Source organism: bacterium, from assembly GCA_035307765.1.
Classification (GTDB): Bacteria; Sysuimicrobiota; Sysuimicrobiia; order Sysuimicrobiales; family Segetimicrobiaceae; genus Segetimicrobium.
In genome coordinates this window covers 57,672-114,399 of record DATGHU010000032.1, presented here as the reverse complement: position 1 = coordinate 114,399, position 56,728 = coordinate 57,672, and the positions used below count along the sequence as shown (strand labels likewise).

Here is a 56,728-nt window from a genome sequence, read left to right as displayed (position 1 = left end):
GCATTCCAGATTCGAAAGTCGTTATCCATCACGACCGGATACGTGATCCCCTCACGGGCGATTGCCGCCTTCACGTAGCCCACCGCGTGTTCGTGCTGGAATTCGGGCGAGTGCACCCCGACGATCACGAGTCCTTTCGATCGGTATGCCGCGTCCCAGCGCTTCACGTAGGGGAAGGTGTTGATGCAGTTGATGCACCCGGCGGCCCACATTTCCACCGCGACGACCTTCCCGCGGAGGCCGGCCAGCGTCAACGGTGCCTCGGTGTTGAACCAGGGGCCTCCGCCGATGAAGTCGGGGGCCTTCGACGTGCCCACCGCTCCTCCCGGAAGCGCGGCGAGTCCCACCGCCGCGGCCACCACCAGCACACAGAACAGGGATCGCACCGGAGATCACCCCCTTCGAATCCTGCCCATCGCCCAGGCTAGCCGGTCACTGTGTGGATATGATAAAGCCGCGCGGGCCAGGCTACAATCCCGGCCGGAAGGGGAACACCTCGAGGATCCAGGCGTTGAACCGGAATATGAGGTCGAAGAGCAGCGCCCCGCCCATGGCGACGAGGAAGACGCCGCTGATCGTCTCGATCGCCCGGCCGTACCGGCCCAGCGCGTGCAGCGCGTTGAATGCGGTCGTGAGGAGGGCGGCGGTGGCGAGAAACGGCAGTCCGAGTCCAAGCGAGTAGGCAAACAGGAGCACCCCGCCGTCGACGGCGCGTGGGGTGGTCGCCGCCATCGTCAGCACCGCGCCCAGCACCGGTCCCACGCACGGCGTCCAGGCGAACCCGAACGCCATCCCGACCGGGAACGCGCCGAGGATGGTCGCCGGACGGCGGGTGATCCGTACTCGACGCTCGCGCGCCAGCCCGGGAAGCCTGATCACCCCAAGCATCGAGAGGCCGAGGACGATAACGATCGCGCCCCCGATCCGGGTGAGCAGGAGCCGGTTGCCCAGCACGAAGGCCCCGAAGAGCGACGCGGACGCACCGAGGCCGGTGAAGATCACCGAAAAGCCGAGCACGAACGTGATCGTCGCCAGCACGACGCGGCCGATGTGTTTGCTCCGCTCCGCGGGGTCCATCTCCGCGAGCGAAACGCCGGAGACGAAGGACAGATACCCTGGGATCAGGGGCACGACGCAGGGCGAGAAGAACCCGAGCACTCCGGCGGCAAATGCGATGGCCAGGTTCAGGTGGGGCATCTCGTCTCCACCGCGTGGGCGGTGCCCGGAACCTCCGACCTCCCGCGGTCCTACCTCCCGGCGAGGACTTTGATGGTCGATACGAGCTCGCGTTCGTCCTGGGGCCCGTAGCCGGTCTTGAGCAGGTCCCCGTGCCTGTCGATCACCGCCCAGAACGGTTGGTACGTGAATCCGAACGATCGTGCCACCCTTCCCTCGGGATCGTACACGTTGGGGAAGGTCAACCCGTGCCGTCGGGCAAAGGCCTGACAGGCCTGCTTGTTATCGAGCAGGCCGATACCAATCAGCTTCACGCCGCTCGGCTTCCACGCTTCGTACACACGCTCCCACCCGGGGGCGTCGGCGTTGCAGATGGGTCACCAGGGAGCCCAGAACAGCAGGATGATTGGCGAGCCTTTGAATTCGGCCAGGCTCAGCGAGTGACCGTTCAGCCGTTCGAGAGTGAAGGTGGGGGCCGGGGCGGCCCCCGCCTGGACCGGGCCCGAGAGCAGCGCCGCCACGGTCACCGCCGCGATCGCGAGCGCGGGCCCGCGCATCAGATGCGCGCGTGTCGACATCGGCCAAGTGCTCCGCTCGGCATTCGTGGCGCGAGGAGGGCGGCCCGCCGTGCGGCGGCAATTTGCCTCCGGAATATGGGGAGCGGCCGGCCTCCCAACGGGGATCTTCCCGGGGTCAGAAGCAGGTGAGCGCCGTGGAGAACGTCGTCACCACGACCGGCGCCGCGGGGGTCGCCAGGTTGACCGCAAACACGCCGGGGCTGATCTGGACCAGCTGGACCGGGGCGGTAAACCCTCCGCCCACCACCGGCACGGAGGCGGTTGTCGTCGGAACGCAGGTTTTGACCGGCATGTTCACCGGGATGATCATGGGCGCTCCGGCAGGGCCGACGGTCGTGAACCCCGGGATAACCGACACCACGGCGCCGTTCTGCGAGCAGATGGTGGCGTGCACCTGTGCGGGGATCAGCATCGGGGCGCTCTGCGGTCCAACCGCCCGGTACAGAACCGTCGTTCCTGGCGCGCACGTGATCGCCTGGGCCTGGGCGGTAAACGGGGTGCCGGCCACGAGGCCGACCGCCGCTGCCGCCCCCGCCAACACGACCAACCGGTATGTTCCGAGTCTCATTGAGAACGCCTCCCCTGGGGCGTGATCTCATCCCCCAACTCTTTCCTATTGTATCTCATGCCCGTGTAACAATGCTATGCGGAGAGATTTCCCGGGGCCTGCGGCCCGCCGGCTACGCGCAGGACGGCAGGGTGATGCTGAGCTTGGCCCCGTAATCGAAGAAGTCGAGCGTGTCGCCCTTGCCGCTTTGGCTGTCTACGGCAACCAGCCGGCGGGGGAGCCCCGTTTGAGCGCCGATATAGAGCGTGCTCCCCGCCCCATCGGTGTAGACGCGGACGGGGACCCCGTCGATCAGGGTGTCGGGTTTGCGCAGCGCCGTGACTTCGTTCTTGTGCTTGTCGATCTCGGCAAGAAACGAGGGAGCTGAGATATTGCACTGCCAGCCGCCGGGGGCGCCGCCGATGATGAATCTCGTGCGCACAGCGCTGCCCACGCGGATCCATTCCCCACTCAGCTGAGCCCCCCGGCCCGTCCAGTGCTCCCGGTCCGGCGGGACGATCTCTCCCTCTAGGGCCGTTCCGTCAGCGGTGATCACTTTCATCCGGTACCCGGACAGCGTATTCAGCTTGTGAAATGCGGCGAGCACCTCGGCTTTCGCCGCGGGATCCCCCTGCGCGGCCGGGGCTGGGGTCATCGCCCCCGCCATGGCCAGCAGCGCCGCGACGCCGAGGCCGAGCAGGCCGGACGGGATTCCGGTCATCCACGGGACGGCGCGCGGTCGGCGCCGGGTAGGGGAGTGTGATGCGGCCCGGTGTCCCGCCGGATCGCTGCGGTCGGCATTCCCGGTGCTCGCGTCCGCTGTCGGCACGACCCCTCCGGAGGAGGTCGTCACCGCCCAGCCGCGATCCCGCGTCCGATGCATCGTCCACCTCTTCCGGTCGTGCCCGATCTTGGTCCGGCGATTCCCCCACGGCCTCGAACTCCCGGCGGGGGAATCCCGGCGATGGTTTCATTTCCCGTGATCCGCTCCTCTCCCTCCACCCCGAACGCGATCGGAGGGAGGCTGTGGCGGCCGCAGCGGAGAAGCGATCTGCGTCATCGAGGAGGTGAGAGATGCGCGGCACGGTGGTGGTCCTGGTCGCCCCACGACGAACCGAACTGCGGGAGTACGAGGTCGCGGACCCCGGCCCGGGCGAGATCCTCCTGGAGGTGACTCGCGCCAACGTCTGCGGTTCTGAGCTCCACATCTGGCGGGGGCATCATCCCACGGTCAAGATGGGCAGCGTGCTGGGCCACGAGATGCTGGGGCGCGTGCTCGCGCTCGGCCGCGGGGTCGACACGGACTTTGCCGGGGTTCCGGTGCACCCCGGCGACCGGGTGGCCTGCGCGTACTTTATCACCTGTCGCAAATGTTCGGCTTGTCAGGCCGGACGGTTCAACCTCTGCACCAACTGCTACCGCTACTGGGCTCGACCGGCCGACGACCCTCCGCACTTCCACGGGGCCTTCGGCACGCACTACTACATCCACCCGGACCAGTACTTTTATGTCGTCCCCGCCGGGGTGCCCGACGCGGCGGCCGCAAGCGCAAACTGCGCGCTGTCGGAGCTGCTGTTCGCGCTCGACCAGGCGAAGGTGACATCCGGGGAACACGTCGTCGTGCAGGGGGCGGGCGGCCTGGGGCTGTGCGCGCTGGCGGTCGCCAAAGCGCGCGGCGCGCATACGATCGTCATCGACGGTGTGGCGAGGCGGTTGGAGCTCGCCCACCGCTTCGGGGCCGATCTGGTGATCGACCTCCGCGAGCACGAAACGCCCGAGCGCCGCGCGGAACGGGTTGCCGCCCTCACCGGCGGGGCGGGGGCGGACGTGGCCGTCGAAGTCACCGGCGTTCCGGCGGCGTTTGCCGAGTCGATCCACCTCGTCCACCCCGGCGGACGGGTGGTGGAAGTCGGGAACATCTCCCCCGGCCAGATGACGCCGTTCGACCCCGGCGCGCTCACCCGCCGCGCCGTGCAGATCCTTCCGGTGATCCGCTACCATCCGTGGTACCTGAAGCGCGCCCTGGATTTTCTCGGCGCGACCCGCGAACGATATCCGTTCGAGGCACTCCTCGACGCCGAGTACCCGCTCCGCGACGTCGGCAAGGCGCTCGAGGACTCGGACCAGCGCCGGGTGACCCGCGCGACGTTGACGCTGACGCGGTGAGGGGCGAGGGCTCGTCCGCGGCGGGGCAGGCCCCCAACGAAACCAGCCGGCCTGCCGTCGCGCCGCGGGTCGTCCGCGCGGTCGGTCTGCCGGTTCGCGCCGCCTCGGCCGCGTGGGAGTGGGGGCGAGGGTCGGACGCCGCCGATTCACCACATCTTCACTACGGGTTCACAACTTCTTCGTAGGTCGAGCCCATACTGAGGGTACATTATATGACGGAGGTGGGTGGGATGCGTAGACGGCTTCATCCGTTGATGCTCGCGGGCGCCCTGGTCTTGGGGCTCGCGCTTCCGGCGCTGGCCCAGGGGGCGCGTCTGCATGCGTTTGGTCCGCATCCGTTCGGGCCACGCGCCGGGGTGTTCGGGCTGTTCCTGCTGCTCCGCGGCCTGCTGGGGATCGGCCTGCTGCTGCTGGTCTGGCGGGCGCTCCTGACCCGCTCGCTGTGGTCGCGTCCGGACGGGGCGAGGCAGATCCTGCGCGAGCGGTACGCGCGGGGCGAGATCGCCGAGGACGAGTACCTCAAGCGCCTGGGGACGCTTGCCTGAGGCCACGATGCCGCGCATCCTTGTCGTTGATGATGAGCCACAGATCGTCGACCTCCTGCGCTCGTATCTGCAGCGGGATGGGTTCGACGTCGATCAGGCGGTCGACGGCGAGGCGGCGCTGGCCGCCTGTGCCCGCCTCCGGCCGGACCTGATCGTTCTGGATCTGATGCTCCCGAAGCTCGACGGCCGGGAGGTCTGCCGCCGGCTTCGCGAGACCGGGCAGACCCCGATCATCATGCTCACCGCCCGCGACGAGGAGAGCGATAAGCTCCTCGGGCTGGAGCTCGGCGCCGACGACTACATCACCAAGCCTTTCAGCCCGCGCGAGGTCGTTGCGCGGGTGCGCGCGGTACTGCGCCGCGGCAGCCGGGAGACGGTCGAGGTGGTGCGGGCCGGCGACCTGGTGATCGACCTGCGCGCGCACGAAGTGACCCTGGAGGGGCGGCGCGTCGACCTGACCCCGACGGAGTTCCGGCTGCTCGAAATTCTGGCCGGCCATCCCAACCAGGTCTTCACCCGGATGCAGCTGATCGACCGGGTCCAGGGGCACGCCTTCGAGGGGTATGAACGTACGGTGGACGCGCACATTAAGAACCTGCGGGGCAAGGTGGAACCCGACCCCAAGAACCCCTGCTATATCCTGACGGTGTACGGGGTTGGGTACAAGTTTCATATGGTGAACGATCGCCATGCGTAGCGTGAGGGCGAGACTCAGCGCGGCGTTCATTGGAACGGCGCTGCTCACGACCGTGCTGACCGCCACCTTTGCCAGCTACCAGGCCCGGTTGATCTTCCGGCAGTACGTCGAGCGGGACCAGGAGCGCGGCCGCGGCCTCTCCGCGGCGGGAGGCGCGGCCGTGTCGCCGGAGCCCGCCTCGGGCCCACGGCGGCCATTCGGGCCGCGGGAGATCCTGTTCGAGAGCCGCTTCCGAAACGCGATCTGGGGCGGCACGCTCGTGGCCTCCGGGGTGGGCGTCCTGGTGGCGCTGTGGCTGGGCAGCCGCATCGTGAAGCCGGTGGTCATCTTGACGCAGGCGACCCGGGTCATCGCGGGGGGCGGGGTTCCGCCGCTCGTGCCGGTGACCGGCCGGGACGAGCTCGCGGAGTTGGGCCATGCGTTCAACCGGATGGCCTCTCAACTCGCCGAGCAGGAGACACAGCGCCGGCGCCTTTTCGCCGGGATCGCCCATGAGCTGCGCACGCCGCTCTCGGTGATTCAGGGGACGCTCGAAGGGATGCTGGACCATGTCATCGAGCCGACCCCCGAGCGGATCGCGGGTCTGCACAGCCAGGCGGTGCTGCTCAAACGCCTCATCACGGATCTGCGCGATCTATCGCTGGCCCAGGCGGGCCAGCTGGAGCTGCACCGCCGGACGACCGACGTCGGCGGGGTGGTGCGGGAAACCGTGGAAGCCCTCGCGCCGCTCGCCGACGAGCGGACCATCGCCCTGCGGATTGAGGTGCCGGGACCCCTGCCGGAGATCCAGGCCGACCCCGACCGCCTGCGGCAGGTGGTGCAGAACCTGGTGGAAAACGCGCTGCGCCATACCCCGGCGGGTGGGGAGGTGCGCATCGGGCTGCGGGACGGCAACGGGGAAGGAATTCACCTGGTGGTCTCCGACACCGGCAGCGGGATCCGCGCCGAGGACCTCGCGCATATCTTCGATCACTTCTATCGGGCGGATGAATCGCGCACCCGAACCAGTGGGGGTACCGGGATGGGTTTGGCGATCGTGAAGTCGCTCGTCGAAGCGCACGGCGGGCAGGTCGGAGTGGAGAGCGCGCCGGGGACCGGCAGCGTCTTCACGGTGACGCTCCCCAAACACGCTCAGGAGGGGTCATGACCCAGCGATCCGTTGTATCGATCATAGGAGTCGTCGCGTTGGGCGCGTGCTTGGCGCTCGGCCCACAGGCTGGACTGGCCGCCCAGCCGGGTTCGCCTGCAACGTCGGGGCTCACGCTGGCGCAGGCCCTGCAGGAGGCCTTGACGCGCAACCCCCAGGTGACGGCGGCGCAGCAGGCGGTCGCGGCGGCCCAGCAGGGCATCGTGGTCGCCCAGGCAGGGTTTGCGCCCACGGTGTCGGCGGACGGCACGGGGACATACGGGAGCGCGACCGGGGGAACATTTGCGTCGGGGTCGTCGTCGGCTCCGGGGAATCTCAGCGGGACCGGGTCGGTCTCCCTCACCGCCAACCTGCCGCTGTACGACGGCGGCCGCACGCGGGCGGCCGTGGAGACCGCCCGCGCCGCGCTGTCCTCCGCCGAAGCCGCGCTGCGCCAGACGACGCAAGATACCGCGCTGTCGGTGGCCACGGCCTTCTTCAGCGTGTTGCAGGCGGAACAGCTCACCACGGTCCAGGAGGCGCTGCTCGCGCAGGCGCAGGCTCAACTCGCGCTCTCCCAGGCCCAGGTCCGGGCTGGGGTCGCCGCGCAGTCCGACGTGATCCAGGTGCAGGCGCAGGTGGCGCAGGCGCAGGTGAACCTCCTGCAGGCGCGCTCCCAGATCGCCACCTCGAAAGCCGGCCTCCAGGGGGCGATCGGCATGGACGCGGCCACGCCGGTCGAGGTGCAGCCCCCGCCGCCCCCGCCGCTGGCGGTGACGGTGTCGGCCGACGCGGTGATGACTTCGGCCGAGGCGAACCGCCCGGAGGTGGCCAAGGCGCAGGCGGCCGTCGCGTCCAATCAAGCCGCCCTGGATCTGGCGCACGTGTCCGCGGGTCCCCAGGTGGACGTCGGGGTAGGCGCAACCTACACGCCGTTCAGCACGAGCCCGGTGCTCAATAACTCGACGTCCTACGGCGTGACGGCCACCGTGAGCCTGCCGCTGTATGACGCGGGCAAAGGCAAGGCCGAAATCGCTGGGGCGGAGGCCACCCTGCTCAGCGCCCAGGCACAGCTCACCGCGGCCCGCCTGTCGGTCCGGCAGGACGCCTACCAATCGTATTTGGCCGCCGTGCAGGACAGCGCGGCAGTGACGGCCACGCAGGTGGCGCGGGACGCGGCCGATGAGGCGCTGCGCGTTGCCGAGGGCCGCTACCGCACAGGGGTCGGGACGATCGTCGAGGTGATCACGGCGCGGGCGACGGCGGCGCAGGCCGACGTCAATGCCGTCACCGCCCAGTATACGTACCAGACCGCGCTGGCGACCCTGCAGCACGCGGTGGGGATGCCGATTCAGGGCAGCACCCTAGGAGGCAGTCAATGACACACACATCCGGACGCGGCCGCCGTGCGGTCCTCACCGCCATCGTCATCATCGCGCTCATCGGCGGGGCGGTCTGGGGGTACCAACGCCTCACCGTCCGCCGCGCCACCGTGCGCTACATCACGCGCCCCGTGGGCTACGCGGACATCGCGGCGACGGTCAACGAGACGGGCACGGTCAACCCCGTGACGCAGGTCCAGGTCGGCAGCCAGGTGTCCGGGACCATCGCCACGCTCAACGTGGACTACAACTCAAAGGTCACCAAGGGGGAGGTACTGGCGACCCTCGACCCGACCACATTCCAGGCGGCCATGGAGCAGTCGAGCGCCAACCTGGCGGCGGCACAGTCCACCGCCGCCTCGACGCAAAGCGCGATCCAGCAGGCCCGGGACGCGGTGCAGACGGCGGCGGCGAACCTCCGGCAAGCGCAGGCGAATCTCCGGAGCGCCCAGGCGAACGTGACGAAGGCCCGGGCGCAGGTCACCCTCTCCGCCCTGACCGTGAGCCGCGACGCGTCGCTGCTCCAGCAGGGGTTCATCCCCCAGAACCAGATGGATACGGACCGCACCGCGGCCGCGACCAACGCCGAAGACACGCGTGCCGCCGAGGCCGCGGTCGGCGTCGCGCAGGCCCAGGTCGACGCGGCGGCGAGCCAGGTGCGGACCGCGCAGACGCAGGTGACGACCTCGCAGGCGCAGGCCGCGACGTCGCAGCACCAGATCGCGTCCTCAGCCGCGCAGCTGCAACAGGCACAGTACAACCTTTCCCGGACGATCATCACCAGCCCGATCGACGGGGTGGTGATGGCGCGGAACGTCAGCGTGGGGCAGACCGTGGCGGCGTCCTTTCAGACCCCAACCCTCTTCACGCTGGCCACCAATCTGACGGACATGCAGGTGGACACCTCCGTCGACGAGGCAGACGTCGGCAACGTGCGCGATGGGGAAGCGGCGCACATCTCCGTCACGGCGTTCCCGAACGTGGTGTTCGCCGGCACCGTGCAGCAGGTGCGGGTGAATCCCACGGTCGTCCAGAACGTGGTCACCTACGATGCGGTGGTGATCGTGCACGATTCCTCGGGGCGGCTGTTGCCGGGGATGACGGCGCAGATCACGATCGATATCGCCAAGCGCACCCACGTGCTCGCGGTCCCGCTCGCCGCGCTGCTGTATCGTCCGCTCAGAGCGGCCGGCGCTCCCCCGGCGGCGCCCAGCGGTGGGTTCGCCCCGTCCGGGGCCGCCCCCGCCGCGACGCCGGTCGCCGGCGCTCCCGGATCACAGGTGACCGTCTGGGCGCTGCGCAATGGCCGGCCCAGCCCCGTGTCCGTCGTCATCGGCCTTTCCGACGGTCAGAACGTGGAGATCACGAAGGGAACCCTCCGCGCCGGCGATGCTGTGATCATCGCCCAAGTCCGCGGGGGGGCGAGGGGCGGCCAGACCCCCGGCGGCGGGTCGGGTGGCGGCCGGGTCGGTCCATGAGGGAGGGCGCCGCAGTGCGCGGCGGTGCGCCGGCGGGGGATCCCCTCATCGAGGTCCAAGACCTGACGAAGATCTACGGGGAGGGCACCACGGAGGTCCAGGCCCTGCGGGGCGTCAGCCTCTCCATCCGGCAGGGGGAGTTCGTGGCGATCATGGGCCCGTCGGGCTCCGGCAAGTCGACGTTCATGCACCTGCTGGGGTGCCTGGACCGCCCGACGGCGGGGTCGTACCGGCTCGCCGGCGTCGAGGTCTCGCGCCTGTCGCGCGACCAACTGGCGACCATCCGGAATACCCGGATCGGATTCGTCTTTCAGAGTTTCAACCTGCTCGCCCGCACGACGGCCCTGGAGAACGTCGAACTGCCGATGCTCTACGCCGGCATTGCGCGCGAAGAGCGGATGCGGCGCGCCCGCGCGCTGCTGGAGAGCGTCGGGCTGGGGACCCGGTTGGACCATCGCCCGAGCGAACTCTCCGGCGGGCAGCAGCAGCGCGTGGCTATCGCCCGCGCGCTCGCGAACGACCCCCCGCTCCTCATGGCCGACGAGCCGACCGGTAACCTCGACAGCGCGAGCAGCGGTGAAATCATGGAGCTCTTCCGGCGCCTCAACGGCGAGCACGGGATTACCGTCGTCGTAGTGACGCACGATATCGCCGTTGCCGCCTGGTCGAAGCGCGTGGTGGTCTTCAAGGACGGTGTGGTGACGGAGGATCGATCCCCGGAGGACGTTGCCACGGGGTCGGCCAAGGCGGCGGCCGTGGCCGCCGCGGGGGAGGCGCGCGCATGAACGTCTCAGTGCTCCTGCGGGTCGCTTGGCAGGCGCTCCGCCGCAACGCGGCGCGTTCGTTTCTGACGATGTTGGGCATCATCATCGGGGTGGGCGCGGTCATCACCTCGATGGCCATCGGCTCGGGCGCGCAGGCGGCCGTGCTGGCACAGATCGAGAGCCTCGGTGCCAATCTGGTCGTCGTCGTTCCGGGCGCCATCACGAGCGGGGGGGTGAGCCTCGGATCGGGGACGCGGACCTCCCTCAAACTCGATGACGTGACGGCCATCGGCCGGCTGGTCCCCGAGGTCGCGGCGGCGGCCCCGTCGTCGCAGACGAGCGGGCAGGTGGTCGCCGGCGGTCTGAACTGGTCCACCTCAATCGGCGGCAGCACCCCGGCCTGGCAGACGGTGCGGAGTTGGAGTGTGGCCCAGGGGCGGTTCTTCACCTCCGGCGAGGTGGACCAGGCGGCGAAGGTCGCCGTCCTCGGCAGTACGGTCGCCGAGAACCTCTTTCCCGCCGGTGGGGCGATCGGGGCCACGGTGGTCATCAAGAACGTACCCTTCCTCGTGGTCGGGGTCCTCACGTCCAAGGGCCAGTCGGGGTTCGGCCGCGATCAGGACGACCTGGTGGAGGTGCCGATCAGCACGCTGCAGGCCCGCCTGACCGGCGTGACGTACGTCCAGAACATCCTCATCTCCGCCACGACCCCGGACACGGTGGCGGGGGTGATCGACGCGACCGAACGGCTGCTGCGGATCCGGCATCACCTCACACCGCTGCAGCCCGACGACTTCTCCGTGCGTAACATCTCCGACGTGCAACAGGTCCGGATCGCCACGTCACAGACCCAGGGACTGCTGCTCGCGGGGATCGCGGTCGTCTCACTGGTGGTGGGGGGGATCGGCATCATGAACATCATGCTCGTCTCCGTCACCGAACGGACGCGCGAAATCGGACTGCGCATGGCGGTGGGGGCGAAGGGACGCGACATCCTCCTCCAGTTTCTTGTCGAGGCCCTGACCTTGGCGTCCGTCGGGGGGCTGATCGGGATCGCGATGGGGCTCGCCACCGCCCAGGGCGCTTCAACGCTGGCGCACTGGCCGGTGCTCATCTCCCCGTTTTCGATGGTGCTGGGGTTCACATCGGCCGCGCTGATCGGGGTGGTCTTTGGATTCTATCCGGCGCAGCGGGCGGCGGCATTGGATCCCATCGTGGCGCTTAGATACGAATAGCTCGATAGGGCGAGGGGAATGCCGAGCTAGGGCAACCAAACGTCGGGCGGTCGGGTGAGGTTCCCGACCCCATCGTCCCAAGCGACGCGCCTGACCGCGGGGCTGGCCTACGTGGCGTCCGTTGCGATGTTCACCTTAACCGCGACTTTTCGCTTCCGCGTCGGCGGATTCTGGATCGCGGAGCCCCCCGGGCTCCGCTCATGGGGTTGAGGGCACGCCCTCGCGCAGGCACGTCTCCAAGGCCCCGAGGAGGTTCCGCATCCGTTCGGGGGTTGCCTGGGCCCCAAGGTGGCCGATCCGGATGACCTTGCCGGCCAGGTGCTCCAACCCGCCCGCCACCGCGATCCGGTGATGGATGCGCAACGCCTCCATCAGCGCGCTCGGCTTGACCCCCTGCGGAGGATACGCAACCGTGATCGTGGGCGAGGCCCAACGCCGGTCGGCAAAGAGGGTGAACCCGAGCCGCTCGAGCCCGTCGCGCAGTAGCGCGGCGACGCGGCGGTGGCGTTCGAACCGAGCCTCCAGCCCTTCTTCCAGGATCCGCTCGAGCGCCCGATTCAAGGCGACTAGATTGTTGCTCGGCAGCGTCACCGGGTACGGATGATGGGGCCCCCACTCCGTCTCGTACTGGCGCCAGGTGCGCAAGTTGAGGTACCAACCCCGGCACGGCACCGGCTGATCGTCGATCACCTTCCAGCCGAGCGGCGTGACGGCAACCGGGGCGACCCCCGGCGGGCTCTCAAGGCACTTCTGCGACGCGGTCGAGACCGCCGCCAGTCCCCAGGCATCCGTTTCGACCGGGGCTCCGCCGAGCGATGACACCGCGTCGACGGCGACGGGCACCCCCTCCGCCCGCGCGACCGCAGCGATTTCGGCCACCGGGTTGAGGACGCCGGTTGAGGTGTCGCTGTGCACGACGGCAAGCAGGGGCACCCGGTGGGCGCGAAGCCACGCCCGCACCTCGTCCGGATCCGCCGGCCGCTCGTAGGGGATCTTCAACACGTCGACGTGGGAGGTGTGTGAGCGGGCGATGTTCAGCACGCGGTTGCCGAAGAAGCCGTTCACGATCACGCCCACCGATCCGTCCGATCCGATCAGCGTCCCCAGCATCGCCTCCAGTCCGCCGCTCCCCGATGCGGGGATCGGGTAGACGGACCCGCTCGTGGCGAAGACACGGCGCAGACGGGCGATGAACTGCTCGTAGAACGGCCCCCACTCGGGACCGTAGTGCTGCCGGACCGGCTGTCCCATGGCCTCGAGCACGTCGGGGCTCACAGGCACCGGCCCGGGGATCAGGAGTTCGAGGGGCCTGTCGTCCATGCCGAATCCTCCTTGGGACAAACCGTGACGCGGGGCGCGGATCATCGTCCGCTGCGGGCACGTCCGTCCCGCCGTGACCATCCGTCGGGCCGCAGATCACGGGCCCGAATTCGGCCCGCATTCCCCAATGATGCTTGAGGAATACTCAAAAGGCAAGTCCTGCTCGGGGTGCGCAGACCGAAAACGGCCCCCGGCCGCAGGCCGGGACGCAACTCGACGGGCCTCGATTCGGAGGAGCCACGAGGACGGCTCACCGGCCGTAAGCCGCAGAAGGGGGAGAATTTCTCAGGAGGCTCGGGTCAGCCACGAACCGGTGCACGCGACCGAACACCGGGCGCCGATACCCCGAACATGGCCGATCCCGATTAAGCGGAGATAAGCCGCGCTGCCAGCCGCCCCACGTGCGACGACCGGCAGCGCGCTACGGGCTAGTTCTCACGGTTGTCCAGCCGCAGGTCGAAGTAGGGCGCCTGCGGGGCTTGCTCGGAACCCGCAATCATGCCAAGGTTCATCGAGTCGCCTTGGGCCACGGTGGGTGTATGGACGGTCTCGTGATCGCCGCCCGCCACTTCGCTCTCGGCAGACGCGGCTGCCGCCGGGAGAAGCACCGCAACCCCCAGAGCCAGAGCCATCAGGATATTCCGCATCGTCGCTCCCTCCTTTCTCTTTAGGATGGACCCAGCATAAGCGACCGGCGAAAACGGGACCATGACCCACCGCACCTCGGAAATGTGATGTTCGTCACGGAGAAGGTACTGATCGGACAAAGGCGGCGGGCACGTGCGGAGGAACCGAAGCCGCCGGAGGCAACGGTCCGCCAACGGCGGCCTTTGTCCCTACGGCCCCACCAGAGGAAACGCGATCAGCTCACCAGATCTTCGCCGGATTGCCTGCCAGCGCCCTGAGGTAACAAATCTGGCCGCAGTGATAGCTGTCGTGGAGGATCAGCCCCCGGACGGTGGCAGCGATCGGCTGCGCGGAGCCCGGCGGCGGCATCTGCAGGTCCGCATCGGACCGCTTCGCCAGCGCCGCTTTGGCCTCCGCATGGGCCTGGCGCAGGCGCTGTCCCGTCGCTTTCCACCGCTCCTCTGAAACCGGGCCGATCTCGCGCCAATCGTGTTCCTTGTCCCATCCCGCGGGTCGAGGAGGCTGGGCGCCGATGCGGCGGGCGCCTTCCTCTTTCCACAGGGCGACGTGCTCTACGATCTTCCAGATCGAGTTGCGCTCCCGCGCAGGGACCCACGCCGCCTGCGCGGCGGAGAGGCCCGTGATCGAGTCGAGCAGGGACACGTGCCAGCCTTCCTGCTCGAACGCATGATCCATCCACCCCAGCAACAGGTCGACCACGCTTCGCACTATCGGCTCCTCTTCTCCCTGGTCCGCCAGCTCGACCGCGGCCGTCGGCTACGCGCAGGGACCCGAAGTCATTCGTCGCGGTTCAGCGGCTCTCCTCATCAGCAGCGCGCGGACGGCGGTGAAGAAACCACGCCCCGCCGAGGCACCCCGCTGGGTACCGTCCGTCTCGCCCCGGGCTTTTCGGGGAGCGAACTCGCGGGCCCGGCGATCGTTGGCCGCCACGCGCAGGTGCTCAAAGATCCGGTCCTGAGCGAGGACTTGAAACGTTTCGACGCTCCACCACATGGCAATCCCTCCGTGTTTCGGGTCGAACCTGCGCCTACGCCGCCGGGCCGGCGGTTGCCGCCGTGTCGCCGATCATCGCGGCCAGAAGCCCGTTCCAGGTGAGCAGCCCGACGAAAGACCCGTTGCTCACCACGGGGAGCACGTCGAGGTCCCCGCGCACCATCAGCGTCGCCGCCTGATCGAGTGGATCATCCGGCCGGACGGTGACCTTCGACGGGACGGCCAGGCGCCCCACCGTCATTCTGTCCAGGATCTCACGCAGCTCGTAGACATCGAGGGTCGTGGCCTCTGATGGCGTGTAGCGCAGCAGGGACTTCTCGTCGACGAGGCCGATCAGTCCTTCTCCCATCATCACCGGAAGGGCGGGGACCCCGTGTTCGCGCAGCAGCTTGAGCGCCGTCGCCACCGTCGTTTTGGGGGTGATCAGCGGCACCTCCGTGACCATCGAATCCCTGGCGTATGCGGTGTTCAGATCTACCGTCACTGCACTCACCTCCTGGAGCTGGCCGCCGCGGAGCGCTTCTGGCCGGCCGCTTGCGCGATCGCATCTAACCTGCTATACTGCATTTGCTAGTCATAATGATACACAAGCGGTTATAACCTGTCAAGCAATTTTTGATGGTTATAGACCGCGAGAGGACGCGGCCCCGGAGGGGGTCGCACCGGGGGGCGCCGATGGAAGGGGAAGCCGGCCGGGAAACTCAGTTCGAGTTCATGGGGGGCCGCCTGTGTCTGGACTTTGCCAATACGCTGAACGGCTCTCGCGCCCGTCCGTCGGAGCGTCTCTTGGGCTACCGGGATGTGGTGGCGTGGGGCAGGCAGGCGGGCGTGCTGACCGATCAGGACGCGCGGCGCCTCACCCAGGCCGCGCTGCGTCGACCCGCCGACGCCGCCAAAGCCCTCGCGGACGCCGTGGCGCTGCGGGAGACGATCTACCGGATCTTCGCGGCCGGCACCGAGCGGCGGGCCCCCGATCGGGCCGACCTCGCGGGATTGAACGCGGCCCTCGCCCGCGCCTTCGCTCATCTGCAGGTCTCCCCGCGGGCGGAGGCCTACGCGTGGGAGTGGCAGGCCGATGACGCGCTCGACCGGGTGGTGTGGCCGGTCGTGCGCTCCGCCGCCGAGGTGCTGGTGTCGGATGAGATGAGTCGCGTGAGGCGGTGCGGGGGAGAGAACTGCGACTGGCTGTTCTTCGATACCAGCCGCAACCACAGCCGGCGCTGGTGCGACATGCGGGGGTGCGGCAACCGCGCGAAAGCGCGACGGTATTACGCGCGGAAGAAGGCGGGCGGGTAGGCGGGGCTCGCGCAGAGGAGAGAGGCATGGGCGCCGCCGGCGAGCGCAACGACCCCGCAAGATGGACCGAGGCGGACTCTGAACACTTCGCCGAACTCGAGGAAGTGATCGTGCCCTCCCGCGGCGAGCAGTTGGCGACGATTCGCGACCTGATCCCCGCCGGCCCGGACGAGGAGTTCACCGTGGCCGAATTGGGTGCCGGCGACGGGACGCTCGCGTCGTGGGTGCTCGAGCGGTTTCCACGGTGCCGCTATCTGGCTCTCGACGGCTCCGCGGCGATGCGCGAACGGGCGCGCGTTCGCCTCGCTCCCTTCGCTCCGCGCGTGGAGATCCGTCACTTCGAACTGGCGCGCGCGGACTGGCGGCGAACGCTGCCTCAACCACTTCGGTGCGTGGTGTCCGCGCTGGTCGTCCACCATCTCTCCGCGGAGGGCAAGCGGGCACTGTTCACCGACCTGGCGGCGCGCCTTGAGGGCGGGGGCGCTCTGCTCATCGCGGACCTGGTGGAAGCGGCTGGGCCGCGAGCCGCGGGACTGTTCGCCGCCCAGTGGGATGGGGCGGTGCGCGATCAGAGCGCCGGGAGACCCGGCGGCCAGCGCGCGTTCGAACGCTTCACGGTGGGCGGATGGAACAACTACCGCCTCGACACCCCCGATCCGGTCGATCAGCCTTCGCGCCTGATCGACCAACTCGACTGGCTTCGCGGCGCGGGGTTTTCGGTGGTGGATTGCTTCTGGATGCGCGCCGGGCACGCGATCTTCGGTGGATACCGGGGCCGGGCGGCGGGCAGTCCGCCGTAAACACCGCGGCCTTCTCCCGGCGCATCCGCCGGAGAAGGCCGCGGTCGATGCTTCTGGCGTTTTACCGCGTTACAGTAACCCCTGGCCTTTCAGCCATCCCGTCGCGACTTCCGTCACTGACTTCCCGTTCACCACCTGCAGCTGGAGCTGCTGGCTGACCTCGGTGGTCAGCTTGGGGGCGACCCGATTCAACGCCGCGGCGATGTCCGGGGCCTTGGCGAGTGCGTCGTCGCGTACGATGGGGGCCGGGAGGTAAATGGGGAAGAGGTTCTTGTCGTCGGCGAGGAGGACGAAATGGTCCTTCGCAATCAAGGCGATCGTGGTGTAGCAGATGTTGAAGTCGGCCTTGCCGCGCATCACCGCCTCGAACGTCAGCGGTTCCTGCAGCACCTCAACCTGGCCGAACGTGAAGCCGTAGGTCGGCTTCATGCCCGGGAGGACGTTCGGGTCGCTGGTCCCGTCGGGTGGCGTGGCCACGGTGGCCTTCGGGGCCACGGGGGCGAGCTGCGAGATCTTCGTCACGTGCAGCTCGTCGGCTTTCTTCTGTGTGGTGCAGACTCCGTAGGTGTCGTCGAGCGGAGCTTTGTCGAGCCAGGTGACGTGGAACTGCTTCTCGTACCCCGCTTTCACCAGCTGGTAGTCCTTGTCGGCATCGCGGGTCGTCTTGAGCTTCAACCGGGCGAGGCCTGTGGCGGTGAACTCGGGGTAGAGGTCGATCTGCCCGCTGACGAGGGCGTTGTGCACGATATCGTTTGTTCCCAGCCGCGCCTTCTCCGTGACCGTGAAGCCGGTGTGTCGGAGGAGCAGGACGTAGATTTTGGTGAGCAGCTGGGCTTCGGTGTCGAGCTTGCCGCCGACCGTGAGGTGGATCTTGCCGTTGCCGGCGGGGCTGGCCCCGGAGCCGATCCCCCCCGCCGCCAGGACGATCATGAGGCTGACGACGCATAGGGAGACGAATTTCACCCAGGAGAGCTCTTCTCGTGTGCGCATTGCCGATTACCCCCTCTGGCTGTGATCTGAGCACCGCGCTGCTGCGGACTGCCTCCCGACTCCTTTCAGGGTGTGACGTCTGCGCCTGAGAGCGCGCGCAGGCCCGCGGGGGTGGCCGCGTACTGCACCCACCCCAGGCCCAATTCTAACATGAGCGCCAGGACGGCAACCGGGATTGCGCCGGCCAGGATCTGGACCATGTCCACCTGGTAGAGCCCCGCCAGAATGTAGTCGCCGTATCCGCCGGCGCCGATGATCGCGGCGAGCGTCGCCGTGGCGACGACCTGGACCGCGGCCGTTCGCACCCCCGCCGCGAGCACCGGGAGGACGAGGGGGGTCTGAATCCGTGCGACGATCTGTCCCGGGGTCATCCCCACCCCGCGCGCCGCATCGACGATCACCGGATCGATCCCGCGGATGCCGGTGTAGGTGTTGAGGAGAATCGGCGGGATCCCGAGAACGGTGAGCGCGACAAGCGCCGGGGCAAAGCCCAGCCCCAAGTACGGAAGCGCGAGCGTCAGGAAGACGATGACCGGCACGGCCCGCATCAGGCCGCTCAGGTTGACCGCGAGGAACGCCAGCAGGGGGCGGCGGGCCACGGCGACGCCGAGCGTCACGCCGATCAGCGTCGCGAGCACGACGGCGACGGTGCAGAGCTCGAGATAGGCGAGGGTGTGAGCGAGGAAGCCGTTCTCGGGAGCGGCGACGAACGCGAGCAGGCGCTGTGCCATGAACCCCTCCTCAGGCCGTCGCGATCGGCCCCCGCCCCCGGTTGAGGGCGGTCTGCAGGCCGAGCAGGGCCAGGTCGGCCAGCACGGCGACCGCGCCGATCACGAGACCTCCGCCGAGCACCTGGTCGTAGTTGGTGTTCTGGATGCTGGAGAAGATGATGTCGCCCAGACCGCCGGCTCCGACGAGGGCGGCGAGCGAGGCGATGCCGATCGTGGTCACCGTGGCCACGCGGATGCCCGCCACCACGATCGGCAAGGCGAGGGGCAGCGTGATTCGCCAGAACACCTGCGCCCGGTTCATCCCCATGGCCCGCCCGATCTCCAGCAGGACGGGATCGACGCTGTTCACCGCGGTGACGGTGTTGCGGATCAAGACCAGTTGCGCGTAGAGCACGAGCGGGACGATGATCGTCGTCGTCGTGAGGCCGGTGAGGGGGACGAGGAAGGCGAGCAGGGCCAGTCCGGGGATGGTATAGAGAAACCCGGCGATGGTGATCACCGGCAGATATAGCCGCCGGCGGCGGGCGATCAGCACCCCCAACGGCAGCGCGATCACCATGGCGATCCCCATGCTCATGCCCACGATGACCAGGTGCTGGATCAGGAGGGTCGGGATGCTCCCGGTGTCGGTCGGATCGTAGCTGTGCGGATCGAGCAGAAAGTGCATCGTCGGGCTCAGGCGGACGCGCCGAAGCGTCGCGGCGTCGCCGCGGGCGGTGTCCCGGGGGAGGCGGCATCGATCCGGGCCCGGGCGATCTCGCGGGTGATGCTCGACAAGGTCACGCGCCCGAGCCGCCGGCCGGCCCGGCCATCGTAGATGCTGATCGCCGCCGCCTCGGTCTTGAGCAGCGCGAGCAGCGCCTGAAGCAGGGTCGCGTCGGCGGGGAAGCGCTCCCCCTCGAGTTCGGGGGCCCCGGATGGCGGATCCCCGCCGGATTCGAGGGCCATGGTCACCGGCAGGTACTGTAGTTGGCGCAGAATGCTGTCCGCGCCGACGAGGCGGCGCACGAAGTCGTTGGCGGGGCGGGCCAGGAGCTCGATCGGCGTCCCCAACTGCACGAGCCGTCCCTCCGCCATCACGGCGATCTGCTCGCCGAGCCGGAACGCCTCCTCGACGTCGTGGGTCACGAAGAGGATCGTCTTGCGCACGCCGCGCTGGATGTGGCGCAACTCCTCCTGCATCCGCGTCCGGGTGATCGCATCCAGGGCCCCGAAGGGCTCATCCATCAGCAGGATCCCCGGGTCGGTCGCCAGGGCTCGGGCCAACCCCACCCGCTGCTGCTCGCCTCCGGAGAGGTGGCGGGGAAACCTGGTGCGGTATTCGGGGGGGTTGAGGCCGACGAGGTGAAGAAGTTCGTCCACCCGGCCGGCCATCCGCTCCCGGGACCACCCGGCGATCTCCGCGGTGATGCGGACGTTTTCCGCGACGGTCATGTGCGGAAACAAGCCGACCTGCTGGATGACGTAGCCGATCCGGCGCCGCAGGGCAATCGGGTTCTCCGCAAGGATGTTGCGCCCGTCGACATGGATCGTGCCGGAAGATGGTTCGATCAGGCGGTTGACCATGCGCAGCAGCGTCGTTTTCCCCGAGCCGGAGGCCCCCAGGAGCATGCAGACGGTGCCCTCCGGGATCTCGAACGTCACCGAGTCGACGGCCGCCCGCTCCGCGCCCGGGTACCGCTTCGTCACTGCCTGAAAAGTGATGGTGGACATGTCGTCAGAGTATACGCGGGGGATCGTCGATCTCATCCTCGGCGCCCGGTGGTGGCGGGCGCCGACGGGTCAGCGCGGTCCGGGATCGACCGGATGGGGAGCGCGCGGTAGGAGATCACGATGCCGGCGATGATCAGCCCAGAGGCGAGGAACTGCACGATGGTCACCGCCTCGTGAAGCACCAGGCTGCCGAGGGCCATCCCGAAAATCGGCAGCAGATTATTGAACATCATCGCGTAGCCGGCCCCGAGATCTCGGACCGCCGCGTTCCAGCTGGCGTAGGCGATCGCCGACGGGCCGATCGCCAGGTAGATCAAAATGGGCAGGTGGGCGCGCACCGACGCGGCGAGGTGCGGCGGGTGCTCCACGGCGATCGCCCCGAGGAGAAACGGAAAACCCGCGAGCATCGCCCCCGCGGTGATCCACAGCGGGGGCAGGTCGTCGCTCAGCCGCTGCACCCCCAGGTTGTAGAATCCCCAGCTGACCATGCTGGCGATGATGAACAGCGCGCCGGGGTCCAACCGCGCCCCGGCTCCGGCCGACGCCCCGAGCCACGTGACCAGTGCCGCCCCGAGCGTCGAGATCACCAGCCCCACGAACAGAAGGCGCGAGAAGACGAAGAGCCCGGCGGCGATAGCCAGACTCGCGGTGACGATCGGGCTGGCCGCGTTGAGAATGATGGCGTTCGTGGCCAGGCTCCAGTGAAGCCCGAGGTAGGTCAGGTACTGGCTCATGAAGATCCCGAGGAAGCCGAGGATGATCAGGCGCCCGATCACCGGACGTCCGGGCCGGGGACGTCCCTGGGTCGCCAGCAGCCACGCCGCCAGCGGGACCCCGGCCACCAGGGCGCGGACCGCGGCGATCGTCCCCGGCGTGACCGCGTCCCGCAGCAGCCGGCCGATCATGAAGTTCGTGCTCCAGATTGCCATCGCCGCGAGCGCGTACACCTGCCCCCTCAGCAGGGGCCGGGACCTCATCGACGCACCGGCGTGCGGGAGTGCCTCACCGCACCGCCCCCGGAACCGACGCCATCAGCGGGCGTGAAACGCCGCGGCGAGCCGCCGCCACCCGGGGAGCTCGGCGACGGTGAAGGGCCGGTAGCAGGCTACCCGGTCCAGCACTCCCGTATAGCGGCCCCGGAGCTGGTGTCCGATCTCCTCCCACGAGCCGCGAATGAGCACGGCGTCGAGCATCGCCTCGGGGACCTGGCCGGCGAGTTCGGTCCAGCGTCGCTGCGCCGCGAGCTGCTGGAGGCGCGCGGCGACGTCGTCCCAGCCGTGGGTGTGCAGCACGATCCGGTACGACGGCGTGGAGGCGTAGAAGGCGATCTCCCCGCGGGCACGCTCCGCGGCCTCCCGCACCTCCTCGGGGGTCTCGCCCGGCGCGACGAAGACGGGGGCGTAGAGCTGGACCGCCCCGTGGGGGGCGGACCGGGCCTGGCGGCCGCGGGCAATATTCGGCAGCACCACCGACTGCAGATACGGCACCGTGTGAAACGGATGGACGTGGAATCCTTGCGCGGTTTCCCCGCTCAACCGGCAGAGCAGCGGATTGACCCCCGCGATGTAGATCGGGATCTCCGGATGCGGGATCGGTCCCGGGTTGAAGAACGGGGTCATGAGGCTCAACCGGTAGAACCGGCCCTCCGTCCGCAGCGGGACCTGGTCCTGCCACGAGCGCCAGACCGCCCGCACCGCCTCCAGATACTCCCGGAGCTTCGGCACCGGGGGATCCCACGGCTCACCGAACCGCCGCTGGATATGCGCCCGGACCTGTGTGCCCAGGCCGAGGATGAAGCGACCCCCGGAGAGCGCGGCCAGGTCCCAGGCGAGGTGCGCCGTCACCGTGGGGCTGCGGGCAAACGCGATGGCGACGCCGGTGCCCAGCAGCGGACGCGTGGTCGCGCTGGCCGCCAGGGTCAGCTGGAGGAACGGGTTGTGCTTCGTCTCGTTGGTCCACAGCGCGGCGAACCCCGCGTCCTCCGCCGCCCGGGCCGCGGCGGTGATCCCGGTGACGTCGTCCATGGCGAGAGCCGCGTCCAGCGCGAGTGGGTGAACCACGAGCCACCGTCCCTGCCCGATGATTCGGTGAAGAAGTCCGCTCCAGCCAAGAGTGTATAATGGCGCCATGCTGGAGTCACGCGGATCTTCCGCCGCCGCGGCGATCGCAGTCCGGCATCTCACGAAGCGGTACGCGTCGGTCGGTGTTGTCGAAGATCTTTCGTTCCGCGTCGACCCCGGCGAGATCGTGGGGTTCCTGGGTCCCAACGGGGCGGGGAAGACGACGACGCTTGCGATGCTGCTCGGCCTCCTGCTGCCCACCTCGGGTCAGGTGCAGGTGTTGGGGCTGCCGATGCCGCAGGAGCGGCGGCGGATTCTCGCGCGCGTCAACTTCACGTCGCCCTACGTCGCGCTTCCGGGGAACCTGACGGTGAGCGAGAACCTCACGGTGTTCGCGCGATTGTACGGGGTGCGCGACGCCCGCCGGCGAATCGAGGGGCTGCTCGATCGGTTCGGGCTCGCCGAAATGCGCGCGCGCGCCACGGGGCGCCTCTCCTCGGGCGAGGGAACGCGCCTGGGACTCGTGAAGGCGCTGCTCAACGACCCCGAGGTCCTCTTCCTCGATGAGCCGACGGCCAGCCTCGATCCCGACAGCGCCGAACGCGTCCGGGACAGCCTGCGCCGGATCTGCGCCGAGCGCCGGATGACGCTATTCTACACCTCGCACAACATGCAGGAGGTGGAGCGGCTGAGCGATCGGATCCTGTTTCTCAACCGCGGGCGGTTGATCGCGGACGGTCCGCCGGGGGAGGTGCTGCGGCGGTTCGCCCGGACCACCCTGGAGGAGATGTTTCTGGACGTGGCCCGAGGCGGCGTGGCGCCGTGAGCGGGCTGAGCGCCGAGCGCGTCGCCGCCCTGCTCCTTCGGCAGCTGTACCTCTACCGGCGCAGTATGATCCGCATGCTGGAAATCGTCTACTGGCCGGTGATGGATCTGCTGGTCTGGGGATTCGTCAGCCTCTACATCGGCCGGCTGCGCGGCGGCGGGGCGCTCGCCATCGCCTTCCTGCTCGGCGGGATGATCCTTTGGGACATCTTCTTCCGCGCGCAGCAGGCGATCTCGGTCTCCTTCCTGGAAGACATCTGGACGAGAAATCTGATCAACGTGTTCGTCAGCCCGATCAGCACGCTGGAGTTCATCTTGGCGATGCTGCTGCTCGGGGTGATGAAGGTGATCGTCACGGGGCTGCTCCTCTCCGTCCTTGCCCTCGTCCTGTACACCTTCAACATCTTCCAGTACGGCCTGGCGCTGATCCCGTTTGTGCTCAACCTCCTCCTTTCCGCCTGGGGCATTGGCGTCATTACCACCGCGATGATCCTGCGGTTCGGTCAGGGGGCCGAGACGCTCGCCTGGGCCATTCCCTTTCTCTTTCAGCCGTTCTCGGCGGTGTTCTATCCCGTGGCCGTTCTGCCCGCCCTCCTCCGGCCCATCGCCCTGGTCCTGCCGACCACCCACGCCTTCGAGGGAATGCGGGTGGTGCTGAGCGGCGGCGGGATCAGTTGGGCCCGGGCGGCGTGGGCGCTCGGCGAGAACGCCGTCCTGCTCGTCGCGGCGGGGGCGGTGTTTGCCTTCGTGCTGCACGTGGCGCGGGAGCGCGGGCTGCTGCTCCGGTTCGAAGGGTAGGGAGCCGTGGGGATCGTTGACCCGGAGGGAGTGCCGACCCTGCCTTCCCTCCGCGATCGCCGGCCCGACCCGCCGCCGACCGAAGCGGCTTCACCGTGGGCGGCCGGGGGGACCGCGGCGTGCCGTCGAATAGGGAGGGGAACGTCGGAACAGAAGGGGGCCAACGATGAGCGCACGCATACTGGCGGCCTTGGCGACCGCGGCCATGCTGATGGCGGTGATCCCCGTCCAGGCGCAGGGTCCGGTGACCATCACCTGGTCCACCCTGGCCACGGGCGGCCCCGCCGTGTCGGACGTGTACCGCGCCCTGGTGGCCGAGTTTGAGCGCCAGAACCCTGGCATCAAGGTCGAGCTGCAGGTGCTGCCCGGGACTTCGGGCGAGCAGTACAACCGGTACGTGACGCTGTTCGCGGCGAAAGACCCATCGGTGGACGTGATCTCAATCGACGTCATCTGGCCCGCGCCGATGGTGGCGGCCGGCTGGCTTGCGCCCCTGGACCGGTGGTTCACGTCGGCGGCGCGCGAGGGGTTTCTCCCGGGGGCGATCCGCGCCAACACCATCGGAGGGAAAATCTACGGCGTGCCGTGGTACACCGACGCCGGCCTCCTCTACTATCGGAAGGATCTTCTGGCCAAGTACGGGGCGAAGATCCCGGCGTCGTGGGACGAGATGGTCGCCACCGCGCAAAAAGTCACCGCGGGCGAGCACAACCCGCAGCTGGCGGGCTTCCTCTTTCAGGGCGCGAAGATCGAGGCCTTGGCGGATTTCTTTTTCGAGGTCCTCTGGAGTCACGGCGGGGACGTGCTGGATCCCACCGGGAAGGTGGTCGTGGACAGCGCGAGGGGCTCCGCGGCGATGAACTTCATCCTCGATCTGGTGCGCAAGGACCACGTCACGCCGCCCGGGGTGGCCACGATGACCACCGACGACACGCGGGTCGCATTTCAGGACGGCCGGGCGGTCTTCCTCCGGAATTGGACCTATGCCTACGACCTGTTCCAGAGCAGCGGGTCAAAGGTCGCGGGGCTCGTCGGCATCGCGCCGCTGCCCAAGGGCCCCGCCGGCCGCAGCGCCTCGACCCTGGGGGGATGGCAGCTCGCGATCAGCAACTTCTCCCGCAACAAAGAGGCCGCCTGGCGCTTCGTCGAGTTCATGACCGGCGGGATCGCCGAGAAGAGTATGGCGCTGCAGCTCAGCACCGTCCCGACCCGCACGGACACGTTTCGCGACCCGGAGGTGAAAGCGCACGCCCCGCAGTCCTTGGATATGCTCCGGGCCGTCCTGGGGGCGAGTCCCCGCCCGCGGATCCCCGACTACCCGCGGATGTCCGCGATCATCCAGTCGAACCTGCAGGCCGCGCTGACCAGTCAGACGTCCGGCGACGACGCGATCCGGCAGATGGCCCGCGAGCTGCGTTCGCTCCTGACCCAATAGGGTGGCGGAGCGGCTCGGGGGAGGGCCTGCCGGTGCCCGGGCGGGGGGCGCCGCGTGGGTGATGGGCCGGTGGCGGACCGGCCAGCTCACCGAGACCGAGCTGGCGGTGGTGCTGCTGCTCCCGTGCCTGCTGTTCTTGGGGATCTTCGCCTTCTACCCGATCATCGATGCCTTCTGGACGAGCCTGCACCGGCTCCGGCTCGATCAGCCGCAGGCCGGGTTCCCGTTCGTGGGCCTTGGGAACTTTGCCCGGGCCGCACAGGATCCGGATGCTTGGCACGCCATCCGCGTCACGCTGGCGTACGTCGCGGTCACGGTCGCCGCCCAGTTCGCGCTCGGACTGGGGATCGCGCTCGTCGTCAACCGCACCGTGCGCGCCAAGGGGTTCGTGCGGGCGGCGACGCTGCTGCCCTGGACGCTGGCCCCGGCCCTCGCCGGCCAGGTGTGGCGGTGGTTGTTCAACGATTCCGCCGGGGTGATCAACGATCTGCTGCGCCGCGCTGGGCTGATCGCCCGCCCGATCATCTGGCTGGGGGTCCCGTCCCTCGCCTTCGTCGCGGTCGCCACGGCCGCGTCGTGGGGGGCGGCGTCGTACATGGCGCTGATCCTCCTCGCCGGGCTGCAGGGCATCCCCGACGAGTTGTACGAGGCCTCGAGCCTGGACGGGGCCTCGCCGATCCGGGCGTTCTTCACCGTGACCCTGCCGCTGCTCCGGGGTGCGGTGATGGTCTCGCTGGTGCTCCGGACCCTCGGCGCGCTCCAGGCATTCGACATCATCTTTCCGATGACCGGGGGCGGACCCGGCAGCGCGACCGAAACCTTTGCGTTCTACATCTACGAGAACACCTTCCAATTCCTCAACTTCGGCTACGGCGCCGCGCTGTCGGTGATCCTCCTCCTGCTGGCCCTGGGGTGTGCCGGGATCTACTCGCGGGCGCTGGCACCGCGGGACTGATATGGCGGGGCGGCGGAGGCTCGCGGGCGCGGGGCTGACGATCCTGGTCGCCCTGGTGGTGGCCTTCTCGCTGGGCCCGTACGTCTGGACCCTCCTCACCTCGCTCAAGACCGAGCGGGAGCTGTACCAGTTCCCGGTGACCTACCTTCCCCACCGGCCGACGTTGGCCAACTACGTCCACGTTTTCAGCGGAAACCCGTTCGGCCGGTTCCTGCTGAACAGCTGCATCGTCTCCCTGTCCTCGACCGTGCTCTGCCTGTTCCTGGCCACCTTCGCGTCGTATGCCTTCGCCCGCCTCCGCTTTCCCGGCAGCCGGGTCCTGCTGCTGTCGATCCTGGCGGTGGCCATGATTCCCCTGATCACGGTGATCGTCCCGCTGTATGTCCTCGTGCGCGGGCTGGGCCTGCTGAACACCTACGGGGGTCTGATCGGGCCCTACATCACCTGGTCGCTCCCCGTTGCCATCTTCATCCTCACCGCGTTCTTCCGGGAGATCCCCCGAGACCTTGAGGAGGCGGCCTCGATCGACGGCTGCAGCCGGGTGGGGGCGCTTTGGCGGATCATCGCGCCGCTGGCCGCCCCGGGGGTGGTCACCGCCGGGATCATCGTCTTCGTGAACACCTGGAACGAGTTTCTCGTGGCGCTGACCCTCACCAGCAGCACCGATATGCGCACGATCACGGTGGGGATCTCGCTCTTTCGGGGCGAATTCGCCTTTCCCTGGGGGGTCATCTCCGCGGCCGTGCTCCTCGCTACCGTCCCGATCGTCACCGTGATTCTGGCGGGGCAGCGGTTGGTGATCCGCGGGCTCACCGCCGGAGCCGTAAAAGGCTAGACCCGGGGAGGCGCCGATGCTCCGTCTGGGATTCGTGCCGATCGTCCGTCCCCTGTTCCGGGGCGCGCAGATGGGATTGTGGGAAGCGAGCCAGCGTGCGCTTGCCGAACTGGCCGTTCGCCTCGAGGTCGACCTTGCGTACGCGGCGCAGCCGGTGTCCGACGCCGAGGGGGCCCGCGCCAGAGCGGCCGAGGCCCAGGCGGCCGAGGTCGATGCCCTGCTCGTCCTCCACGTCACGTTCGCGACGGGGGACGTCGTAGCACCCTTCCTCGAACTGCCGGTGCCGGTCGGCCTGTGGGCCCTGCCCGAAGTGTCCGCCACGGGCCCGCTCCCCCAAAACGCGCTCTGCGGGCTGATGCTCAGCATGAGCCTGCGCGTCGGACGCCGGGCGCCGCTTTTGTGGCTCTACGGCCGACCGGAGGACCCGAGCCTGCACCGTCGGATCGACCTGATGGTGCGCGCCGCGCGGGGGTGGGGCGCGCTCAGACACGGGCGGCTGCTCTGGGTGGGCGGAACGGCGCCGGGGTTCTACCGGTTCGAGGGGGTCCCCGACCTGGACGTGCGGATCGACCGGGCTCCGCTCGAGGCGGTCTTTGCCGCCCTGGAGAGGATTCCAGAGGGAGCGGTAAGCGCGCGCCTCGCCGAGCTCGCCGAGCCCTCGGCGGTGCCCGCGGAGGCCCTTCACCCGACGATTCGACTGTCGCTCGCGCTCGAGGAGATGGGCCGGGGGTACGATGGGATCGCGCTGCGCTGCTGGCCCGAACTGCCCGAGGCGGCGGGGACGATGGCGTGCGCGCCCTTTGCCTGGCTGGGGGACCGGGGTCACCCCCTGGCCTGCGAGGGAGACGTCGGGGGGCTGGCGGCGATGCTGGCGGTCGCCGCGGTGACCGGTGGCCCCGCGGCGATGCTCGATTTGTCGCACGTCGACGGCGACGGCCTGATGTTCTGGCACTGCGGCAACGCGCCCCGGGCGTGGGCGGCCAGCCAAACCCGGCTCGAGATGCACTTCAACCGGGGACTGCCCGCGGTGCGCCACATGCGCCTCAGGCCGGGGCCGGTCAGCGGCCTCCGGTTCCTCGAGGAGAAGCGGGCGGCCGTCTTCGCCGGAACAATTCGCGCCCGCCCCGGCGGGTTCGACGGCGTCTCCGGGTGGGTGGGAGACCTGAGGTGGGGCGGTGAGCCGACGTCTCCTCACGGATTCCTGGCGAGTGCCCTGAACCACCGTCTCCCCCACCACTTTGTGTGGGGGATGGGGGAGGCCGAGGAAGCCCTGCTCGAACTCTCCGATTGGTTGGGGTATCAGGTGCTTCCCCTGGCTCCAGAGGCGAGGGGAGCGCAGTGGCCCTCGTAGTCGCGCTCGGGTACGCCTGCCTGGACTACCGATTCTGGGTGGATCGCTTTCCCCCGATGCACGCCAGGACTCCCGTCAGCGTCTTCCGGGAGGCGCTTGGGGGGTCCGCTGCGGTTGCCGCGGTTGCCGTGGCCCGCCTCCTCGGCCGGGCGGTGTTCCTCGGGCGATGCGGCGACGATGACGCCGGGCGGCGGGTCGCCTCTGCGCTGGACGCCGAGGGGGTCGACACCCGCGGGCTCCGCGTGCTCGCGGGGGCCCGCACTCCGGTGAGCGGAGTGTTGATCGGTCCGGGCGGCGAGCGGCACATCTTTCCCTATCCAGGCGGGGGATTCTCAGACGATGCCGGCTGGCTGCCGCTCGAGGTCCTCGAGGGGGCGCAGGCGGTCATGATCGACGCCCGCTGGCCCGAGGGCGCCCTCCGCCTCGCCGAGGCGGCGCGCCGGCGCCGGCTCCCGGTCGTGCTGGACTTGGACCGGGAGACATCGGACGCCTGGGGCTTGGCGGAGCGGGCGACCCACGTGATCGCCGACCGCGAGCTCGCCGAGGTCAGCGGCGGCGTGGACGCGGTGTTGGGGCGACTGGCCGACCTCCACGCCTGGGGAGCCGTCACGCTGGGGGAAGAGGGGGCGGCCCATCGGGGCGGCCGCGTGCCGGCGTTCGCGGTATCGGCGCGGGATACCACCGGGGCGGGCGATGTGTTTCACGGAGCGTTCGCGCTCGGGCTGGGCGAGGGCATGGACGAAGCCTCGGCGCTCACCTTCGCATCCGCGGCCGCCGCGCAGCGGTGCGCGCTCGCCGAGGTGCCGCGCCGCGAAGAAGTCGTCCGGCTGTTGGGGTCGGGCGGGTGACCGCGGCGCGCGGCAGAGGCTGATATGCTGTACGAGCCGTTTCAGGAGTTCCGCCGGCTGGAGACCGTCCGCCTCGAGGCCGCCGCATCGGACCGCGTGCGCTTTACGACGGAGGCGGGCCCCCTGGACATCGCCGCGTACGCGCCCGGCGTCCTCCGCCTGCGTGCGGGCGGGCCGGTCGGCCCCGATTACGGCCTGCTCGCCTCCCCTCCCGATCCGGGGGCGGCCACCTGCACCGAACTCGGCGGCGCCTACCGCATCGACGCCGGGTCGATGGCGCTCGAGATCGCCCCACGCCCGCTGCGGATCCGGATGTTCCTGGACGGCGAGGTCGTGCTGGAGTCGACGGGGGACGGCCACATCCGGGGCGGGCCCCGGATCCCTCCCGTTGGGGTGCGCGACTCGACGGGGTGGCTCTTGGCCCTGGGCCTGGAGAGCGGCGAGGCCGTGTACGGGTTGGGGGAGAAGTACGGTCCGTTGAACCGGCGGGGCCAGCGGGTGGTCTCGTGGAACGAGGATGCCTGGGGTGTGAACGCGGAGGCTTCCTATAAGAACGTTCCGTTCGCCTGGAGCCCGAGAGGGTGGGGGGTCTACGCCCACACGACGTCCCGCGTGGTGCATGGGGTCGGCTACCCCGCATGGTCACACCGCAGCTACATCCTGCAGGTGGAGGAGCCCACCCTCGACCTCTTCCTCTTTGCCGCGCGCACCCCGGCCGGGCTGTTGGAGCGGTTCACGCACCTTACCGGGCGCCCGGCCCTCCCACCCCGCTGGAGCTTCGGGGCGTGGATGTCTCGCGCGTATTACCGCACCGCCGACGAGGCCCTCGAGGTCGCGCGCACGCTTCGAGCGCGGCGGGTCCCGTGCGACGTGCTCGTCCTGGACGGGCGGGCCTGGCTGCGGGTGGAGACCCGGTTTGGGTTCGAGTGGGATCCCGACCGGTATCCCGATCCTGCAGGGTTCATCCGGGACCTCAAGGCGCTCGGCTTCCGGCTGTGCCTGTGGGAGTACCCGTACGTCTCGGTGCGGAGCCCGCTCTTCGCGGAGCTCGCCGCGCGGGGATTTCTGCTGCGCACCGCGGGGGATGCACCGTACGTGTACGAGTGGGATCCGGCACCGTTTGGGACGCTGCTCACGCCATTGCCCCCGAGCGGGATCGTGGACTTCACCCACCCCGGCGCCTACGCCTGGTACCGCGACGCGCACCGGCCGTTGTTCGCGGCCGGCGTGGACGTGATGAAGACGGACTTCGGGGAGCAGATTCCCGAGGACGCCTGCGCGTACAACGGCGATCGCGGTGCCCGCCTCCACAACGTCTATCCCCTGCTCTTCAACCGCTGCGTCTACGAGGCGACGCAGCGGTACGCCGCCGCGGGGGCGGTGGTGTGGGGGCGATCGGGGTGGACGGGGAGCCAGCGGTACCCTGTGCAGTGGGGGGGGGACCCGCAGGCCGATTGGGAAGGGCTGGCCGCGAGCGTGCGCGGCGCGCTCTCCTGGGGGATGAGCGGTGGAGCCTTCTACAGCCACGACGTCGGCGGGTTCTTCGGCCCGCAGCCGGACCCCGAGCTCTACATCCGCTGGGCGCAGGCCGGGGCGATGTGCTCGCACACGCGGTTCCACGGGACGACGCCGCGCGAGCCGTGGCACTACGGCGAAGAGGCCGAGCGCATCGTCCGGTGGTGGCTGGAGTGGCGCTACCGCTTGCTGCCCTACCTCGAGGCCTGCGCCGCGGAGGCGCACCTGAGCGGGCTGCCCGTCATGCGCGCGATGCCGTTGGCATTTCCCGACGACCCCGCTGCCGCGGCATTCGAGGAGCAGTACCTGCTCGGTCCCGCGCTCCTGGTCGCCCCCGTGCTGCGCCCGGGGGGCCGGGTGCGGGTATACCTGCCCGCCGGAGGATGGTACGATCTCGCCGACCAGAGCCGGGTGGTGGGCCCGCGGGTGATCGACGGCATCGCGGCGCTCGACCGGATGCCCGTGTACGGGCGGGAAGGATGCCTGCTGCCGTTGGGACCGGCGGCGCAGCACACCGCCGAGCTCACATCGAATGGTCCGGCGGAGCTCCTCGCCTTCGGCCGTCCGAGGTCGGCGATGGCACTGCCCGGCCTCACGCTGGCGGTGGACGCCGCCGATGGGACGGTCCGCCTTCGCGGTCTGCCCCCGGACGTGCGCGTCACGGCGTGGGGGTCGATTCGGGTCGCGCGCCGCGGTGACGAGGCGCTCTTTCGGGGTGCGGAGTGAGCCCGCACGAGGCGGGCACGCCGCCCCCTTCGATCGCCGAGATCCCCGGCCCGGGTCCGCGGATCCTCGCCGGGACTTCGGGGTTCGCCTTCGCCGAGTGGAAGGGGGGGTTCTACCCCGCTGACCTGCGGCAGGAGCGTATGCTCGGTTTTTACGCCGAGCACCTCCCCAGCGTGGAAATCAACGTGTCATTCTACCGCATGCCGACGAGCAAGATGCTCGAGGATTGGCGGGGGCAGACGCCGGCCTCCTTCCGGTTCGCGATCAAGGCGCACCGGCGAATCACGCACGTCAAGCGGCTTCGCGACGTGGACGATGACGTGCGGTGGCTCTGCGAGCGGGTGACCGAGCTCGGCGATCGCCTCGGCCCGGTGCTCTTCCAGCTGCCCCCTTCGTTCCGCCAAGACCTGCCCCTCTTGGAGAGCTTCCTCGCCACCCTTCGCCCTCTGCCGTACGTGGCGATCGAGTTCCGCCACGCCACCTGGCATGCCGATGCCACCTACGATCTGCTGCGGCGCCACCGCGTGGCGCTCTGCATCGCCGAGGACGAAGCGTCCTGCGAGCCGCTCGTGCACACCGCGTCGTTCGGTTACTATCGGCTGCACCGGATGCAGTACACCCCGGTGCAGTTGGAGGGGTGGGCCGAGCACCTCCGCGCGGCCGCCGAGCTCCGCCCGATCTTTTGCTACTTCACCCACGAGACCGGTCCCGAAGCGGTCGCCTATGCGCGCGCCCTGATGAACCTTGTCAGCCCGGGTCCCCCCTAGCCCCGCGCTCCGGTTTTGGTACGATTAGCCCGTGGGCCTCGAAGACTACCGCCGAAAGCGCACGTTCTCGCAGACCCCGGAGCCGCAGGGCGCGGTCGGTGCCGCGGGCGGGCCGCCCAGGTTTGTCGTGCAGGAGCACCACGCCCGCAGCGTCCACTGGGATCTGCGTCTGGAGATGGAGGGGGTCCTTCGGTCGTGGGCCGTCCCCAAAGGGCCGTCGCTCGATCCCGCCGACAAGCGCCTCGCGGTGCTGGTGGAGGATCATCCGCTGGAGTACGGGGGGTTTGAGGGGGTGATCCCCCCGGGAAACTACGGCGCCGGGACGGTCATGCTCTGGGATCGCGGGACGTACACGTGTGTCGAGGGCGATCCGGCGGAGGCGTTTCGCCGGGGGAAGCTCACCCTGACCCTCGCCGGGGAGAAACTGCGCGGCGAGTTCCACTTCGTCCGCACGAAGCGGAACAACGGGCGCGACTGGCTGCTGTTCAAGGGGAAGGATGCCTTTGCCGTCGCCGGGTACACGCCGTCGGGGACGCGGTCGGTCAAGACCGGTCGCCCCATCGAAGCCGTCCGCGCCGACCAGGATGCCCGCTGGACGGCGGCGACCGGTCCGGCCCGGGATGCGGCAGCGGAGGGACAGAAGGCCCCGGGCGGGGACGAGGGCGCCGTGGACCCGTTTCCGGAGCCGTTTCCTCCGATGCTCGCGGAGACGGCCGACCGTCCGTTTACCCGTCCGGGTTGGTTCTTCGAGCTGAAGTGGGACGGCGCCCGGGCCCTGGGCTTCGTCCGCCGCCGCGGGTCGACCCAGGAGGTCTCGCTCTACAGCCGCACCCTCAACCGGGTCAACGCCCAGTTTCCGGAGGTCGCCGACTCGCTCGCCGCGCTCGCCTACGACGCGGTGTTCGACGGCGAGATCATCGCCCCCGACGAGCGCGGGAAGCCGAGCTTTGCGCGGCTGCAGCAGCGGTTGCACCTGACCGCGGAGGCCGACGTGAAGCGGGCCGCGGACCGGGTGCCGGTGATCTACGTGGTGTTCGACTGCCTGTACTGGCGCGGGCGCGATCTGCGAGCGCGCCCGCTCTCGGAGCGCCGCGGCGTGCTGGAGGCGATCGCGCTGCCCGCCGGGATGCTCCGCAGCGACGCGGTTGACGGCGAGGGCCTGACGCTCTTCGCGGCGGCGCAGCAGCACGGGCTCGAGGGGATCATGGCCAAGCGGGCCGGCAGCCCGTACCGGTCGGGGACCCGGAGTCGGGACTGGCAGAAGATCAAAGTGCGGCGGACCTTGGACGCGGTCGTGGGCGGCATGACGCGGGGAAAGGGGCACCGGCGGGGGACGTTTGGCGCGTTGATCCTGGGGCAGTACGATCCGGCGACGGGGGCGCTCGTGCACATCGGTCAGACTGGAGGCGGACTGTCGGATGCGAACCTCCGGTTGCTGCGGGCCCGGCTGGGGCCGCTCGTCGTCAAGGCCTCTCCGTTCGCTCCGGTGCCGGCCACGCCGCAGCCGGCCACGTGGGTCCGGCCGGAAGTGGTGGTCGAGGTCGAATTCGCCGAGCGGACCCCCGACGGTTTCCTCCGGTTTCCCGTGTTCCGCGGGATGCGGGATGACGTTCCGCCCCGGACGGTCCTTTTGCCCCGCGCCGCGGGAGCCCCTCAGGCGGGCGAGGCCACACCGCTTCCTGCCGAAGCGCGCCAAGGGGCGCGGGCCACGCACGTGGCCCCGAGGTCGGCGGCGGCGCGGCCGCCGCGGCGAACGCGGGGGGCGCGCCGGTCGGCCCGCGGGGTCGATCCCCCGGATCCCGCGGCGGCGTTCACCAACTTGGACAAGGTCTTTTTTCCCGCGCTCAAGCTCACGAAGGGCGACGTGATCGCGTACTATCGGAAGATCGCCCCCTACCTGCTGCCGCACCTTCGGGATCGGCCGCTCACCCTCCGCCGCTGGCCGGATGGGATCGACGGCAACGACTTCTTCCAAAAGGATGTCCACGATGCGCCTGGATTCGTGCGCACGGAGCGCGTCTGGTCCGGCCAGGGAGAGCGGGACGTGCGCATGGTCGTCTGCGATGACGCGGCCACGCTCCTCTGGCTGGGACAGATGGGCTGCATCGAGATGCACGCGTGGTTCTCACGCACGGCGCCGGTGGCGGGACGCCGTCGGGATCGCCCCACGCGGGTCTTCTCGGGATCGGAGGGGGCGATCGAGGGGAGCACGCTCAACTTCCCGGATTTTGTGGTGTTCGATCTCGATCCATTCTTGTTTCCCGAGGGTACCCGTCCGACCCGGCGCCACGGGGAGTTCGACCCGGACTACACACGCAACGGGTTTGAGGCGGCGCGGCAGGGTGCGCTCTGGCTCGGTGAGGCGTTGGAGGGGCTCGGGCTTCGCGGATTCGCCAAGACCTCGGGCAAGACCGGCCTGCACGTGTTCGTCCCGATCGTCCGGCAGTACACCTATGCGCAGACCCATGCGTTCGCGAAGACGCTGGCGGCGTGGCTCGTGCAGCGGCACCCGGAGGCGCTGACGACGGCGTGGGCGGTCCCTCAGCGGGTCGGCAAAGTTTTCGTGGACTACAATCAAAACGTCCGCGGCAAGACGCTCGCCAGTCTCTACAGCCTTCGACCGGTCCCGCAGGCGACGGTGAGCGTCCCGGTGACCTGGGAAGAGCTGCGGGCGGGGTTCGACCCGCTGCGATGGACGATCTCGACGGTGTTCGGCCGGCTGGACCGCGTGGGCGACCTGTGGGCGGGGATCCTGGAGGCGGCGCAGCGACTGGAGACGCCCTCTTGACCGGGAACTGCGCGCACCCATAGAATCGTTCCAGACCCCCACGACGAGAGGAGCGATCCATGGCCCCCAATCATCCAAAATTTGTCTGGTTCAACGGCGCGGTCGTGCCCTGGGACGACGCGAAGGTCCACGTCTCGACCGCCACGGTGCTCCGCGGCGCCAACGTGTTCGAGGGCGTCCGCGCCTACTGGAACACCGACGAGCGCGAGCTGTTCATCTTCCGCAACGACGAGCACATGGTCCGGCTGTGGAACTCCTCGAAGATCATGCGGATGGGGATTCCGTGGACGAAGGAGGAACTCACCCGCGCGCAGATCGAGGTGATCCGGGCGAACGCCTTCGAGGGAACGGTGTGGTTCCGGCTCACGCTGTACGTGGGGGAGGGTGACGATGTCTGGCCGCCGGAGCAGGCGCCGATCGGGGGGTTCATCCTGCCCCGCCTGGCCCCGCACTCGCAGGGGATCAGCGAGGGGATCGATTCCTGCATCAGCAGCTGGACCCGGATCGGGGACACGACGGTGCCGCCCCGGGTCAAGGCAGGCGCGAACTATCACAACGCGCGACTGGCGGTGATGGAGGCGCGCACCAACGGGTACTCCGGCCAGCCGATCCTGCTCAACGAGCGGGGAAAGGTGTCCGAGGGGCCGGGGGCCTGTTTCTTCATGATCCGCGACGGCGCGCTGATCACGGCCCCGGTGACCTCCAACATTCTCGAGTCGATCACCCGAGCCACGGTGCTCGAGCTGGCCAGGGACGCGCTCCGGCTCCACGTCGTGGAGCGCGAGATCGACCGGACCGAACTCTACATTGCCGACGAGGCGTTCTTCTGCGGCAGCGGGTGGGAGGTCACTCCGGTCAGGTCGATCGACCGCTACGCGATCGGGAAGGGACAGCCGGGCCCGATCACCCGGCGGCTGCAGGAGACGTACTTCTCGGTGGCGGAGGGCCGGGTGCCGCAGTACCGGCACTGGCTCACGCCGGTGTACCACACGGTGAAGACCCCCGCGTAGCCGGCAGCGGCGGCGCGGTTCCTAGCGCCGGGAGGCGGCGCGCTCGGCGGGAGCGCGCTGAGCGTAGATCTCCTCTCGGCGCTGCCCCAGCGACGGCAGTTTCTGTCGAACCTGCCCGATCCGCCCGAGGTCCACGTCCCCGAAGATCAGGCCGGGAGCTTCGCCGCCGCCGGCCAGCGTGATGCCCATCGGATCGACGAGGGCACTGCACCCCACACGCCCGTCTCCCGCTTGATCGGCCGCGGCGACAAAGATGGTGTTCTCGATCGCGCGGGCCCCGATGAGGGTCGTCCAGTGCGCTTCTTTACGCGGACCGGCGATCCACGCCGAGGGCAGCAACAGCACCTCGGCGCCATCGAGGGCCAGCATCCGCGTGAGCTCGGGGAACCGCAGTTCGTAGCAGACGAGCATCCCGAGCACGCCGAGCGGCGTCCGAACCGTCCGGGGTGCGGCGTCGCCCGCCACGGACAGATCCGACTCGCGAAAAGCAAATGCGTCGTACATGTGGGTCTTTCGGTACGCGAGCAGCAGCGACCCGTCCGGCCCCAGCAGGACGGCGGTGTTGTAGGCGCGGACGCCTTCCCCCGGGGCGGTTTCCCACACGCCGCACCCGATGTGCAGCCGGGATGCACGGGCCGCATCCGCCAGCGCCGAGACGAACGGACCATCGAGCGGCTCCGCGACGGCGGCCGGCACGGTGTCCGAGCGGGGCGTGAGGAAGGCCATGAACACTTCGGGCAGGAGCAACAGGTCGGCGCCTCCGCGTCGAGCGGCCTGGACCGCCTGCCGTGCCGCCTCCAGGTTTTCCTCCTTGCGCCCGGATGCGGCCAACTGTCCCAACGCGATGCGCATGATCTCCTCCCGTCCTCTGCAAACACGAACGCTGTTTTCTGCAGGCATTATTATATCGCATTCTCGGCGGGACGATCCCCCTCGCGCGCCCGGACGAGCATCTCCGTACCATCCCACGCCTGCGACGGGGTCGGGGGCGGCATCTTCACCCTCTCGCCGCCTGGCGCAGACCACGGACGCGGCGCAGTTCTGCGAGCCACTGACGGGATCGTACCGATCGCGCGACACCTCGCCCCGGACCGGAACCATCCCGTTGGAGAGGTGCGACGGGTCAGGCGGTGCGCGGCCGGCTGCTGGTGAGAATGTGCGCGGCGAGCGCGCCCATGATGACGGTGCCGCCTACCCAGGTGGTGAGCGATGGCGTTTCCCCGAAGGCGAGCCAAACCCAGAGGGGGCCGAGCGGCGCCTCCAGGGCGCCCATTAACGCCGATTCGGTCGCGGAGACCAGTCGGGCTCCAAGCGTCAGCAACAGCAGGCCGAGCCCAAACTGCGTGGTTCCGAAGAGCGCGAGCGAGACGATGTCCCTCGGACCCGCGGCGCCCGGGCTCGACACCGGCCAGACGATGAGCGCACACAGAAAGGCCGAGAGACACGCGGCGGGCAGCATCGGGGGGGCTCGGTGCTTGCGGATGATGAGCATCATGACCGCCATGCAGAGGGTCATCCCGAAGGCCAGCAGGTCGCCGGTGAGGTGACCCTCCGACACGGCGCCCCCGACCATCGCGATCGCCCCCGCCAGGGCCACGGTGCCCGCCAGCAGGGTCGTCCAGCTCTCGCGCTCCCGGATCCAGAGCCAGCCGAGCGCAGCGGTCATGAACGGAGCCGTCGCGGAGATGATCGTCACATCGGCGACCGATGTGCGGCGGAACGCGTTGATGACCATGATCGTGGCGAGGGTGGAGAGGGACGCCGCCGCCGCCCCGGGCCATCCGATGGCCCGGAAGGCCGCTGGCGCGTTTCGGCGCTGCTGCCAGACGATGATGCCGCCGATGAAGACGCCCGCAAAGAGCCCTCGCCAGAACAGGATGGGCCAGGCATCGAAATGGAGCAAACGGGTGAAGAAGCCGGAGGTGCTATAGGCGACCGCGGACGCCGCGTTGAGGATGATGCCGAGCCACCGCCGGCGGCTGTCCGCGATCGCCCCCCTGGCGGCGGCCACCGTCCGGCGTGAGGCCCGGGGTAACGGGTCGCCGGGCACGTTGGCACGGATTCACGGCGTTCGGATGCGGTCCCTGCCGAACGCGCTCCGGCCACTCACCGTCCGGCGGACGGGTCCTGCCCCGGCGGCGGCAGCGGCTGCTGCCACAGCGACCCGCCGCGTCCCTGCGGCCAGCGCGTGTGCTGGGCCACGATCTCCGCGCCGAGCATGAAGCTGCCGGTCAAGCCGTAGATCCAGACCAGCAGGGCGATGATGACGCTGAGTGAGTGGTAAAGCGTGCTGTAGTCGGCGATCGTCCCCAGGTACCAGGCGAGCACGTAGGCCATCGCATGCCACAGGATGGCGGCGATCGCCGCGCCCGGCAGCGCGTCCCGCCACCGGACCGGGGCATTGGGCAGGAACCGGTAGCCGATCCAGAAGATCCCGAACTGTGCAAGCCCGGTCGCGATGGTCAGGGCGTTCCCGGCGCCCCGTCCGGGTACCCGCGGCCACCCCAGCCACTCCCCGACGACGGTGGTCCGGATCAGCCTGAACACGAACACCGTGCCGATCAGCATCGCGAGGAAGATCAGCAGCGAGGCCGCCATCGTAAAGACCCCGATGAAGTACCGGGCGTGGAAGAACCGGCCCCGGCACTCCCAGACCCGGTCCAGCGCGACCTGAAGTGCGGTGAACACCCCGCCGGCGGCGAGGATCAGCGCGATCGCTCCCACCCAGCCCAGCGTCGCTTCCTGGGCGTAGGCGCTCCTAATGGTCTGGAGGACCACGTCGTTTGCCGTCATGCCGAACAGCCGCCCGAGGTTCCGCTGGACCGCCTGGTAGGGGAAGAACAGCTGGAGGCCGGCGAGGAACAGCATCACGAGCGGCAGGAGCGAGAAGAGCGCGTAGAAGCTGATGGCGGCGGCCGCGAAAAGGTCGCCGTGTTCCCAAAACTTCTCAACCGCACGCACCAGGCTGAGGACGAACCGACGGGCGGTGGGCGGCCCGACCAGTGTGTGTGGAGGCGCGGGGGCGGTCTCCCTGACGTCCATTCCGGGCGTTCCTCCAGTGGGGCCGAGCTGGCTCGGGTGGCGCGCGCGCACACCGGCTCCGGCCTTCATCGATTCGTCTCGTGCCCCGGCTCACGCGCCGGGCTGGGGACCCGTATCGCGGGCCCCCGAGCGCATCTCCAATGGCAAGCGGTCGGGCTCACCCAAATGGTTCCAGCACGGCCCCCGGGTCGCCCATACCCTATATTACCCCAACTTCATGCTCCGCTCGGCGGGCTTTGAGTTCATGCCGGATGCTACAATGGGCGCGACCGGACGCGGCGGGCCGCGACCCCGAGCGTCCTGGGAGGTGCGCGCAGTGTCCCGAGCTTGCGCCAACGCGGTGACCCTCATCTGTCTTGCGGCCGTCGTCGCCCTTGTCGCCGCGGTCCCGACCGACGGCTCCCCGGCGCCCGGGGTCGACCTCCTGATGTTCCACGGCGACGCGGCGCGTACCGGTTGGAACGCCGCGGAGCGCGTCCTCACGCCGGCGTCCGTTCGCGCCGGCGGTTTCGGCCGGCTGTGGGCGGCGACGGTTGCCGGCGAAATTTACGCGGAGCCGCTCGTCGTGCACAACGTGAATGTGCGCGGGACGTCACGCACGATCGTGTACGTGGTCACCGAACACGATCTGATCTACGCGTTCAACGCCGCCGACGGGAGCCCAGCGTGGGGCCCGGTCTCCCTGGGGGCACCGGTAGCGCGGGCGAGCCTGCCCTGCGGGAACATCGATCCCGTGGGCATCACCGGCACCCCGGTCATCGACCGCGCCGCGTCGACCCTCTACGTCGCGGGGCTTACCACCCCCGATCGGGGGGCGACCAAGGTGTACAAGGTCGCGGCGCTGGACCTGGCCAGCGGCGCGATGCGCGCGGGGTGGGCGGTGGCGATCGCGCCTCCCGCGGCGTCCGGGTTGCGGTTCGACCCCGAACCGCAGCAGCAGCGCGGAGCGCTGACGCTGCTGGCGGGGACCATTTACGTCCCCTTCGGAGGATACTTCGGGGACTGCGGCGTCTACCACGGCTGGGTCGTGGGACTGCCGGTCGCCCGGCCGCAGCGCCAGCAGGCTTTTGCCACCCCCTCGCATCGGGAGGGAGGGATCTGGGCGACGGCGGGGCTGGCGGCGGACGCGGCGGGTCGCCTCTACGCCTCCACCGGGAACAGCGACTCGGGGGGTCCGGTTGATCTGGGCAACAGCGTCGTGCGCCTCACCACAGCGCCGAGCCTCGGATTCTCAGGTCGCGCGCCCGATTTCTTCACCCCCAGTAACTTCGTGAGCCTGAATGATTCGGACACCGACCTCGGGTCGAGCACCCCGCTCGTGCTGCCGGAAGAGCCAGGATCCGCGACGCCCGAACTCCTCTTTGCGGCGGGGAAGCAGGGGGTGGCGTACCTGATCAATCGGGTCAACATGGGCGGGGTGAGCCGCGGAGACGGCATCCACGGCGAGGGAGTCTACAGCCAGTGCGTGTTCGGAACTTGTCGCGGCGGCGAACCCAAAGTGTTCTCCGCGGCCGCGTACTGGGACGGCGGGGGTGCCGGTCGATTCATCTTCGTCCCCGGGCACGGAAGTCAGCCCGCGGGATGTCAGGGCAGCGGCGGGGTGGTGGCGCTTCGCCTCGGGGTCGCCCAGGGGAGCCGAGGCTCGACGTTCAATGTTGCGTGGTGCAGCCCGTCGATGCAGGATTCCGGGGCGCCGTCGGTCTCGGGACCCGGTCCCGACGGCGGCCTCGTCTGGGTGGTCGACGCGCGGGCCCGCGTTCTTTACGCGCTGGATGCCCGCATCGGGGACGTCGTGTACCGGTCCGGAGACTCTGACGCGATCGGCCAGCCCCACCGGTTTATCACCCCCGCGGTCGTCGACGGCCGGGTCTACCTGGGCTCCGGCACCTCGCTTGTCGCTTTCGGCATCAAATAGCCCACCTCCGTCACCGTTTCCCCAGAGGCTTCCTGGCCCCACCACTCATAAATTGACATTAACGTAAGAGTTCGATATGATCCGATGGCGGCCGGGTAGGCGTGGGCGCGCGGAGGCGGGACATCGTGCTTGGTGCCTGATGAACTGAGATGAACAAACCCGTTCAGGACGGATCCCCGGCCGACTCCGGGGTGCAGTGCCGGATGGAGGAGGTGGTCCGGCGCACCGGGCTCACCCCCCGGGCCATCCGGTACTACGAGGAGTTCGGACTCCTTCACCCCTCGGGGAGGACCGCCGGGGGCTTCCGCCTGTTCACGGAGGGGGACATCGCGCTCCTCATGCGGATCAACGAGCTGCAGACGCTGCTCGGCTTCTCCCTCGCGGAGGTCAAGCAGACACTGCACGTGGATTCCATGCTGGCGGAGGTCCGGGAGGCGTACTTCGGGACCTCGGATCCCAATACGCGCCTCGCGCTGCTGGACCAGGCCTTCGGCCTCATTCAATCGCAGATTCGGATCATCGACGAGCGTATGGTGCGGCTGGCCAAGCTGCGGGAGGAACAGCTGGAGCGGTTGAGCCGCGTCCGCGGGCGCCGGGCCGAGCTGGGGGCAGCGGACGAGACGGCATCGGCCGGGGCGACCGGGCTCCCGCAGGCGGGAGCCCACAATGGCTGACGAGCCGGTGGAGGCACAGACCAAGGAGATCGGCCGCGGCGCGCGCCCCGGGACGGAGCAGCCCATCGCTCGGCCCGCGGCGCGGGACGGCGCCGGTGCGGACGGAACCGCCGCTAAGACCACGATGGTGGATGCCGGGTTGGAATCCCTCCGGCCTCGGTGGCGAACACAGCGCATCGTGTTCATCGGGCTCGCGGTGGTGGCGCTGGTGCTGATCGGCGCGGGCGTCGCCTATTGGCGGACGAACGCCGGGCTGGTCAAGACCGATAACGCCCAGACCGGCGGCGACATCGCACCGATCAGCGCGCGAATTTCGGGGATCGTCGTCGCCGTGGACGTGCAGGAGAACGCGGCCGTGAAGGCGGGCGCCGTGCTCGTCGAGCTCGATCCAACCGACGACAATCTCGCGCTGGCCGGGGCGAAGGCACAGCTGGCCGCGGCTCGCGCCCAGGTCGAGGCGATGCGGGCGGCGCTGGCCGCGCAGGGGGAGCAGTTTCGCACGGCGGTCCTCGCGGCCCGGGCCGCCCTGCAGGCCACGACCCCGCATCTGCCGCAGGCTCAGGCTCAACTGCGGATGAGCGGGCAGACGAGCCCCGCGCAGATCGCTCAGGCTCGAGCGCAGGTGACGACGGCGCAGGCGAACGTCCAGGCCGCAAAGTCCGATCTCGACACCGCCGGCAGAACGGCGAACCGAGACCGGACGCTGCTCGCCCAGGGCGCGATCTCCGCGCAGCAGGTAGACATCGATACGGCGACCTTCGAATCCTCCAAGGCGCGCTATCAGGCCGCGCTGGACGGCCTGCGTCAGGCCCGCGACGCCCTGGTGTCCGCCGAAGCATCCCAGGAACAGGTCGCCGTCGCCCGCCAGAACGTGGAGGTGCAGCGGGGACAGATCTCACAGGCCCAGGCCCAGGTGGAGCAGGCCGCCGCCGGCGGGGCGCTCGTCCAGCAGAAGGCGCGGGAACTCGCCGTCGCGGAGGCCAACGTGGCCAGCGCCGCCGCGGCCGTCGAGGCGGCCGAGGTGAACGTGGGCCGCACCAAGATCCGTGCGCCGGAGGACGGGTGGGTGACGAACCGGACGGTGGAGATCGGCCAGGTGATCCAGCCGAACCAGCCGCTGCTGTCATTGACCCTAGCGCATCACCTTTGGGTCGTCGCCAACGTCAAGGAGACCCAACTCGGCGCCGTCCGCGTCGGGGAGCCGGTCCGGATCACCATCGACGCCTTTCGCCGTCGAACCTTCCGCGGCACCGTCGAGAGCATCGGGTCCACGACCGGATCGACGACCGCGCTGCTCCCGCCGGACAATGCCACCGGCAACTTCGTGAAGGTGGTTCAACTCGTGCCGGTGCGGGTCGCCCTGCGGCTTGGGAAAGACGATCCCCCACTGCAGATCGGCCTGTCCTGCGAGGTTTCGATCGATACTCGGCCGGGGGCGCGCTAAGGGTGGCCGTCCGGGCCGGCGCGGCCTCTCCCGGGATCGGGGCCGAGGGCGCCCGCGGCACCAACAAATGGCTCGTCACCTCATCGATCCTGCTCGGCTCGATCATGGCCACGATCGACACCAGCGTCGTGAACATCGCCCTCATCCACATGCAGGCGACGTTTGGGGCGACGATCCAGGACGTCACCTGGGTCACCACGTCCTACCTCATCACCGTGGCGCTCGTGATGCCGCTCACGGCGTGGCTCTCCTCCGTGGTCGGTCGGAAGCGGATGTACATGTTCTCGGTGATCATCTTCACCGGCGCGTCGGCGCTGTGCGGGTTCTCCCGTACCCTCGGGCAGCTCATCGCCTTCCGCGTGCTCCAGGGGTTGGGCGGCGGAGCCCTGCAGCCGGTGGCGCAGGCGATCATGCGCGAGACCTTCCCCCTTCGGGAGCAGGCGCAGGCGATGGGGTTTTTCGGCATGGTCGTGCTGCTGGGCCCGGCGCTGGGGCCGACGCTGGGGGGGTACCTGGTCGACAACTACTCCTGGCCGTGGATCTTCTTCGTCAATCTGCCGGTGGGGGCGCTCTCCCTGTTCATGGTCTCGCAGTTTATCGTCGATCCTTCCTATATGCGGGCCCGGGGGCTGCAGAAGGTCGACGCTGTGGGGATCGGCCTGCTGGTCGTCGGGCTGACCACGCTTCTGACGATGCTGGAGCAGGGTGAACGCGACGGGTGGTTCGGCAGTCCATTCATCCTCGGCCTGGCGACGGCGGCGGCGGTGACGCTCGCGGCGTTCATCGTGTGGGAGCTGATGATCCCCGCCCCCGTGGTCAACCTGCGGATCCTCAAGGATACCTCGTTTGCCGCCGGGACGCTGATCATCGGGGTGTTGGGGGTGGCGCTGTTCGGCGGGTTAATCCTGCTGCCCCTCTTCCTGCAGAATCTACTGGGGTACGATGCGACGCAGTCGGGGCTGGCCCTGATGCCCCGGTCCCTGGTGATGGTGGCCATGATGCCGATCGCCGGTGCGCTCTATAACCGGCTTGGCGTCTACATCATGGCGCCGATCGGGTTGTTGCTGGCGGCGGCGTCCACGTTCCTGATGGCGCGGTTCACGCTGGACACGGGGCCGGTGCAGATCCTGATCCCGCAGCTCGGGCAGGGGCTGGCCTTCGCGTTCATCTTCGTCTCGATCTCGACGACCGCCCTCTCCACCATCCCCCGGCACCAGATGCAGGCGGCAACCGGGTTGTACAATCTCGTCCGGCAGCTCGGCGGCAGCCTCGGCACCGCGGTTGTCGTCACCCTCGTGGACCACAAGACGACGACGGCCAGCGCAAACCTCGTCCGGTACGCCTCCACGTCCAACCCTACGTTCATGCGGTGGTGGCAGACGTTTCAGGGTGGGTTTGCCGGGCAGGGGATCGACCAGGGGCGGGCCCATCTCCAGGCGCTGGCCGTGCTCGCGCAGGCGATTGCCCACCAGGCCGCTGTCGTCGCGTTCAATTATGCCTTTGCGATGATCGCCATCCTTTTCCTCTGCTGCCTGCCCCTGGTGCTGCTGCTCCGCCGCGGCGAACGCCCCGACGAGCCGGTGCCCGCCGCGGAATAGCGGGCCGCCAGCTAGACCAGGTTCTTCGGGATCAGCCGTTCCACGATCACCACATCCCGCCAGACGCCATCCAGGCGGGCGTGCTTCTGGTAGGTGCCCACCTCTCGAAACCCCAACGAGCGGAGGAGCCGCAGGCTGGGGAGATTCTCCGTGAACACCCGAGAGACCAGCTTCCAAAACCCGGCCCGCTCCGCCTCGTCGATCAGCGCCTGCATCGCCAGCCGGCCCGCCCCGCGGCCTCGGCCCGCTCGAGCCACGTACACGGAGAATTCGGCGATGCCGCCGTAGCACTCCCGCGGCCGGTAGCTGGACGTCGACGCGAACGCGATGACCCGGTCGTCCTGCTCGACGACGACGATGGGATGGACTCCGTCGAACCAGGCGCCGATGTCCTCCGCGGATCGGATGCGGGTCTCGAAGGTCGCGACGCGGTCCTCGATCCCTTCGTTGTAGATCGCGGCGATGGCTGCGGTGTCGCCGCGTGACGCGGTTCGTGCGCGCATCATCCCTCCCTCAGGCAGTGTGTGCTCGGGTGCGGCGAGCGGCCGCATTCGACACCGAATAGGACGCCGACGCCGGCCTCCCGGGACGGGCACCCCCCCGGATCGCGGGCATCGAGCGGAGCCACTCAAAAGTAATTGGAGGTGATTCCGCCGTCGACGACCATCACGCTGCCGTTCACCCAGGTGGACTCGTCGGACGCCAGGTACAGGGCCATCTGCACGATGTCTTCCGGCCGACCAAACCGGCCCATCGGAATCCGGTCCAGCCGCAGTTTCTTCGCCGCCGGGTTGTTGAGGAGCCACGACATCAGCAGCGGCGTTTCGATCGGGCCGGGGGCGATCGCGTTGGCGCGGATGCCCTTGGGCCCGAACTGCACGGCCAGGGACTTGGTGAGGGCGATCACTCCCCCTTTGCTCGCGGTGTAGGCGTCCTGGGGGACCGTGCACCCCACGAGCGCGACGAACGAGGCGACGTTGATGATCGCCCCGCCCCCGGCGCGGATGAGTTCGGGGATCCCGTGCTTGCAACAGAGATAGATCCCCTTGAGGTTCACCGTCATCACCTGGTCCCACACCGCTTCGTCGATGTCGACGACCGACCCGTCCTTTTCCGGGAAGATCCCGGCGTTGTTGTACAGGACGTTGAGGCGGCCGAACCGATCCACCGTTTCGCGCACGGCGGCGCGGACCTGCTGCTCCCGGCCGACGTCCGCTTGAATGAAGTGTGCCTCTCCGCCTCCCCGGGCGATCTCGGTCGTCACGTCCCTGCCGGCCTCCGCGGAGACATCGACCGCGGCGACCCGGGCCCCCTCCCGCGCAAAAGTCAGCGCAGCCAGGCGGCCCATACCGCTCGCCCCCCCCGTGATCAGCACGACTTTGTCTCGGAGTCTCATCGCGGCCTCCTAGGGCAGCATCTCAGGCGTGTGGCGGAGGATCCCCCGCGGCGCGAGCGGCCCGCCGCCCGCGCCCGGCAAACCGAGGCGCTAGGTGCGCTCGAAGTTGCGGTGCAGTTCCCAACAGGTGACCGCGCGATCGAACACCTGCTGCTCCAGCCGGGCGGTGTGCAGGTAGTGCTCGACGACGCGGTCTCCAAACGCCCATCGCGCAATCTCGCTGCGCTCAAATTCGCCGACCGCCTCGCGCAGCGTCCCCGGGACCCGGGGCGCGTCCTCGGCCTTGTACGCATCCCCCCTGAACATCGCCGGGGGCTCCACATTCCGCTCGATCCCCCAGAGGCCGGCGGCGATCGTCGCGGCGAATGCGAGGTACGGATTCGCGTCGGCGCCGGGGATGCGATTCTCCACGCGCAGGCTCCTGCCTTCCCCCACCACGCGGAACCCGCAGGTTCGGTTGTCGTGGCTCCACACCACCATGATCGGAGCGAACGTCCCCGCCACGTAGCGTTTGTACGAGTTGACGTAGGGGGCGAAGAGATACGCGAGCTGGCGGGCTCCCGCCAGCTGCCCTCCCAGGTAGCGGCGGAACGTCGGTGACATCCCGAGCGGCGTCGCCCCTTGTTCGAAGAACAGCGGACGCTGGCCGTCCCGGTCCCACAGGCTGCTGTGGAGGTGAAACGAGGACCCCGCGAGATCGGCGCGCCACTTGGCCATGAACGTGACCGAGACTTGGTTCAGCGCGGCGATTTCCTTGGCGGCGTGCTTGTAGATCGTGTGGCGATCGGCCATCTCCACGGGGGTCGTGTAGCGGAGGTTGATCTCGTGCTGCCCGGGGCCCCACTCGCCCTTGCTGTACTCGACCGGGACGCCGGCGCCCTCGAGGCCGTTCCGGATCTGGCGTACCAGCCATTCCTCTTTGGTGCCCTGGAGGATGTGGTAGTCCTCGATGTACTGCCCGTACGGGTCGAGATCGTGATAGTGCTTCCGCCGGGCCTGCTCGTAGGTGTCGCGGAAGATGTAGAACTCCAGCTCGGAGGCGACCATCGCCGCGTACCCGCGTTCGCGCGCGCGTTCCACCTGGCCCTGAAGGATCTGACGGGGCGACTCCGGGACCGGCCGGCCGGACTCGTCGCAGACGTCGCAGAGGACGAGCGCCGTGCGCTCGAGCCACGGGAGGCGGCGCAGGGTCGAGAGGTCCGGGCGCAGCCAGAGATCGTGGTACCCGGTCGCCCAGCTGGTCAGCGCGTAGCCGGGGTGGGGTTCCATGTCGACGTCGACGGCGAGCAGGTAGCTGCAAGCGTGCGCGCCGTCCCCCGCCACCTCGTCGGCGAAGAACCGACCGGTGACGCGCTTCCCCACCAACCGGCCCTGCATATCCACCATCGCCGCCACGACCGTGTCGATCTCTCCGGTGGCGACGAGGTGGCGGAGCACCTCCAGGGTCAGCCGGCCGTGCGCCTGCTCGGTCATGCCGGTCCTCCTTCTGTGCCGCGGGCGAGACGTCTCGGTCGTTCAATGGCCCCGGGCGCGAACCCTCCCCCCGGCGGGCCGGACGACGGCGTGGGGATCGTGCGCCAGCGGCGGTCGAGAACTCCTCGGCAGCAGCGCCAGGAACGCGGCCACCACCGGCGCGACCGTCCGGTCGCGGTGATAGACGAGCGAAAAATCGAGGTACAGCGGCTCCTGCAGGGGCCGGGCCACAAGCCGTCCCGTTTCCAGATCCTGCGCCACCGCGGCGCGAACGAGGATGCCGACGCCGATGTCGTCGGCGATCGCGCTCTTGATGGCTTCGTTGCTCTCCAGCTCCATCGCCGGGATCACCTCCAAGCCCCTGGACCGGAAGGCGTGTTCAATGAGACGGCGGGTTGCCGATCCGGGCTCGCGCATGATCATTGGTTCTCCACGCAGGTCCCGCACCGAAATCGCCGACCGATGGCCGAGGCGGTGGTGGGGTGGGAGGACGACGAGCAGGCGGTCGCGGATCAGCGGGAGTGAGGCGAGGTGGGGGCTGTCGCACGGCCCGGCCACGAGCCCGATGTGCAGGCTGAAGTCGATCAGTTCGCCCAGGATCGTCTCCGAGTTGCCGATGGAGAGGCTGACCCGCACCCCCGGATAGCGCTGCTTGAACCGGTCGAGCAGGTGGGAAACGTAGTAGGCGCCCGCCGTCCGGCTCGCCCCGACCTCCAGGTGGCCCGTCCGCAGCCCCGCCAGGTTGTCCATCGCCCCACGGGCGGCGTCGAGGAGGTCGAAGATCCGCAGCGCGTACGTGTCGAGCGCCTGCCCCGCGTCCGTCACCGCGATCCGTCGGCCGACGCGGTCGAAGAGCCGCAGGCCGAGGCTGCGCTCCAACCGGCGGATCTGCTGCGTCACGGCGGGCTGGCTGAGGCCGAGTTGGCGGGCGGCGGCGCTGAAGCTTTGGAGGCGGGCGGCGAGATGGAACGTCTGCAGCGGGGCGAGCGGCATCCGATCGCGCTGGGGTTTCTTCCGTCCACGGCCTGCGGCTCCCATCGGCACGGGCGCGCACCTCATCGCATAACGATTATTTATGGATTCTTAACATTTTCTTATTTGACATTATACCAACTGATTTGTACCGTTGAGGAGCACGGGCGGGGAGCGGACTCGCCCGGCGCCGGTGCGGGGCCGCGATGGCCGGTCACGGGACACGACACGCCGACAAGGTCATGGCCGCGTCGGAAGCGGTCGCCCGGTTCGTCCGCCCGGGGGCCGTCCTGGGGATGGGCGGGCAGAATATCGGCCGCTGCCCCATGGCGCTCACCCACGAGATCATTCGCCAGCGCATCGGCGGCCTGACCGTGGTCGGGTGTAACCTCTCCATCGCCATGGACCAACTCGTCGGCGCGGGTCTGGTCAGGCGATGCGAGTGCGGCTCCGGAAACCTGGAGCGGTTCGGGACGACGTTCTGCTGGAGGCGGGGGATCGAGGCCGGGTCCCTCGAGATCGAGGATTACAGTCACCTGGCGATGGTGACGCGGTTTTTGGCCGGCGAGATGGGGGTCCCCTTCATGCCGACGCGAAGCCTCCTCGGCTCTTCCCTGCTGCCGCTTCCCTCGGCTCCCTCGCCGCGGGCACGCCCCGGCAAAGCCCTCGTCATCGACAACCCGTGGTCCCCGGGGGAGCCGGTCGTGCTGGTCCCCGCCCTCCGCCCGGACGTGAGCATTGTGCACGTGCAGCGGGCCGATCGGATGGGGAACCTCGTGATCGAAGGTTTTTCAACCCATGAGCCCGAGATGGTGCGGGCGTCGACGCACGTGATCGCCAGCTGCGAGGAGCTCGTGTCGACCGAGGAAATTCGCGCACACCCCGAGCAGACCACCGTGCCGTTCCTCCATGTCAGCGCCGTGGTGGTCCAGCCGTTCGGCGCCTACCCGACGTCGACGTACCGGTACTATGATTACGACGCCGCGCAGGTTGCGGCGTACCAGGCGGCGGCCCGCGCCGGCGTCGAGGCGGTGACCGAGTACCTGCAGGCGTCCGTCTGGGGACGCGGCGGGTTCGATGACCATCTCGCGCACGCGGCCGGGCGCGAGAAACTGGAGACGTTGAGGCAGACCATGCTGGCGATGGTCTAGCGCCGGAGGTCGGTTCGGTGAGGAGGGTCTGAGGTATGCCCGCATTCCCCGGCGCCCAGCGCGCCGGCTACTCCCGGCAAGAGCTGATGGTCATCGAGGCGGCGCGCCACGTCCGCGAGGGCGAGATCATCTTCGTGGGCACCGGATTGCCGCTGCTGGCGACGACGCTGGCGCTGCGGACGCACGCCCCCAACTTGGTCTGCGTCATCGAGAGCGGCGTGATCGCGCCGCTGGTCCACCCGACCCCGATCTCGGTCTCCGACCCGAAGGTGATGCACCGGGCGGTTAGGTTGGGGTCGCTGCGCGACGTTTTGGGATGCCTGCTGCAGCGCGGGCTCATCGACGTCGGGTTCATCGGCGGCGCACAGATCGACCGGTACGGGAACATCAACTCCACGCAAATCGGCCCCCCGGGGGCGCTGCATCGGCGGTTGCCCGGGAGCGGCGGCGGGAACGATATGGCCTCGCACTGCCGCCGCCTGCTGATCATGACGCACCACGAGCGCCGGCGCTTCCCCGAGCGCTGCGACTACATCACCAGCCCCGGGTTTCTGGATGGCCCGGGGGGGCGGCGGCGGGCCGGGCTGAGCCCGGAGTTCGGCGTCAGCGTCGTCACCGATCTCGCGGTGATGGAGAACGATCCCGTCACCTGCGTGCTGCGGATCGTGAAGCTCATGCCGGGCGTCACGGTGGAGTCGGTGCGGGCGGAGACGGGGTTTCGGCCCGATGTGTCGCCGGACGTGGGGGAAGTCGCCCCGCCCGAGGCAGAGGATCTCCGCGTGCTCAGGGAAGAGGTGGATCCGGATCGGGTCTACCTGAAACAAGAAGAGCCGGCGTCCGGTCCGAGGAGGTAGCGGGATGGGGTCCACGCCAGTCGCGGGAGGCCGGGAGCCGTTCCACTGGCGGACGGGGATTGCCTACAAGACCAAAGAGAAGATCGTCGTCCGCGGGTACGATCTGAACGAGCTCACCGGCAATATCAGCTTTGCCGAGATGGCCTACCTGGTGTGGCGTGGGGAGCTGCCTCCTCCCGCCCACGGCCGGATGCTCGATGCCGTCTTGGTCAGCATGGCCGAGCACGCCTTCTCGCCTTCGTCGGCGGCGTCCCGGTTCGTGGCGTCGGGGGGCGTCCCGCTGCACGTCGGGGTCGCGGGGGGGATGCTGGCGATCGGCTCGCTTCACGGCACGGCGGACCGCCCGGCCGAACTCTTCAAGGACGCGGTCGACCGGATGCGGCGGGATCATCTCAGCCTGGAGGCGGCGGCGCAGCAGGTGGCGGGCGACGCCCGCCGCGACGGGCGCCGGCTGCCGGGGTTTCACCATCCCCAGCACATTCAGGACCCACGCACCGCACGACTGCTGGCGCTCGCCGACCAGCTGGGGGTGTCGGCGCAGTATATCGCGATGGCCCGGGCCATCGAGGCGGCGACGGAATCCTTTTGGGGGCGCCGGATCTACCTCAACGGGCCGGGCGCGGTGGGCGCGGTCTGCCTGGACATGGGATTTGAGACCGAGCTGATCAAGGGGGTCTTCTTGCTCTCGCGGACGGTCTCGCTCGTGGCGCATGCCCACGAGGAGGTCCAGCGGGAAAAGGGATGGCGGGGGTCGACGAACGCATCGATCGTCCAGCCGCTGGATCTGGAGCTGCAGCGGCCGGAGTTCTACGACGGCCCGCCGGATCGCCCTCTGCCCCCCGCCCGCCGGGGGAAGCCGTAGCCCGTGCGGACCTCCATCCTGGAAGGGATTCCCGAGGGCCGGGTGTTCATCGGCGGCGAGTGGGTCGGGACCGCGGCCGGTCGTTCGTTCCCGATCGTCAACCCCGCGACGGGGGAGGGGCTCGGCAGCGTGCCGCTGGCCGACGCCGCCGACGTCGATCGGGCGGTGACCGCGGCCGCGGCGGCGCAGCCCGCGTGGGCAAGCGCGCCGGGCTCGGAGCGAGGAAGGCGCCTGCGCGCTCTGGCGGCGGCGCTGCGCGAGGCGCGGGAGGCGCTGGCCCGCCTCGATGCGATCAACTCCGGAAACGTCATCTCGGGCATGCGGAAGGATGTCGACTGGGCGGCCGATTCCCTCGAGTACTTCGCCGGCCTGATCCCGGAGCTGAAGGGGGAGACCCTCCCCACCGGCCCAACCGCGTTTTCGTACACGCTGCGCGAGCCGTTCGGGGTGGTCGGGAAGATCAATCCCTTCAACCATCCGATTCGCTTCGCGGCCGAGAAGTTGGCCGCCCCGCTCGCCGCCGGCAACACCGTGGTGATGAAGCCCCCCGAGCAGGCCCCGCTCTCATCGTTGGTCCTGGCGGGTCTGCTGCGCGATCTCTTCCCCCCCGGCGTGGTCAACATCGTCACGGGGGACGGACCGACGACGGGGGCGGCGTTGGTCCGGCACCCGAAGGTCCGGCGCATCGCGCTGATCGGGTCCGTCGAGGCCGGGCGGGCGGTGATGCAGGCGGCGAGTGCGGAACTCAAGACCGTGACGCTGGAGCTGGGCGGGAAGAATCCGATCATCGTGCTTCCCGACGTCCCCGTGGAGGATGCGGTCTCCGCCGCGGCCACGGCGATGAATTTCAATCGGGCGGGACAATCCTGCAGCAGCACCTCCCGGGTGTTTGTCCACCGCAGCCTCCACGACGCCTTTGTGGAGGGCCTGCGGGATCGGCTGGCCGGGCTGCGGATCGGGCTCCCGGAATCCGACGACAGCGAGATCGGCCCGCTCATCTCCCGCGAGCAGCAGCAGCGGGTGCTGGCCTACATCGAGGCGGGGCGGCGGGAAGGCGCCCGGCTGGTCTGCGGGGGCGGGGCGCCGGACGCCCCGGATCTGCGCCGGGGATTTTTCGTGCGACCGACGCTCTTCGACGCGGTGCGGGCGAAGATGCGGATTGCGCAGGAGGAGATCTTCGGCCCGGTGGTGGCGGTCCTGACCTGGGACGATGAGGAGGAGATGGTGCGCCAGGTGAACGGGGTCATCTACGGGCTGAGCGCGGCGATCTACACCCGCGACTACCTCGCGGCGCACCGGCTGGCCCGGCGGCTCGAGGCGGGATACATCTGGGTGAACTTTCCCGGCGGGCACGAGTTGGGGTCCCCCTACGGGGGGATCAAGCAGAGCGGGATCGGCCGTGAAGAGTGTTTGGACGAGTTGCTGAGCTACACTCAGGTGAAGAGCATCCGGATGCATTTGCCGCCCCGATAGGGGCTGTGGGAGGGAATCGCGATGAGCTCCACGACTCAGCGCCACGATCAGCCGCTCTCGGAGGCGGCGGCGGCGCAAATCCTCGAAGACGACCGCCGGTATCTCCTCCATTCGTGGTCGGCGCAGAAGTCGCGCCGGCCCATGGTGATCGCCGGCGGCCGGGGCGCGATCTTCTGGGACGCCGGGGGGAAGCGCTACCTCGACTTCGCCTCGCAGCTCGTCAACCTGAACCTGGGGTTCGGCCACCCTCGGGTGGTGAGCGCAATCCAGGCCCAGGCCGCGGAACTGTGCTACGTGGCCCCCGAGTTCGCCAGCGCCCCGCGCAGCCAGCTGGCCCGTGCGGTCGCCGCGGTGGCGCCCGGCGATCTTCAGCACGTGTTCTTCACGACCGGTGGGGCGACGGCGAACGAGGCGGCGATCCGGATGGCGCGCCTGGCCACCGGCCGGCAGAAGGTCATCACCCGGCGCCGCAGTTACCACGGAGCGACGGCCGGGGCGCTGTCCGTCTCCGGCGACCCGCGGCGGCGGGGCGCGGAGCCGGGGGTTTGGGGAACGGTGGTGGCCGAGGACCCCTTCTGCTACCGGTGTCCCTTCGGTCTCCGCTACCCGTCCTGCGGGATCCACTGCGCGGACCACATCGGCGAGATCATTGAATTTGAAGATCCGGAGACCGTCGCCGCGGTGATCGTGGAGACGATCACCGGGAGCAACGCCCGCATCGTGCCGCCCCCCGAGTACTATCCCCGGCTGCGGGAGATCTGCGACCGGTACGGGGTGCTGCTGATCTGCGACGAGGTGATGGCGGGGTTCGGCCGGACCGGCCGGTGGTTCGCGATCGAGCACTACAACACCGTGCCCGATCTCATGACCCTCGGCAAGGGGATCACGTCCGGGTACGTCCCTCTTGGAGCGGTTGTGGCGTCGGACCGGGTGGCGGCCCACTTCGAATCGAACGTCCTGCTGACCGGCGCCACCTACAGCGGTCACCCCCTGGCCTGCGCCGCCGGGGTGGCCACGCTGGCCGCCTATCACGACGAAGGGCTGATCGAGCGCGCCCGGGTGTTGGGGGACCGCCTGTTTGCCCGGCTCAACACCATGAAGGAGCGCCACCCCGCCGTCGGCGACGTCCGGGGGCGGGGGCTGTTCGCGTGCATCGAACTGGTGAGCGACCGCGAAACCCGCGAGCCGTTGACCCCCTGGACCCCCCGCGGAGGCCGAGAGGCCCACCCCGCGGTCTCCGGCACGCTTCGTGCGATGCGCGAGCGCGGCGTCTACGCGTACACGAAGTGGAATATGCTGATGCTCGCGCCGCCCTTCGTCATCACCGACGAGCAGCTTGAGGAGGGATTGCAGGTCATTGACGAGGCGCTTGCCGTCGCCGACCGGCACGTGGCCACGGCTTGATTGGGCGTCGTGGGAGGAGGTTTGTCTCGGCGGGGGGAAGGAAGTGCCGGCGCGGGGCATCTGCACCAGCGGATGCCACATCATCGACGTCCCAGGGTTCACCCCTGATCCCCCGCGGCGGTGCGTGTTGTTCGGGGGAAGGTGAGGCCGGTCCGATCGGGCCGGCGGCGAGACCTTCCGGGTGCACCCACGGCGAGGAGGGAAGATGATGGCGAAGGTCTCTCCGGCCTCCGGCGCGAGGGCGACCGGCGATCTCACCCGCGAGCATGTCCTGATCCCCTGGGAGACGCAGGGGGGTCCGGCGCCCCGGATTATCGATCACGCGCAGGGCTGCGATCTCTACACCTCCGATGGGACGCGGATCCTGGATTTTTCCTCGGGACTCGTCAACGTGAACATCGGTCACAGCCATCCCCGTGTCGTGGAGGCGATCCGGGCGCAGGCGGGGCGGCTGACGTTCGTGAACCCCAGTTTCTCGACGGACGTGCGCGCCCGCTTGGCGCAGATGCTGGCCCGCCTCTCGCCGGGTGGGGCACTGGTGAAGACGTTCTTCACCAACGGTGGCGCGGAGGCCAACGAGAACGCCGTCAAGATCGCCCGGCTCTACACCGGACGCCACAAGGTGCTCACGTCCTACCGCGGCTATCACGGAGCGACGTACGGGGCGATTACGATGAGCGGCGATCCGCGCCGCTGGCCCGCGGAGCCGGGGGTGCCCGGCGTGGTTCACTTCTTGACCCCGTACCCCTACCGCAGTCCGTTCTCGGTCGGGCCGGCACAAGAGGGCGCGGCGGCGCTGGCCCATCTCGAGCACGTGCTCATGTACGAAGGGCCGGAGAACGTGGCCGCGATTCTCATCGAGACGATCGTTGGCGGGAGCGGGCTGATCGTGCCCCCCGACGGATATCTTGAGGGGCTCCGGAAGATCTGCGACCGGCACGGGATCCTGCTGATCTTCGACGAGGTGATGGCCGGGTTCGGGCGGACCGGGGCGTGGTTCGCCTGCGAGCACTGGAACGTCGTGCCCGACATGCTCACCTTTGCCAAAGGGGTCACCTCGGGGTATGTGCCGCTGGGCGGCGTGCTGGTGTCCGCGCCGGTCGCCCGGTACTTCGACGACCACATCCTCTGGGCGGGGCTCACCTACTCCGGCCACGCCCTGGCCTGCGCCGCCGGCTGCGCGAACTTGGAGGTGATGGAGGACGAGGGGCTCGTCGAGCGGGCCCGGCGCCTGGAGGGCGCGCTGGGAGACCGGCTGCGCCGCCTGGCCGATCGCCACCCCGTGGTCGGCGATGTCCGCGGCAAAGGGCTCTTCTGGGGGGTCGAGCTGGTCAAGGACCGGGGGACGCGAGAGCCCTGGGCGCCGTTCAGCAGGAGCGGGCCGAGCCCGATGAAGGCATTTCTGCGGGGCGCGTTCGACCGTGGAGTCTATCTCATCGGACGGTACAACATCTTCCTGGTGGCGCCGCCGCTCGTGATCAGCGAAGAGCAGATCGAGGAGGGGGTACAGGCCATCGACGGGGCCCTGGCCGAGGCCGCCGGATGAGGACCGCGCGGCCAGGCCGCGAGCACACGCATCGGGATGGATCAGATCGAGCTAGAGGAGGGGGTGGTTGGGAATGCGTTTGAGAGGACGATGGATCCTCGCGGGGATCGTGGTGCTGCTGATCGCGGGGCTGGTGATCATTCCGGCCCAGACCATGCGGGTCGCGCTGTCTGCGGCGGAGCCGATCAAGACCGGCTGGGTTGGCCCCCTGTCGCCGCCGGGCGGGTACGCGGAAGGGGCGCTGATGAAGGATGCCGCCCAGATTGCGACCGACGAGATCAACGCTAAGGGCGGCGTGCTCGGCCGGCCGCTCAGCATCAGCTTTCAGGATACCCGTGGTCAGCCGGAAGAGGGAACGGCGGCCGCGCAGCGGCTGATCTCCCAGGAGCACGTGGTCGGCATCACCGGCGAGTTTCATAGCTCGGTGTTCCTCGCCGAGATGGAAGAGGCCCACAACGCCGGCATCCCGATCATCGCCGTGGACGTGTGGGCGCTGAAGATTACCGCCAAGGGATACCCGGAGGTCTTCCGGGTCGCCCCCAACCAGGCGCTGATCGCGTCCAAGTACGGCGACTGGATTGCGGCGGCCGGGTTCAAGAACGTGGCGGTCATCTACGAGAAGACGGACGGCGGGACGAGCGCCCGGGACGTCCTGCTGCCGACCCTGGACAAGCACCACGTCCACTACGATGTCGTCGGCGCCGATCTGAACGCGACGGAGTTCACCGCGCAGATCGAGCGGTTCAAGAGCCACACGCCGCCGTACGACTTCTTCATGAGCATCTACAGCGAAGCCGGCGCGTACCCGATGATCAGCCAGGCGTAC

The 56,728-nt window shown here is 69.3% G+C and carries 56 protein-coding genes (2 of these 56 only partly in view); 32 read left to right on the top strand and 24 right to left on the bottom strand.

From position 1 onward, the window contains the following. The 6 genes from VKV57_10405 to VKV57_10380 all read right to left on the bottom strand — a co-directional run. On the bottom strand, nt 1–386 hold the 5' portion of the coding sequence (locus tag VKV57_10405; protein ID HLW60317.1) for a redoxin family protein. 133 nt of this gene lie to the left of the window's left edge; 386 of the gene's 519 nt are visible here — the first part of the coding sequence; its start codon is at nt 384–386; its stop codon lies off the left edge, out of view. Between the two features lie 82 nt (nt 387–468). Further along, on the bottom strand, nt 469–1,197 hold the full coding sequence (locus tag VKV57_10400) for a cytochrome c biogenesis protein CcdA (GenBank protein ID HLW60316.1): 729 nt from the start codon (nt 1,195–1,197) through the stop codon (nt 469–471). A 50-nt stretch (nt 1,198–1,247) separates the two neighbouring features. After that, nucleotides 1,248–1,550 carry a TlpA disulfide reductase family protein gene (locus VKV57_10395; protein ID HLW60315.1) on the bottom strand — a complete coding sequence of 101 codons (303 nt, stop codon included), beginning with the start codon at nt 1,548–1,550 and terminating at the stop codon, nt 1,248–1,250. A 3-nt stretch (nt 1,551–1,553) separates the two neighbouring features. Then, the gene (locus VKV57_10390) at nt 1,554–1,754 is read right to left on the bottom strand and encodes a hypothetical protein (protein HLW60314.1); all 201 of its coding nucleotides are present in this window, start codon (nt 1,752–1,754) and stop codon (nt 1,554–1,556) included. Nucleotides 1,755–1,869: 115 nt separating this feature from the next. Continuing rightward, nucleotides 1,870–2,322 carry a hypothetical protein gene (locus VKV57_10385; protein HLW60313.1) on the bottom strand — a complete coding sequence of 151 codons (453 nt, stop codon included), beginning with the start codon at nt 2,320–2,322 and terminating at the stop codon, nt 1,870–1,872. A 112-nt stretch (nt 2,323–2,434) separates the two neighbouring features. After that, nucleotides 2,435–3,184 carry a hypothetical protein gene (locus tag VKV57_10380; GenBank protein ID HLW60312.1) on the bottom strand — a complete coding sequence of 250 codons (750 nt, stop codon included), beginning with the start codon at nt 3,182–3,184 and terminating at the stop codon, nt 2,435–2,437. 191 nt (nt 3,185–3,375) lie between these two features. On the opposite strand from VKV57_10380, the gene VKV57_10375 reads away from it, so the two are divergent. The 8 genes from VKV57_10375 to VKV57_10340 all read left to right on the top strand — a co-directional run bounded on the left by VKV57_10375 (nt 3,376) and on the right by VKV57_10340 (nt 11,694). Then, nucleotides 3,376–4,467 carry a zinc-binding dehydrogenase gene (locus tag VKV57_10375; protein HLW60311.1) on the top strand — a complete coding sequence of 364 codons (1,092 nt, stop codon included), beginning with the start codon at nt 3,376–3,378 and terminating at the stop codon, nt 4,465–4,467. Nucleotides 4,468–4,697: 230 nt separating this feature from the next. Further along, complete coding sequence (locus VKV57_10370) at nt 4,698–5,012, top strand: hypothetical protein (GenBank protein HLW60310.1); 315 nt, start codon at nt 4,698–4,700, stop codon at nt 5,010–5,012. 7 nt (nt 5,013–5,019) lie between these two features. After that, a complete protein-coding gene (locus VKV57_10365) occupies nt 5,020–5,709 on the top strand; it encodes a response regulator transcription factor (protein ID HLW60309.1) in 690 nt (229 codons plus the stop codon). After that, a complete protein-coding gene (locus tag VKV57_10360) occupies nt 5,702–6,856 on the top strand; it encodes a HAMP domain-containing sensor histidine kinase (protein HLW60308.1) in 1,155 nt (384 codons plus the stop codon). Before VKV57_10365 ends, VKV57_10360 begins: the two co-directional genes overlap by 8 nt. Continuing rightward, nucleotides 6,853–8,217, top strand: a complete 1,365-nt coding sequence (locus tag VKV57_10355; protein ID HLW60307.1) for a TolC family protein — start codon at nt 6,853–6,855, stop codon at nt 8,215–8,217. The genes VKV57_10360 and VKV57_10355 overlap by 4 nt, the downstream gene beginning before the upstream one ends. Further along, nucleotides 8,214–9,695, top strand: coding sequence for an efflux RND transporter periplasmic adaptor subunit (locus VKV57_10350; protein ID HLW60306.1), 1,482 nt, complete (start codon nt 8,214–8,216; stop codon nt 9,693–9,695). Before VKV57_10355 ends, VKV57_10350 begins: the two co-directional genes overlap by 4 nt. 14 nt (nt 9,696–9,709) lie before the next feature. Continuing rightward, nucleotides 9,710–10,480: an ABC transporter ATP-binding protein gene (locus tag VKV57_10345; GenBank protein HLW60305.1), complete on the top strand. Its 771-nt coding sequence runs from the start codon at nt 9,710–9,712 to the stop codon at nt 10,478–10,480. Further along, the gene (locus VKV57_10340) at nt 10,477–11,694 is read left to right on the top strand and encodes an ABC transporter permease (protein ID HLW60304.1); all 1,218 of its coding nucleotides are present in this window, start codon (nt 10,477–10,479) and stop codon (nt 11,692–11,694) included. Before VKV57_10345 ends, VKV57_10340 begins: the two co-directional genes overlap by 4 nt. Before the next feature lie 198 nt (nt 11,695–11,892). Here VKV57_10340 and VKV57_10335 read toward each other — a convergent pair whose 3' ends face one another. From VKV57_10335 to VKV57_10315, 5 genes are all read right to left on the bottom strand, one after another. Beyond that, nucleotides 11,893–13,014, bottom strand: a complete 1,122-nt coding sequence (locus VKV57_10335; protein HLW60303.1) for an alanine--glyoxylate aminotransferase family protein — start codon at nt 13,012–13,014, stop codon at nt 11,893–11,895. A 428-nt stretch (nt 13,015–13,442) separates the two neighbouring features. After that, nucleotides 13,443–13,661, bottom strand: a complete 219-nt coding sequence (locus VKV57_10330) for a hypothetical protein (protein ID HLW60302.1) — start codon at nt 13,659–13,661, stop codon at nt 13,443–13,445. Nucleotides 13,662–13,881: 220 nt separating this feature from the next. Further along, nucleotides 13,882–14,370, bottom strand: coding sequence for a DinB family protein (locus tag VKV57_10325; protein HLW60301.1), 489 nt, complete (start codon nt 14,368–14,370; stop codon nt 13,882–13,884). A gap of 48 nt (nt 14,371–14,418) precedes the next feature. After that, nucleotides 14,419–14,655 (bottom strand): hypothetical protein, encoded by a 237-nt coding sequence (locus VKV57_10320; protein ID HLW60300.1) that lies wholly within the window; start codon nt 14,653–14,655, stop codon nt 14,419–14,421. Between the two features lie 34 nt (nt 14,656–14,689). Next, complete coding sequence (locus VKV57_10315) at nt 14,690–15,139, bottom strand: CBS domain-containing protein (protein HLW60299.1); 450 nt, start codon at nt 15,137–15,139, stop codon at nt 14,690–14,692. Between the two features lie 191 nt (nt 15,140–15,330). Between VKV57_10315 and VKV57_10310 the strand changes: the two genes are divergently transcribed. Further along, nucleotides 15,331–15,951 (top strand): ABATE domain-containing protein, encoded by a 621-nt coding sequence (locus tag VKV57_10310; GenBank protein HLW60298.1) that lies wholly within the window; start codon nt 15,331–15,333, stop codon nt 15,949–15,951. Nucleotides 15,952–15,977: 26 nt separating this feature from the next. After that, nucleotides 15,978–16,751, top strand: a complete 774-nt coding sequence (locus VKV57_10305; GenBank protein HLW60297.1) for a class I SAM-dependent methyltransferase — start codon at nt 15,978–15,980, stop codon at nt 16,749–16,751. A 69-nt stretch (nt 16,752–16,820) separates the two neighbouring features. Here VKV57_10305 and VKV57_10300 read toward each other — a convergent pair whose 3' ends face one another. From VKV57_10300 to VKV57_10275, 6 genes are all read right to left on the bottom strand, one after another. Then, nucleotides 16,821–17,741: a glycine betaine ABC transporter substrate-binding protein gene (locus VKV57_10300; GenBank protein ID HLW60296.1), complete on the bottom strand. Its 921-nt coding sequence runs from the start codon at nt 17,739–17,741 to the stop codon at nt 16,821–16,823. A 65-nt stretch (nt 17,742–17,806) separates the two neighbouring features. Then, a complete protein-coding gene (locus tag VKV57_10295) occupies nt 17,807–18,472 on the bottom strand; it encodes an ABC transporter permease (protein ID HLW60295.1) in 666 nt (221 codons plus the stop codon). Nucleotides 18,473–18,482: 10 nt separating this feature from the next. Next, the gene (locus VKV57_10290; protein HLW60294.1) at nt 18,483–19,139 is read right to left on the bottom strand and encodes an ABC transporter permease; all 657 of its coding nucleotides are present in this window, start codon (nt 19,137–19,139) and stop codon (nt 18,483–18,485) included. 8 nt (nt 19,140–19,147) lie between these two features. Further along, nucleotides 19,148–20,185: an ABC transporter ATP-binding protein gene (locus VKV57_10285; GenBank protein ID HLW60293.1), complete on the bottom strand. Its 1,038-nt coding sequence runs from the start codon at nt 20,183–20,185 to the stop codon at nt 19,148–19,150. Nucleotides 20,186–20,217: 32 nt separating this feature from the next. Then, nucleotides 20,218–21,162: a DMT family transporter gene (locus VKV57_10280; GenBank protein ID HLW60292.1), complete on the bottom strand. Its 945-nt coding sequence runs from the start codon at nt 21,160–21,162 to the stop codon at nt 20,218–20,220. Between the two features lie 54 nt (nt 21,163–21,216). Continuing rightward, nucleotides 21,217–22,245 carry a TIGR03617 family F420-dependent LLM class oxidoreductase gene (locus VKV57_10275; protein ID HLW60291.1) on the bottom strand — a complete coding sequence of 343 codons (1,029 nt, stop codon included), beginning with the start codon at nt 22,243–22,245 and terminating at the stop codon, nt 21,217–21,219. 67 nt (nt 22,246–22,312) lie between these two features. Between VKV57_10275 and VKV57_10270 the strand changes: the two genes are divergently transcribed. The 11 genes from VKV57_10270 to VKV57_10220 all read left to right on the top strand — a co-directional run bounded on the left by VKV57_10270 (nt 22,313) and on the right by VKV57_10220 (nt 36,098). After that, the gene (locus VKV57_10270) at nt 22,313–23,071 is read left to right on the top strand and encodes an ABC transporter ATP-binding protein (GenBank protein HLW60290.1); all 759 of its coding nucleotides are present in this window, start codon (nt 22,313–22,315) and stop codon (nt 23,069–23,071) included. Then, nucleotides 23,068–23,868: an ABC transporter permease gene (locus VKV57_10265; protein ID HLW60289.1), complete on the top strand. Its 801-nt coding sequence runs from the start codon at nt 23,068–23,070 to the stop codon at nt 23,866–23,868. Before VKV57_10270 ends, VKV57_10265 begins: the two co-directional genes overlap by 4 nt. A 166-nt stretch (nt 23,869–24,034) precedes the next feature. Continuing rightward, nucleotides 24,035–25,303 carry an ABC transporter substrate-binding protein gene (locus VKV57_10260; GenBank protein HLW60288.1) on the top strand — a complete coding sequence of 423 codons (1,269 nt, stop codon included), beginning with the start codon at nt 24,035–24,037 and terminating at the stop codon, nt 25,301–25,303. A 1-nt stretch (nt 25,304) separates the two neighbouring features. Beyond that, nucleotides 25,305–26,258 (top strand): sugar ABC transporter permease, encoded by a 954-nt coding sequence (locus VKV57_10255; GenBank protein HLW60287.1) that lies wholly within the window; start codon nt 25,305–25,307, stop codon nt 26,256–26,258. Nucleotide 26,259: 1 nt separating this feature from the next. Next, on the top strand, nt 26,260–27,093 hold the full coding sequence (locus VKV57_10250) for a carbohydrate ABC transporter permease (protein HLW60286.1): 834 nt from the start codon (nt 26,260–26,262) through the stop codon (nt 27,091–27,093). 16 nt (nt 27,094–27,109) lie between these two features. After that, nucleotides 27,110–28,444 carry a fucose isomerase gene (locus tag VKV57_10245; GenBank protein HLW60285.1) on the top strand — a complete coding sequence of 445 codons (1,335 nt, stop codon included), beginning with the start codon at nt 27,110–27,112 and terminating at the stop codon, nt 28,442–28,444. Further along, nucleotides 28,432–29,292, top strand: a complete 861-nt coding sequence (locus VKV57_10240) for a PfkB family carbohydrate kinase (GenBank protein HLW60284.1) — start codon at nt 28,432–28,434, stop codon at nt 29,290–29,292. Before VKV57_10245 ends, VKV57_10240 begins: the two co-directional genes overlap by 13 nt. Nucleotides 29,293–29,316: 24 nt before the next feature. Next, nucleotides 29,317–31,533 (top strand): TIM-barrel domain-containing protein, encoded by a 2,217-nt coding sequence (locus VKV57_10235; GenBank protein ID HLW60283.1) that lies wholly within the window; start codon nt 29,317–29,319, stop codon nt 31,531–31,533. Next, a complete protein-coding gene (locus VKV57_10230; GenBank protein HLW60282.1) occupies nt 31,530–32,300 on the top strand; it encodes a DUF72 domain-containing protein in 771 nt (256 codons plus the stop codon). Before VKV57_10235 ends, VKV57_10230 begins: the two co-directional genes overlap by 4 nt. Before the next feature lie 31 nt (nt 32,301–32,331). Then, nucleotides 32,332–35,088 carry a non-homologous end-joining DNA ligase gene (gene ligD, locus VKV57_10225; GenBank protein ID HLW60281.1) on the top strand — a complete coding sequence of 919 codons (2,757 nt, stop codon included), beginning with the start codon at nt 32,332–32,334 and terminating at the stop codon, nt 35,086–35,088. A gap of 59 nt (nt 35,089–35,147) precedes the next feature. Continuing rightward, on the top strand, nt 35,148–36,098 hold the full coding sequence (locus VKV57_10220) for a branched-chain amino acid transaminase (GenBank protein ID HLW60280.1): 951 nt from the start codon (nt 35,148–35,150) through the stop codon (nt 36,096–36,098). 21 nt (nt 36,099–36,119) lie between these two features. Here the strand turns inward: VKV57_10220 and VKV57_10215 are convergent, their stop codons facing one another. From VKV57_10215 to VKV57_10205, 3 genes are all read right to left on the bottom strand, one after another. Further along, entirely contained in the window at nt 36,120–36,950 is an 831-nt protein-coding gene (locus VKV57_10215) for a carbon-nitrogen hydrolase family protein (protein HLW60279.1), read from the bottom strand. Nucleotides 36,951–37,221: 271 nt separating this feature from the next. Further along, entirely contained in the window at nt 37,222–38,109 is an 888-nt protein-coding gene (locus VKV57_10210) for an EamA family transporter (GenBank protein ID HLW60278.1), read from the bottom strand. 95 nt (nt 38,110–38,204) lie between these two features. Beyond that, nucleotides 38,205–39,140 carry a YihY/virulence factor BrkB family protein gene (locus VKV57_10205; protein HLW60277.1) on the bottom strand — a complete coding sequence of 312 codons (936 nt, stop codon included), beginning with the start codon at nt 39,138–39,140 and terminating at the stop codon, nt 38,205–38,207. Nucleotides 39,141–39,456: 316 nt separating this feature from the next. Between VKV57_10205 and VKV57_10200 the strand changes: the two genes are divergently transcribed. From VKV57_10200 to VKV57_10185, 4 genes are all read left to right on the top strand, one after another. Next, nucleotides 39,457–41,055: a hypothetical protein gene (locus VKV57_10200; protein HLW60276.1), complete on the top strand. Its 1,599-nt coding sequence runs from the start codon at nt 39,457–39,459 to the stop codon at nt 41,053–41,055. 149 nt (nt 41,056–41,204) lie between these two features. After that, nucleotides 41,205–41,729, top strand: coding sequence for a MerR family transcriptional regulator (locus VKV57_10195; protein ID HLW60275.1), 525 nt, complete (start codon nt 41,205–41,207; stop codon nt 41,727–41,729). Next, complete coding sequence (locus tag VKV57_10190) at nt 41,722–43,173, top strand: HlyD family secretion protein (GenBank protein ID HLW60274.1); 1,452 nt, start codon at nt 41,722–41,724, stop codon at nt 43,171–43,173. Before VKV57_10195 ends, VKV57_10190 begins: the two co-directional genes overlap by 8 nt. 2 nt (nt 43,174–43,175) lie before the next feature. Further along, nucleotides 43,176–44,771 (top strand): DHA2 family efflux MFS transporter permease subunit, encoded by a 1,596-nt coding sequence (locus VKV57_10185; protein ID HLW60273.1) that lies wholly within the window; start codon nt 43,176–43,178, stop codon nt 44,769–44,771. Nucleotides 44,772–44,782: 11 nt separating this feature from the next. On the opposite strand, the gene VKV57_10180 is transcribed toward VKV57_10185, so the two are convergent. The 4 genes from VKV57_10180 to VKV57_10165 all read right to left on the bottom strand — a co-directional run bounded on the left by VKV57_10180 (nt 44,783) and on the right by VKV57_10165 (nt 48,678). After that, entirely contained in the window at nt 44,783–45,274 is a 492-nt protein-coding gene (locus tag VKV57_10180) for an arsinothricin resistance N-acetyltransferase ArsN1 family A (GenBank protein HLW60272.1), read from the bottom strand. A 125-nt stretch (nt 45,275–45,399) separates the two neighbouring features. After that, complete coding sequence (locus VKV57_10175; protein HLW60271.1) at nt 45,400–46,167, bottom strand: glucose 1-dehydrogenase; 768 nt, start codon at nt 46,165–46,167, stop codon at nt 45,400–45,402. 90 nt (nt 46,168–46,257) lie between these two features. Further along, complete coding sequence (locus VKV57_10170) at nt 46,258–47,640, bottom strand: glutamine synthetase family protein (protein HLW60270.1); 1,383 nt, start codon at nt 47,638–47,640, stop codon at nt 46,258–46,260. A gap of 42 nt (nt 47,641–47,682) precedes the next feature. After that, nucleotides 47,683–48,678, bottom strand: a complete 996-nt coding sequence (locus VKV57_10165; GenBank protein ID HLW60269.1) for a LysR family transcriptional regulator — start codon at nt 48,676–48,678, stop codon at nt 47,683–47,685. Between the two features lie 140 nt (nt 48,679–48,818). Between VKV57_10165 and VKV57_10160 the strand changes: the two genes are divergently transcribed. The 7 genes from VKV57_10160 to VKV57_10130 form a co-directional block, all read left to right on the top strand. Then, the gene (locus VKV57_10160) at nt 48,819–49,763 is read left to right on the top strand and encodes a CoA-transferase (protein HLW60268.1); all 945 of its coding nucleotides are present in this window, start codon (nt 48,819–48,821) and stop codon (nt 49,761–49,763) included. Between the two features lie 35 nt (nt 49,764–49,798). Continuing rightward, the gene (locus VKV57_10155; GenBank protein HLW60267.1) at nt 49,799–50,617 is read left to right on the top strand and encodes a CoA-transferase; all 819 of its coding nucleotides are present in this window, start codon (nt 49,799–49,801) and stop codon (nt 50,615–50,617) included. A 4-nt stretch (nt 50,618–50,621) separates the two neighbouring features. Further along, nucleotides 50,622–51,479 carry a citryl-CoA lyase gene (locus VKV57_10150; GenBank protein HLW60266.1) on the top strand — a complete coding sequence of 286 codons (858 nt, stop codon included), beginning with the start codon at nt 50,622–50,624 and terminating at the stop codon, nt 51,477–51,479. Nucleotides 51,480–51,482: 3 nt separating this feature from the next. Further along, complete coding sequence (locus VKV57_10145) at nt 51,483–52,952, top strand: aldehyde dehydrogenase family protein (protein HLW60265.1); 1,470 nt, start codon at nt 51,483–51,485, stop codon at nt 52,950–52,952. Between the two features lie 21 nt (nt 52,953–52,973). After that, complete coding sequence (locus VKV57_10140; protein HLW60264.1) at nt 52,974–54,356, top strand: aminotransferase class III-fold pyridoxal phosphate-dependent enzyme; 1,383 nt, start codon at nt 52,974–52,976, stop codon at nt 54,354–54,356. A 205-nt stretch (nt 54,357–54,561) separates the two neighbouring features. Beyond that, on the top strand, nt 54,562–55,902 hold the full coding sequence (locus VKV57_10135) for an aminotransferase class III-fold pyridoxal phosphate-dependent enzyme (GenBank protein HLW60263.1): 1,341 nt from the start codon (nt 54,562–54,564) through the stop codon (nt 55,900–55,902). A gap of 73 nt (nt 55,903–55,975) precedes the next feature. Beyond that, on the top strand, nt 55,976–56,728 hold the 5' portion of the coding sequence (locus VKV57_10130; GenBank protein ID HLW60262.1) for an ABC transporter substrate-binding protein. Its footprint extends 501 nt past the window's final position; 753 of the gene's 1,254 nt are visible here — the first part of the coding sequence; the start codon lies at nt 55,976–55,978; its stop codon lies beyond the right edge, outside the window.

Coding starts and splice junctions, on each gene's coding strand:
- VKV57_10400 (HLW60316.1), bottom strand. CDS start 1,197: ATGCCCCACCTGAACCTGGCCATCGCATTTGCCGCCGGAGTGCTCGGG.
- VKV57_10390 (HLW60314.1), bottom strand. CDS start 1,754: ATGTCGACACGCGCGCATCTGATGCGCGGGCCCGCGCTCGCGATCGCG.
- VKV57_10385 (HLW60313.1), bottom strand. CDS start 2,322: ATGAGACTCGGAACATACCGGTTGGTCGTGTTGGCGGGGGCGGCAGCG.
- VKV57_10380 (HLW60312.1), bottom strand. CDS start 3,184: ATGCATCGGACGCGGGATCGCGGCTGGGCGGTGACGACCTCCTCCGGA.
- VKV57_10375 (HLW60311.1), top strand. CDS start 3,376: ATGCGCGGCACGGTGGTGGTCCTGGTCGCCCCACGACGAACCGAACTG.
- VKV57_10370 (HLW60310.1), top strand. CDS start 4,698: ATGCGTAGACGGCTTCATCCGTTGATGCTCGCGGGCGCCCTGGTCTTG.
- VKV57_10365 (HLW60309.1), top strand. CDS start 5,020: ATGCCGCGCATCCTTGTCGTTGATGATGAGCCACAGATCGTCGACCTC.
- VKV57_10360 (HLW60308.1), top strand. CDS start 5,702: ATGCGTAGCGTGAGGGCGAGACTCAGCGCGGCGTTCATTGGAACGGCG.
- VKV57_10355 (HLW60307.1), top strand. CDS start 6,853: ATGACCCAGCGATCCGTTGTATCGATCATAGGAGTCGTCGCGTTGGGC.
- VKV57_10350 (HLW60306.1), top strand. CDS start 8,214: ATGACACACACATCCGGACGCGGCCGCCGTGCGGTCCTCACCGCCATC.
- VKV57_10340 (HLW60304.1), top strand. CDS start 10,477: ATGAACGTCTCAGTGCTCCTGCGGGTCGCTTGGCAGGCGCTCCGCCGC.
- VKV57_10335 (HLW60303.1), bottom strand. CDS start 13,014: ATGGACGACAGGCCCCTCGAACTCCTGATCCCCGGGCCGGTGCCTGTG.
- VKV57_10330 (HLW60302.1), bottom strand. CDS start 13,661: ATGCGGAATATCCTGATGGCTCTGGCTCTGGGGGTTGCGGTGCTTCTC.
- VKV57_10320 (HLW60300.1), bottom strand. CDS start 14,655: ATGTGGTGGAGCGTCGAAACGTTTCAAGTCCTCGCTCAGGACCGGATC.
- VKV57_10310 (HLW60298.1), top strand. CDS start 15,331: ATGGAAGGGGAAGCCGGCCGGGAAACTCAGTTCGAGTTCATGGGGGGC.
- VKV57_10305 (HLW60297.1), top strand. CDS start 15,978: ATGGGCGCCGCCGGCGAGCGCAACGACCCCGCAAGATGGACCGAGGCG.
- VKV57_10300 (HLW60296.1), bottom strand. CDS start 17,741: ATGCGCACACGAGAAGAGCTCTCCTGGGTGAAATTCGTCTCCCTATGC.
- VKV57_10295 (HLW60295.1), bottom strand. CDS start 18,472: ATGGCACAGCGCCTGCTCGCGTTCGTCGCCGCTCCCGAGAACGGCTTC.
- VKV57_10290 (HLW60294.1), bottom strand. CDS start 19,139: ATGCACTTTCTGCTCGATCCGCACAGCTACGATCCGACCGACACCGGG.
- VKV57_10285 (HLW60293.1), bottom strand. CDS start 20,185: ATGTCCACCATCACTTTTCAGGCAGTGACGAAGCGGTACCCGGGCGCG.
- VKV57_10280 (HLW60292.1), bottom strand. CDS start 21,162: ATGAGGTCCCGGCCCCTGCTGAGGGGGCAGGTGTACGCGCTCGCGGCG.
- VKV57_10270 (HLW60290.1), top strand. CDS start 22,313: ATGCTGGAGTCACGCGGATCTTCCGCCGCCGCGGCGATCGCAGTCCGG.
- VKV57_10260 (HLW60288.1), top strand. CDS start 24,035: ATGAGCGCACGCATACTGGCGGCCTTGGCGACCGCGGCCATGCTGATG.
- VKV57_10250 (HLW60286.1), top strand. CDS start 26,260: ATGGCGGGGCGGCGGAGGCTCGCGGGCGCGGGGCTGACGATCCTGGTC.
- VKV57_10245 (HLW60285.1), top strand. CDS start 27,110: ATGCTCCGTCTGGGATTCGTGCCGATCGTCCGTCCCCTGTTCCGGGGC.
- VKV57_10235 (HLW60283.1), top strand. CDS start 29,317: ATGCTGTACGAGCCGTTTCAGGAGTTCCGCCGGCTGGAGACCGTCCGC.
- VKV57_10220 (HLW60280.1), top strand. CDS start 35,148: ATGGCCCCCAATCATCCAAAATTTGTCTGGTTCAACGGCGCGGTCGTG.
- VKV57_10215 (HLW60279.1), bottom strand. CDS start 36,950: ATGCGCATCGCGTTGGGACAGTTGGCCGCATCCGGGCGCAAGGAGGAA.
- VKV57_10205 (HLW60277.1), bottom strand. CDS start 39,140: ATGGACGTCAGGGAGACCGCCCCCGCGCCTCCACACACACTGGTCGGG.
- VKV57_10195 (HLW60275.1), top strand. CDS start 41,205: ATGAACAAACCCGTTCAGGACGGATCCCCGGCCGACTCCGGGGTGCAG.
- VKV57_10190 (HLW60274.1), top strand. CDS start 41,722: ATGGCTGACGAGCCGGTGGAGGCACAGACCAAGGAGATCGGCCGCGGC.
- VKV57_10180 (HLW60272.1), bottom strand. CDS start 45,274: ATGCGCGCACGAACCGCGTCACGCGGCGACACCGCAGCCATCGCCGCG.
- VKV57_10175 (HLW60271.1), bottom strand. CDS start 46,167: ATGAGACTCCGAGACAAAGTCGTGCTGATCACGGGGGGGGCGAGCGGT.
- VKV57_10170 (HLW60270.1), bottom strand. CDS start 47,640: ATGACCGAGCAGGCGCACGGCCGGCTGACCCTGGAGGTGCTCCGCCAC.
- VKV57_10165 (HLW60269.1), bottom strand. CDS start 48,678: ATGGGAGCCGCAGGCCGTGGACGGAAGAAACCCCAGCGCGATCGGATG.
- VKV57_10160 (HLW60268.1), top strand. CDS start 48,819: ATGGCCGGTCACGGGACACGACACGCCGACAAGGTCATGGCCGCGTCG.
- VKV57_10155 (HLW60267.1), top strand. CDS start 49,799: ATGCCCGCATTCCCCGGCGCCCAGCGCGCCGGCTACTCCCGGCAAGAG.
- VKV57_10150 (HLW60266.1), top strand. CDS start 50,622: ATGGGGTCCACGCCAGTCGCGGGAGGCCGGGAGCCGTTCCACTGGCGG.
- VKV57_10140 (HLW60264.1), top strand. CDS start 52,974: ATGAGCTCCACGACTCAGCGCCACGATCAGCCGCTCTCGGAGGCGGCG.
- VKV57_10135 (HLW60263.1), top strand. CDS start 54,562: ATGATGGCGAAGGTCTCTCCGGCCTCCGGCGCGAGGGCGACCGGCGAT.